This is a genomic window from Kitasatospora sp. NPDC030952 (assembly GCF_055571335.1).
The window spans coordinates 57,672-115,342 of the sequence record NZ_JBVIFM010000026.1 but is presented as its reverse complement, the minus strand read 5'-3'; the positions used below and the strand labels follow the sequence as shown (position 1 = coordinate 115,342).

At 73.2% G+C, this 57,671-nt stretch carries 44 protein-coding genes (2 of these 44 cut by a window edge); 25 read left to right on the top strand and 19 right to left on the bottom strand.

Annotated features, from left to right (window positions below):
- The 8 genes from ACZ47G_RS33260 to ACZ47G_RS33225 form a co-directional block, all read left to right on the top strand.
- Positions 1 to 1,212 carry the 3' portion of a HEAT repeat domain-containing protein gene (locus ACZ47G_RS33260; protein WP_465749168.1) on the top strand. Its footprint begins 804 nt before the window's first position, so the window shows 1,212 of its 2,016 coding nt (coding positions 805-2,016); its start codon lies off the left edge, out of view; its stop codon occupies positions 1,210 to 1,212.
- Between the two features lie 1,087 nt (positions 1,213 to 2,299).
- Entirely contained in the window at positions 2,300 to 3,400 is a 1,101-nt protein-coding gene (locus ACZ47G_RS33255) for an LLM class flavin-dependent oxidoreductase (protein WP_465749188.1), read from the top strand.
- Between the two features lie 14 nt (positions 3,401 to 3,414).
- Positions 3,415 to 4,071: an FMN reductase gene (locus tag ACZ47G_RS33250; protein WP_465749166.1), complete on the top strand. Its 657-nt coding sequence runs from the start codon at positions 3,415 to 3,417 to the stop codon at positions 4,069 to 4,071.
- Between the two features lie 282 nt (positions 4,072 to 4,353).
- Positions 4,354 to 5,586 (top strand): PucR family transcriptional regulator, encoded by a 1,233-nt coding sequence (locus ACZ47G_RS33245; protein WP_465749164.1) that lies wholly within the window; start codon positions 4,354 to 4,356, stop codon positions 5,584 to 5,586.
- Between the two features lie 335 nt (positions 5,587 to 5,921).
- The gene (locus tag ACZ47G_RS33240) at positions 5,922 to 6,170 is read left to right on the top strand and encodes a hypothetical protein (protein ID WP_465749162.1); all 249 of its coding nucleotides are present in this window, start codon (positions 5,922 to 5,924) and stop codon (positions 6,168 to 6,170) included.
- 122 nt (positions 6,171 to 6,292) lie between these two features.
- Complete coding sequence (locus tag ACZ47G_RS33235; protein ID WP_465749160.1) at positions 6,293 to 7,162, top strand: helix-turn-helix domain-containing protein; 870 nt, start codon at positions 6,293 to 6,295, stop codon at positions 7,160 to 7,162.
- A gap of 43 nt (positions 7,163 to 7,205) precedes the next feature.
- A complete protein-coding gene (locus ACZ47G_RS33230) occupies positions 7,206 to 7,928 on the top strand; it encodes an alpha/beta fold hydrolase (RefSeq protein ID WP_465749158.1) in 723 nt (240 codons plus the stop codon).
- 77 nt (positions 7,929 to 8,005) lie between these two features.
- Entirely contained in the window at positions 8,006 to 8,506 is a 501-nt protein-coding gene (locus tag ACZ47G_RS33225) for an SsgA family sporulation/cell division regulator (RefSeq protein ID WP_465749156.1), read from the top strand.
- 161 nt (positions 8,507 to 8,667) lie between these two features.
- On the opposite strand, the gene ACZ47G_RS33220 is transcribed toward ACZ47G_RS33225, so the two are convergent.
- Positions 8,668 to 9,501, bottom strand: a complete 834-nt coding sequence (locus ACZ47G_RS33220) for a ribosome-inactivating family protein (RefSeq protein ID WP_465749154.1) — start codon at positions 9,499 to 9,501, stop codon at positions 8,668 to 8,670.
- 364 nt (positions 9,502 to 9,865) lie between these two features.
- Between ACZ47G_RS33220 and ACZ47G_RS33215 the strand changes: the two genes are divergently transcribed.
- Positions 9,866 to 10,702, top strand: coding sequence for an alpha/beta fold hydrolase (locus tag ACZ47G_RS33215; RefSeq protein ID WP_465749152.1), 837 nt, complete (start codon positions 9,866 to 9,868; stop codon positions 10,700 to 10,702).
- Between the two features lie 169 nt (positions 10,703 to 10,871).
- Here the strand turns inward: ACZ47G_RS33215 and ACZ47G_RS33210 are convergent, their stop codons facing one another.
- Positions 10,872 to 11,693: an alpha/beta fold hydrolase gene (locus tag ACZ47G_RS33210; RefSeq protein ID WP_465749150.1), complete on the bottom strand. Its 822-nt coding sequence runs from the start codon at positions 11,691 to 11,693 to the stop codon at positions 10,872 to 10,874.
- 543 nt (positions 11,694 to 12,236) lie between these two features.
- Between ACZ47G_RS33210 and ACZ47G_RS33205 the strand changes: the two genes are divergently transcribed.
- Positions 12,237 to 13,211 carry an SMP-30/gluconolactonase/LRE family protein gene (locus ACZ47G_RS33205; RefSeq protein ID WP_465749148.1) on the top strand — a complete coding sequence of 325 codons (975 nt, stop codon included), beginning with the start codon at positions 12,237 to 12,239 and terminating at the stop codon, positions 13,209 to 13,211.
- A gap of 119 nt (positions 13,212 to 13,330) precedes the next feature.
- On the opposite strand, the gene ACZ47G_RS33200 is transcribed toward ACZ47G_RS33205, so the two are convergent.
- The 7 genes from ACZ47G_RS33200 to ACZ47G_RS33170 all read right to left on the bottom strand — a co-directional run bounded on the left by ACZ47G_RS33200 (position 13,331) and on the right by ACZ47G_RS33170 (position 21,534).
- Complete coding sequence (locus tag ACZ47G_RS33200; RefSeq protein WP_465743952.1) at positions 13,331 to 13,636, bottom strand: GNAT family N-acetyltransferase; 306 nt, start codon at positions 13,634 to 13,636, stop codon at positions 13,331 to 13,333.
- Between the two features lie 51 nt (positions 13,637 to 13,687).
- On the bottom strand, positions 13,688 to 14,566 hold the full coding sequence (locus tag ACZ47G_RS33195; protein ID WP_465749146.1) for an alpha/beta fold hydrolase: 879 nt from the start codon (positions 14,564 to 14,566) through the stop codon (positions 13,688 to 13,690).
- A 179-nt stretch (positions 14,567 to 14,745) separates the two neighbouring features.
- Positions 14,746 to 16,365 carry an ATP-binding cassette domain-containing protein gene (locus ACZ47G_RS33190; protein ID WP_465749144.1) on the bottom strand — a complete coding sequence of 540 codons (1,620 nt, stop codon included), beginning with the start codon at positions 16,363 to 16,365 and terminating at the stop codon, positions 14,746 to 14,748.
- Positions 16,362 to 18,128, bottom strand: coding sequence for an ATP-binding cassette domain-containing protein (locus tag ACZ47G_RS33185; RefSeq protein ID WP_465749142.1), 1,767 nt, complete (start codon positions 18,126 to 18,128; stop codon positions 16,362 to 16,364). The genes ACZ47G_RS33190 and ACZ47G_RS33185 overlap by 4 nt, the downstream gene beginning before the upstream one ends.
- Positions 18,125 to 19,513, bottom strand: a complete 1,389-nt coding sequence (locus ACZ47G_RS33180) for a cytochrome d ubiquinol oxidase subunit II (protein ID WP_465749140.1) — start codon at positions 19,511 to 19,513, stop codon at positions 18,125 to 18,127. The genes ACZ47G_RS33185 and ACZ47G_RS33180 overlap by 4 nt, the downstream gene beginning before the upstream one ends.
- Positions 19,506 to 20,900: a cytochrome ubiquinol oxidase subunit I gene (locus ACZ47G_RS33175; RefSeq protein WP_465749138.1), complete on the bottom strand. Its 1,395-nt coding sequence runs from the start codon at positions 20,898 to 20,900 to the stop codon at positions 19,506 to 19,508. The genes ACZ47G_RS33180 and ACZ47G_RS33175 overlap by 8 nt, the downstream gene beginning before the upstream one ends.
- 49 nt (positions 20,901 to 20,949) lie before the next feature.
- Entirely contained in the window at positions 20,950 to 21,534 is a 585-nt protein-coding gene (locus tag ACZ47G_RS33170) for a Dps family protein (protein ID WP_465749136.1), read from the bottom strand.
- Positions 21,535 to 21,897: 363 nt separating this feature from the next.
- On the opposite strand from ACZ47G_RS33170, the gene ACZ47G_RS33165 reads away from it, so the two are divergent.
- The 5 genes from ACZ47G_RS33165 (at position 21,898) to ACZ47G_RS33145 (ending at position 26,826) form a co-directional block, all read left to right on the top strand.
- The gene (locus ACZ47G_RS33165; RefSeq protein ID WP_465749186.1) at positions 21,898 to 23,772 is read left to right on the top strand and encodes an amidohydrolase; all 1,875 of its coding nucleotides are present in this window, start codon (positions 21,898 to 21,900) and stop codon (positions 23,770 to 23,772) included.
- Positions 23,773 to 23,892: 120 nt separating this feature from the next.
- Complete coding sequence (locus ACZ47G_RS33160; RefSeq protein ID WP_465749134.1) at positions 23,893 to 24,555, top strand: hydrolase; 663 nt, start codon at positions 23,893 to 23,895, stop codon at positions 24,553 to 24,555.
- A gap of 38 nt (positions 24,556 to 24,593) precedes the next feature.
- The gene (locus ACZ47G_RS33155; RefSeq protein ID WP_465749184.1) at positions 24,594 to 25,118 is read left to right on the top strand and encodes a DoxX family protein; all 525 of its coding nucleotides are present in this window, start codon (positions 24,594 to 24,596) and stop codon (positions 25,116 to 25,118) included.
- Positions 25,099 to 25,824 (top strand): YoaK family protein, encoded by a 726-nt coding sequence (locus tag ACZ47G_RS33150; protein ID WP_465749132.1) that lies wholly within the window; start codon positions 25,099 to 25,101, stop codon positions 25,822 to 25,824. Before ACZ47G_RS33155 ends, ACZ47G_RS33150 begins: the two co-directional genes overlap by 20 nt.
- A gap of 78 nt (positions 25,825 to 25,902) precedes the next feature.
- A complete protein-coding gene (locus ACZ47G_RS33145; RefSeq protein ID WP_465749130.1) occupies positions 25,903 to 26,826 on the top strand; it encodes a glyoxalase in 924 nt (307 codons plus the stop codon).
- 139 nt (positions 26,827 to 26,965) lie between these two features.
- Here the strand turns inward: ACZ47G_RS33145 and ACZ47G_RS33140 are convergent, their stop codons facing one another.
- The 9 genes from ACZ47G_RS33140 to ACZ47G_RS33100 all read right to left on the bottom strand — a co-directional run bounded on the left by ACZ47G_RS33140 (position 26,966) and on the right by ACZ47G_RS33100 (position 39,586).
- Entirely contained in the window at positions 26,966 to 27,982 is a 1,017-nt protein-coding gene (locus ACZ47G_RS33140; protein WP_465749128.1) for an AraC-like ligand-binding domain-containing protein, read from the bottom strand.
- A gap of 106 nt (positions 27,983 to 28,088) precedes the next feature.
- Positions 28,089 to 29,081, bottom strand: a complete 993-nt coding sequence (locus ACZ47G_RS33135; RefSeq protein WP_465749126.1) for an alpha/beta hydrolase — start codon at positions 29,079 to 29,081, stop codon at positions 28,089 to 28,091.
- 199 nt (positions 29,082 to 29,280) lie between these two features.
- Positions 29,281 to 30,255, bottom strand: a complete 975-nt coding sequence (locus tag ACZ47G_RS33130) for an AraC-like ligand-binding domain-containing protein (protein WP_465749124.1) — start codon at positions 30,253 to 30,255, stop codon at positions 29,281 to 29,283.
- A 152-nt stretch (positions 30,256 to 30,407) separates the two neighbouring features.
- Positions 30,408 to 33,131 (bottom strand): AAA family ATPase, encoded by a 2,724-nt coding sequence (locus ACZ47G_RS33125; protein ID WP_465749122.1) that lies wholly within the window; start codon positions 33,129 to 33,131, stop codon positions 30,408 to 30,410.
- Positions 33,132 to 33,345: 214 nt separating this feature from the next.
- Positions 33,346 to 34,605, bottom strand: a complete 1,260-nt coding sequence (locus ACZ47G_RS33120; RefSeq protein WP_465749120.1) for a valine--pyruvate transaminase — start codon at positions 34,603 to 34,605, stop codon at positions 33,346 to 33,348.
- An 80-nt stretch (positions 34,606 to 34,685) separates the two neighbouring features.
- A complete protein-coding gene (locus tag ACZ47G_RS33115) occupies positions 34,686 to 35,186 on the bottom strand; it encodes a hypothetical protein (RefSeq protein WP_465749118.1) in 501 nt (166 codons plus the stop codon).
- 5 nt (positions 35,187 to 35,191) lie between these two features.
- On the bottom strand, positions 35,192 to 37,870 hold the full coding sequence (locus ACZ47G_RS33110; RefSeq protein WP_465749116.1) for a penicillin acylase family protein: 2,679 nt from the start codon (positions 37,868 to 37,870) through the stop codon (positions 35,192 to 35,194).
- A gap of 28 nt (positions 37,871 to 37,898) precedes the next feature.
- Positions 37,899 to 39,335: an aldehyde dehydrogenase family protein gene (locus ACZ47G_RS33105; RefSeq protein ID WP_465749114.1), complete on the bottom strand. Its 1,437-nt coding sequence runs from the start codon at positions 39,333 to 39,335 to the stop codon at positions 37,899 to 37,901.
- On the bottom strand, positions 39,332 to 39,586 hold the full coding sequence (locus ACZ47G_RS33100; RefSeq protein WP_465749112.1) for an MbtH family protein: 255 nt from the start codon (positions 39,584 to 39,586) through the stop codon (positions 39,332 to 39,334). Before ACZ47G_RS33100 ends, ACZ47G_RS33105 begins: the two co-directional genes overlap by 4 nt.
- A 98-nt stretch (positions 39,587 to 39,684) precedes the next feature.
- Between ACZ47G_RS33100 and ACZ47G_RS33095 the strand changes: the two genes are divergently transcribed.
- Positions 39,685 to 40,551, top strand: a complete 867-nt coding sequence (locus ACZ47G_RS33095) for a polysaccharide deacetylase family protein (protein WP_465749110.1) — start codon at positions 39,685 to 39,687, stop codon at positions 40,549 to 40,551.
- A 23-nt stretch (positions 40,552 to 40,574) separates the two neighbouring features.
- On the opposite strand, the gene ACZ47G_RS33090 is transcribed toward ACZ47G_RS33095, so the two are convergent.
- Positions 40,575 to 41,345 carry an aspartate/glutamate racemase family protein gene (locus tag ACZ47G_RS33090; RefSeq protein WP_465749108.1) on the bottom strand — a complete coding sequence of 257 codons (771 nt, stop codon included), beginning with the start codon at positions 41,343 to 41,345 and terminating at the stop codon, positions 40,575 to 40,577.
- Between the two features lie 477 nt (positions 41,346 to 41,822).
- Here ACZ47G_RS33090 and ACZ47G_RS33085 point away from each other — a divergent pair, with 477 nt between their 5' ends.
- The 9 genes from ACZ47G_RS33085 to ACZ47G_RS33045 all read left to right on the top strand — a co-directional run.
- Entirely contained in the window at positions 41,823 to 42,143 is a 321-nt protein-coding gene (locus ACZ47G_RS33085; protein ID WP_465749106.1) for an acyl carrier protein, read from the top strand.
- A 279-nt stretch (positions 42,144 to 42,422) separates the two neighbouring features.
- Complete coding sequence (locus tag ACZ47G_RS33080) at positions 42,423 to 43,376, top strand: fatty acid desaturase family protein (protein WP_465749104.1); 954 nt, start codon at positions 42,423 to 42,425, stop codon at positions 43,374 to 43,376.
- Complete coding sequence (locus ACZ47G_RS33075; RefSeq protein WP_465749102.1) at positions 43,373 to 44,767, top strand: condensation domain-containing protein; 1,395 nt, start codon at positions 43,373 to 43,375, stop codon at positions 44,765 to 44,767. The genes ACZ47G_RS33080 and ACZ47G_RS33075 overlap by 4 nt, the downstream gene beginning before the upstream one ends.
- Positions 44,757 to 46,196 carry a condensation domain-containing protein gene (locus ACZ47G_RS33070; RefSeq protein WP_465749100.1) on the top strand — a complete coding sequence of 480 codons (1,440 nt, stop codon included), beginning with the start codon at positions 44,757 to 44,759 and terminating at the stop codon, positions 46,194 to 46,196. The genes ACZ47G_RS33075 and ACZ47G_RS33070 overlap by 11 nt, the downstream gene beginning before the upstream one ends.
- Position 46,197: 1 nt before the next feature.
- A complete protein-coding gene (gene asnB, locus ACZ47G_RS33065; RefSeq protein WP_465749098.1) occupies positions 46,198 to 48,054 on the top strand; it encodes an asparagine synthase (glutamine-hydrolyzing) in 1,857 nt (618 codons plus the stop codon).
- Positions 48,055 to 48,099: 45 nt separating this feature from the next.
- Entirely contained in the window at positions 48,100 to 49,989 is a 1,890-nt protein-coding gene (locus ACZ47G_RS33060) for a non-ribosomal peptide synthetase (protein ID WP_465749096.1), read from the top strand.
- A gap of 1 nt (position 49,990) precedes the next feature.
- Positions 49,991 to 52,552: a condensation domain-containing protein gene (locus ACZ47G_RS33055; RefSeq protein WP_465749094.1), complete on the top strand. Its 2,562-nt coding sequence runs from the start codon at positions 49,991 to 49,993 to the stop codon at positions 52,550 to 52,552.
- The gene (locus ACZ47G_RS33050; RefSeq protein WP_465749092.1) at positions 52,549 to 57,060 is read left to right on the top strand and encodes a non-ribosomal peptide synthetase; all 4,512 of its coding nucleotides are present in this window, start codon (positions 52,549 to 52,551) and stop codon (positions 57,058 to 57,060) included. The genes ACZ47G_RS33055 and ACZ47G_RS33050 overlap by 4 nt, the downstream gene beginning before the upstream one ends.
- On the top strand, positions 57,057 to 57,671 hold the 5' end (the start) of the coding sequence (locus ACZ47G_RS33045) for an ABC transporter ATP-binding protein (protein WP_465749090.1). Its footprint extends 1,188 nt past the window's final position; the window shows 615 of its 1,803 coding nt (coding positions 1-615); its start codon is at positions 57,057 to 57,059; the stop codon falls past the right edge of the window. The genes ACZ47G_RS33050 and ACZ47G_RS33045 overlap by 4 nt, the downstream gene beginning before the upstream one ends.

Sequence of the window (57,671 nt, the reverse complement as noted above, 5' to 3'; positions counted from 1 at the left end):
GTGGCCGCCACTCGCCTGAGCGACCCACTCGCCCGCAGCACCGCCCTGCGAACCGTCCTGGCGAGTTGGGCCCACCACCCGAGCACCCGCGACACCCTTCTCCGTCTCGTCCATGACGACCAGCCGGCCATCCGCCACAGCGCGGCCTGGGGCCTGGCAACCGCCTGGGCCGGGAACCCCAAGGCCCGGGACGCCATCGCGACGCTGGCCGGCGACCCCGAGTACCACGTCCGGCAGACGGCAGCACTGGGCCTGGCGCACGGCTGGGCGGGCGACCACGCCGCTCGGGACGCGCTCGCCCGGCTCGTCCAGCACCAGGATCCGGGAGTCAGGCAGATGGTGGTGCAGGCGCTGGTTCAAGGGTGGGCGGGTGATCCGGTGGTCCGTGACTGCCTGATCGCCCTGGCCTGCGACAGTGAGGTAGTCGTCCGGGCGGCTGCCGCGGAATTCCTTGCCCGGGGCTGGCCCGACGACGGCATCGCACTGGCCGCCCTCCGCTCCCTCTGCGGCGATCCCGCGGAGTCCATCCGCTGGATCGCCGTGCAGGGGCTCGCGCGCCAGGGTTACACCTCGGCCACCTCGCCGGTGACGGCCAACGCCATCCTCCAGGCCGCCGAACTTCCACCTTCCTATAAGGCACTTGGGACCCTGCCGGTCGCCGCGGCGCTGCGCCAGGGAATCGGCTTCCACGAGGGGATCACCGTGCTGGTGGGTGCCAACGGCAGCGGGAAGACCATCCTGCTGAACGCCCTGGCCCTGTCGATGAGCCCGAAGCGCTCCGTTCGCCGGATCGATCAGTCGAGGGCGAGCCGGGACTTGGCCAAGCACCTCCGGATCACCTGGAACGGCCGACGGACGCCGTACAGCTGCTACCACCTCTCCGACGATGCCGTCCCGGTTCTCGACAGGCGGGCCTCCAGAATGGAGAACTGGCAGGCGTACCTGCGTTCCCTGGTCGAGTTGGACGGTGCGCCGAACAGGATTGTCCTAATCGACGAGCCCCTCGGGTTCTTGTATCCCATGCCGGAACCCAGGGTCTTCGACGTACTCTCAGAACTTGCTGACCGAGGCTTCCAACTGATCGTCACCTCGGTGCGAACCACCTGGACCGCCCTCCCCACGGCCCGCGTCATCAAGATTGACCAAAGTGCCCACCGCGCCGCCTCCTTCGATCCAACGAAGCTCCCTGACGGCCCGACGCTGTTGATCTAGATCGTTTCTTGCTGATCATCGGATCGCTGATCCGGCTGTGCCGTTGACCGACGCGAAGTGGACCCAGCCGCGCGGGACCGTCTGGGATTGGAATCCGGTGCCTCGCTACAGCAGAGGGTCCACGACGCTCGCGGACTTGGGGGCAGGGGCAGCGGAGCTCCCGTGGGTTTCAGGGAAGCGGGCCTGCTACCCGAGATCGATTTCTATGAGATGGAAATCTTCAGTCAAATCCATTCTGAGGAGCAGTCGTTGGAGATCGGACGGGAGGCCGGGAGACAGTTCGTTCAAGCGAGATATGCCGCTTCTCATCAGCGGTCCTGTCTCGCAGCGGCAAGGGGATGGGGGGTCGGTCGCGGATGGAGATCCTCTTCAGCTTCTGAGCTTGAGCTGTGTTGTCTATGAGGAGTTCAGCATCTACGCCCTCTCCGATGATGAGCTGCACCGGTACTCAGGTGGGCTTTGCGACGACAGGCCATCAAGCTGCAAGGTCTACGGAATCGGCGGGCCTGAGGTCCGGGGCGTGGCGGTGGCTTCCGGGTATTCCAGCACTGAGGATGACGGTGATTACTGGGAGTCGAGCAGCCTGCTCCGATTCGATTCCTGGCTTGAGTGAAGAAGCAGGCGTCTGGCCGAGGCGCCCGGCCACGCGCCTGCGGGACGTATCGGTGGCGGGTTACGGGTCCGCCGTGGCGGGCCGCAGCACTCTGCGGGTGGCCGGGATGACCGGGAGCTTCCCCGAGACCTTCCTCGCGGGTGGGTGGGACGGCCTGCTGGGCGTGTCCGGTCAGGTCGCTGAGTACTGGGCGTTCCGCGGCGGTGGGTTCGGCGGCGGCTTCCGTGAGTGCGGCACGCGCGGTTCGTGGGCTCGGCGTTGTCGGCGGCGGGTTGGGCGAGCGCGTACTGGTTGATGGTCAGGGCGGTGTCGAGGGCGTCGTTGAGGGGGGGTGGGGTTGGCGGTGCGGTGGGGGAGAGGGGAGGGCGCTCCGGGGCAGGGGGCCGTGCGCGCAGTACAAAGCCGGGGCTGCCGGGGCTGCCTAGGGTCGCCGTAACCAGGTTCCCTGACCCAGGAGTTGAAGTGAGTTCAGGCATGCAGTTCGGGATCTTCTCGGTCGGTGATCTCACCCAGGACCCCACCGCCGGTACCGCGCCCACCGAGCACGAGCGCATCAAGGCCATCGTCACCATCGCCCGCCATGCCGAGGAGGCCGGACTCGACGTCTTCGCCACCGGCGAGCACCACAACCCGCCGTTCGTGCCGTCCTCGCCCACCACCATGCTCGGCTGGATCGCGGCGAAGACCGAGAAGCTCATCCTGTCCACCGCCACCACCCTCATCACCACCAACGATCCGGTGAAGATCGCCGAGGACTACGCGATGCTCCAGCATCTCGCGGACGGCCGGGTGGACCTGATGATGGGGCGGGGCAACACCGGGCCGGTCTACCCGTGGTTCGGGCAGGACATCCGCGACGGCCTCGCCCTCGCCGTGGAGAACTACGCGCTGCTGCGCAGACTCTGGGAGGAGGAGGTCGTCGACTGGGAGGGCAAGTTCCGCACTCCGCTGCAGGCGTTCACCGCCACTCCGCGTCCGCTCGACGGGGTCGCACCGTTCGTCTGGCACGGCTCCATCCGCTCGCCCGAGATCGCGGAGCAGGCCGCCTTCTTCGGCGACGGCTTCTTCCACAACCACATCTTCTGGCCCAAGGAGCACACCCGCCGGATGGTGGCCCTCTACCGCAGGCGCTTCGCCCACCACGGCCACGGGACGGAGGAGCAGGCCATCGTCGGACTCGGCGGCCAGGTGTTCATGCGGCGCAACTCCCAGGACGCGGTCCGCGAGTTCCGGCCCTACTTCGACAACGCCCCCGTCTACGGACACGGCCCCTCGCTGGAGGAGTTCACCCGGGAGACCCCGCTCACCGTCGGCTCTCCGCAGCAGGTGATCGAGCGCACCCTGTCCTTCCGCGAGTACGTCGGCGACTACCAGCGCCAGCTCTTCCTGGTGGACCACGCCGGTCTGCCGCTGAAGACCGTGCTGGAACAGATCGACCTGCTGGGCGAGGAGGTGGTGCCCGTCCTGCGCAAGGAGTTCGCCGTCGGCCGGCCCGCGACCGTGCCCGCCGCCCCCACCCACGCGAGCCTGGTCGCCGCGCGCGACGCCGAGGCCGCCGCCGAGCAGCGTCCCTGACCGGAGGTCGTCCCGTGTCCACCCCCACCGCGCCGAACCCGCTGCGCCTGGCCGTCGTCACCGCCGGTCTGAGCCAGCCCTCCTCCACCCGCCTGCTCGCGGACCGGCTGGCCGCGGCCACGAGCCGCCGGACGGCCGACCGCGGCCGGTCGGCCGAGCCGTACAGCGTCGAACTCCGGGAGGTGGCCGTCGACATCGCCCACAACCTGCTCACCGGCTTCCCCGCCGGGAGGCTGCGCGAGGCCGTCGACGCCGTCACCGCGGCGGACGGCATCATCGCCGTCACGCCGGTCTTCACCGCGTCCTACAGCGGCCTGTTCAAGTCCTTCTTCGACGTCCTGGACAACCAGGCGCTGAACGGCAAGCCCGTCCTGATCGCGGCCACCGGCGGCACCGTCCGCCACTCGCTGGCCCTGGAGCACGCGGTGCGACCGCTCTTCGCCTATCTGCACGCCGTCGTGGTGCCGACCGCGGTCTACGCCGCTCCCGAGGACTGGGGCTCGACCGGATCCCCCGGTACGGCGGAGCTGGCCCGCCGCATCGACCGGGCCGGCGCCGAGCTGGCGGCTCTGATGGCCGGGCGCCCGGACGGCCGACGTCCGTCCGACACCGGAGACGAGGAGGACCTCGCCTCCTTCACCGAACTGCTGAACACGGCAATGCGTCGCTGAAGGAGTGACGTCCGGACCGGCCACACCGCCGTCGCCCTCCGCGTCTCCCGGTGGCGACGCGTAGTCACCGGGGCGGCCCCGTGGGGGTTGCCGGGGGTGACCGGGGGGTGGTCGGTTCCGGCAGTCATATGACCTAGCAGGTCGAGTGCACTCCCAGGCAAGATCATTCTTGATCGGCAGGTCTTGCACGTGCCCGCTGACCCGCTGTCCCACGGCGGTGTTCCGCGCGGGTGCCCGGCCGCGGTCACGGCACTGTACGGACGGGCAGCGGGGAGTTTCATCGTGGCGGGTTCCATCCAGCGGGCGCGTGGTGCCAGTGAAGCCCTGCAGGAGCTCGTCGACGCGCTCGCGGCCGAGCTGGGGCGGTCGGTGGTGCTCGACGACGCCCTGGTCCGGGTGATCTGCACGAGCCGTCACTACGGGGACGAGGACCCGGTGCGCATCCGCACCCTGTTGCAGGGCCTGGCGGACGCCGAGGTCATCCGGTACGTCCTGGGGCAGGGCGTGATGCAGTGGCCCCGGCCCGGATACCTGGCGGGCCGGGACGACCTCGGCCTGCTGCAGCGCTACTGCGTGCCGCTGCGGGAGCGCGGTCACCTGCTGGGTGTCCTCATGGTGGTCGCCCCGGACGAGCAGCTCACCGAGGCCGAGATCGCGGCGATCGAGCGGGCCACCCGCGGCGTGGCGGCGCAGTTGTACGACGAGCAGACGTCCGCGGACGAGACCTCGGCGGGGCACGGCCGGCTGCTGGAGGAGTTGCTGGGCACCGACGTCGTGACGCGAAGCACCGCCCGGGGGCTGCTGCTGGACCAGGGTCTCCTCCCCGACCGGGCGCACTGGGTGGTCAGCACCGTTCTGGTGGCAGCGCATTCGACGCCCCCCGGGCAGGTGACGGTGGCGCTGCGGGGCGCCCTGGAAGCGCATGTGCAGACGCGCACCGCGCGCGGCCTGATGGCCACCGGGGGCGACCGGGCCGTCCTGCTCCAGGGCTTCGAGCGCGAACCGCGTCCGGACGACCTCGCCGCCCAGTCCCGTCGCATCCTCGGGGCGCTGGAGACCTTCCTGGGGGAGCGGGCCCGTGCCGTGGTCGGCATCGGCGGGCGCCGGACCGGACTCGCGGACGCATGGATCTCCGCCGAGCAGTCGCGGGTCGCCGCGCGGGCGGCGAGGCGGCTGTCGCACCTGGAGCGGGTGGGTGACTGGGAGGCCCTGGGCGAGTTCGCCGTCCTGATGCAGCTCCCCGAGCACGCACTCACCGAGACCCTCGTCCCCCAGCCGCTGCGACGGCTGCTGGACGGTCCCGCCACCCAGCGGCTGGAGGAGACGCTGCTCTGCTTCCTGGAGAACGGTGGGTCGGCGCCCAAGACCGCCGAGGCCCTGAACCTGCACCGGACCTCGCTCTACTACCGGCTGCGGCAGATCCAGGAGATCACCGGACTGGACCTGGACAGCGGGGCCAACCGGCTGTTGCTCCACCTGGGCCTGCGGATCCGTGAGCTGGTGGCCGGGTCGTAGCCGCTGCTCACGTCCTGATGCGTACGCCCTGATGCGCACGTCCTGATGCGCACGTCCTGATGCGTACCCTCTGAGCTGCGGCGATCCCTCCGGATCAAGCTTTGCTACAGAGCGAGGAAGCCGGCCCGCACAATCCCTACGGCGGTCGGTGGTGCCACCGGGGGCGTCGGCGTCAGACTTCTTCCAGTGGCGCACCAGGGCCGCGGGCCGCCTGGCACCGTACCCCCGGGGCGGCCCGATCGAGAGGAAGAAAGAGCCGTGCACGAGTTGGTCACCGAGGACGGGGGACGGGGCGCGAACGGCGCTCCGCGACAACGGCCCGGTCGGAGATCGCGGTGCCGCCGCAGTTCGACCACTGCGCGCAGGACCGGCGCGGCGTCCTGCCGCGGATCCTGGCTCCCTCACCGGTGTTCGGCTGCGACGGAAGCCGTGTCGCGCCCCGGCCCCGGCGGTTCCTCGCCGAGCTGATCCCTGCCGAGGTCGCGGGCCCGCCGGTCCCCTTCCTCCTCCTTGAGAACTTCGCCGCGGTCAGTGCTGCCGTGTTCAGCGCTGCCGTGTTCAGTGCTGCCGTGTTCCGCTGCTGAGTCCGCTGGACTCGCAGCCCACGCCTCCACGCCTCCACGCCTCCACGCCTCCACGCCTCCATGCCCCCACGCCCCGCGCTTCCCGGATTGGAATTCCCGTGATCCAGTCGGACACCACAGTCATGTCCGAAACCGCCCCGGCCGCCGCCCGCTCTGACCCACGGACCGGCGGCGGCCCGGAGCGCATCGACCTTCTCCCGCCGCCCCCGGGGGCCGGGCCCGACGAGCACCTGCACGTGGGTGTGTACCGGCGCGGGGACGCGATCGTCCGGCGCCAGGGCGTCGACATCCCGTTGGAGCCGGGCGACCTGCTCATCAGCAGCGCCCCTCAGCCCCCGAACCTCCTGCACGCCGGGTCCAGTGTCTTCCTCTGGTTCCGCGTGCCCCGCTTCTACCTCGCCCTCGCCTCAGGCGAGCACGCCCACGTCCACGGGCTCCTCGCCCGGGGCAGTGCCGGGATCGGCTCGCTGGCCTCCCGGTTCCTGCTGGAGCTCGCCACCGGGGACGGCGACGCCGACCGGCCGCGGGACGCGCTCATGACCTCGCGTCACCAGCTGGCCCGCAACGCGGCCGACCTGCTGTCCCTTCTCGTCACGGATCTCCTGGAGGAGGAGAACGCACCCTTGACCGCCGTCAGCACCGAGCTGCTGTCCCGGATCCGCCGCCACATCGATGCGAACCTGATGGACCCCGACATGTCACCGGAGAGCATCGCCCGCGCCCACCACATCTCCGTGCGGTACCTGCACAAGCTGTTCCAGAAACAGGGCATGACGGTCGGCCACTGGGTGCGCCGGCGGCGGCTGGAGGAGTGCCGCCGGGAGCTCGCCCGTACCCCGAACCGCACCAGCACCGTCTCCGCCGTCGCCCACCGCTGGGGCTTCGTCAGTGCCGCCCACTTCAGCCGGGTGTTCCGGGCCGCCTTCGGCGTCTCGCCGAGCCAGTGGCAGGCCCACGCCTCGGGCCCGAGCACCCGGGAGCACACGCCGTGACCGCGGACCGGTCGGACGTCGCCCCACCTGGAGAGGCCCCCTGATGCCCACCGCCCCGAGCGTCGTCCTCGTCCACGGCGGATTCGCCGACACCAGCAGCTGGATAGGCGTCGTCGCCGAACTCCAGCGCCATCGGATCCCGGTCCTCGCCGCCGCGACGCCGCTGCGGGGCCTGGCCCAGGACGCGGCCTACCTCACCGCTCTGCTGGACCGGATCGACGGACCGGTGGTCCTGGTCGGCCACGCCTACGGAGGGGCCGTGATCACCGCGGCCGGGGTGGTGCCCAAGGTCGTCGGCCTGGTCTACGTATCCTCCTACCTCCCCGACGCGGGGGAGAGTCACGCGGACCTCCAGAGCCGCTTCACACCCGCCCCGATCCTCGCGTGCCTCCAACGCTCGACCTGCGACCCCAGCGCCGGGGGCCCGGGTACGGAGCTCATCGTCCGCGCCGACGCCTATCCGGAAGTCTACGCCGCCGACCTCGCACCGGACCTCGCCGAGGTCCTCGCCGCGATCCAGCGTCCGATCGCCGAGAGCACCCTCACCGACTCCGCCCCGGCGGCAGCCTGGCGCACCAAGCCCGCCTGGGCCCTGGTCACCGGCTCCGACCGGGCGCTGCCGCCCGAGATCCAGCGATTCACCGCCCACCGCGCCGGAGCGACCGTGCACGAGGCCGCGACGGCCTCCCACGCGGTGACCCTCTCCCAGCCGGGCCTCGTGGCCGACCTGATCATCCAGGCCGTCCAGGCCCTGAGCCCCGCGTGACCGTACGGCCGTCCGCCGTCCGCCGTCCGCCGTCGTCCGGCCCCGGACACCGCCCCACCGACCAACGAAGGAATCCGATGTCATCGCGTCCCACAGCCACCAGCCCGTCCAGCCCGTCCAGCTCGTTCAGCTGGTTCGGCTCGCCCGACCAGCTGTCGCAGTCGCGGCCCGCCGCCACCGAGCTCGAACTCGGTGGCCGGCTCGTCGTCAGCGCCGACTTCTCGATCCCCCTCAGGGTCCGCTGGCGCTACAGCAGGGCGGATCCCCTCGCCGTCTCGCTGGACGTGGTCACCGGGGTGGGGCCCGATGTGCGGTGGGCCTTCGCACGCGACCTCCTGTGGGACGGCCTGCGCGCCCCCGCCGGCCTCGGCGATGTGCGGATCTGGCCGCCCTGCCCCTGCCACGGTCGGCCCGATCTGCGGATCCTGCTGCGGGGAAAGGACGGCTCCGCGCTCGTGGACGTCCCCTCCAAGCCGGTCCGCACCTGGCTCGGCAAGGAGTGTTTCGCACTGGTACCGCTCGAGACCGAGGCGGAACACATCGACTGGGAAAGGGAGATGGGGCACGTGATGAGCTGAGCCGTCCGCGACCCCGCTGCGTACGACCCCGCTGCGTACGACCCGGTTGAGGAGCGGCCTCGCGGCGCACCAGTACCGTACGGGCGGGCGCGGCCGCCAACGGGAGTGCGGCGAACGCCCCCGTACGCGTGGGGCGTTCGCCGGACGGGACCCGAGAGCCGTCAGAACCTCGCCTGGGAGCCGTTGAGTTCGACGAACTGGAGGACGGCCAGCAGCTCGCTGATGGTCCGCACGATGTGGCCCAGGACGGTGATCTGCCGGCTGTCGTGCCGGACGCCCACCGCGTTCGCGAAGTCCGAGATCTGGCCCCACTGGTTCTCCAGGTCGGCGTATTGACCGCCCAGGGGAGTGTGGGTCCAGTCGCGGATGTTGCTGCGGATGTTGTCGAAGATCGGGGCGAACCGTGAGGCCTCGGAGAAGACCTGGATCGCGACCAGCAGGGCGCGGCCGACGCCGTCGTTGTACTCGTGCGCCTGGCGCAGCGTCTGCATGGCGTTGTAGATCGTCTCGGGTTCGAGGACGAGGTTCTGCCGGTTGTTGCCGCCCGGCAGGGCGGTGTAGTTCCCGGTGTTCGGCATGATGCGGGCGTGCTGGATGCCGAGTGCGTACTGGAACTCCTGCGTACGCCCGTCGGAGAACACGAAGTGCTCGTTGGCGGTCGGGGAGTAGAAGCCGGCCACGTAGAGGTTGTCCGACCACAGGTAGACGGACGTGAGCTGGTGATCGCCGTCCATCACCCGGACCTCGACCAGGCGCCGCTCGCTGGTGGTCTGCCGCAGCCGCGGGATGTTGGTCTCGTGTCCGTAGGTGTTGCGGTGGATGAAATCGATGATGTTCCAGTAGTTCTGGGCGTGCTGCGCACCCCGGCTGGTGATGTTCGAGACGTTCCAGTCGACCCGCCGGTCGTCGGCGGCGTGGGCCGTGCCGCTCAGCGCGGTGGCCAGGCCCGCGGCAAGGGCCAGCGAGAGCAGCGCGGACCAGATTTTCTTCAGCATGTTTCCAGTTCCTGAACGATCGCCAGTTCTTTTCCGGCGGTTGCGTTCCGGACAGTAGGACGGCGTGCGGCGTCCGGCTTCTCCCGCAGCGCACGGTCGATGACCGCTGCGTGCACGGGGCGGGGGAAGCCCCGGAAGAGCGTGCTTAGGTTCTAGTGGTCCTCGCAACACCCCAGCTCAGGGGATGTGATGGACTTCAAGATCCGTAGGGGCCGGAAGCCGTAGGGGCCGAGGAAGCTCCGGGGCGAGCGGGTGCACCGGAGCCGCTCCTGCGCGCCCGCACGGGCCGGGGCGCCGCGGTCGCCGCCGACGGGGGCCGGCGCTCCTTCTCCAGACCGACGACCGCGAGGGAAAGAGGAAGACCGTGGAGAGCTTCACCACCGGGGACGGGGTCCGTCTCGCCTACCGCGACAGCGGTGGCGAAGGGACGCCCCTGGTCATGCTGCACGGCTGGGGGCAGACCCAGGAGATGTTCCGCCATCAGTTCGAGGGGCTGTCCGTCGGGCGGCGCGTCGTGACGGTGGACCTGCGCGGCCACGGCCGCTCGGCCAAGCCGCACCACGGGTACCGCATCGCCCGGCTCTCCCGCGACGTCCTCGACCTGGCCGAGCACCTCGGGCTCACCGCCTTCGACGCGCTCGGGTGGTCCATGGGCGCCTCGGTGTGGTGGAGCTTCATCGACCAGTACGGCACCGGCCGGATCCGCCGGCTCGTCATCGTGGACCAGCCGGCGGCGGTGGCCGCGGTGCCCTGGATGACCGAGACCGAACAGCAGGAGTCCGGCGCGATCTTCGACGTCGCGGGGCTGCTGGACCTCGGTGCCGCCCTCGCCGGGCCCGACGGACGGCAGGCGCGGCGGGACTTCGTGCGCTCGATGTTCACCGGTGCCTCCGATCCCGACCTGCTCGCCTTCGTCGCCGACGAGATCGAGTCCACACCGGCGTACGCGGGCGTTCCGCTGCTCTTCGACCACTGCGCGCAGGACTGGCGCGACGTGCTCCCCCGCATCGACGTACCCACCCTGGTCCTCGGCTGCGAGGGCAGTCACGTCGACCCGGCCTCGCAGGGGTTCATCGCCGAGCGGATTCCCGGTGCCGAACTGCACGTCTTCCCACGGGACACGGCCAGTTCACACTTCCCGTTCCTGGAGAACCCCGGCGAGTTCAACGCCCTCCTGGAGAAGTTCCTGACCCGCACCTGACCCTTCCTCCGGGGACGCGGCCGTCCGGGCCCCGGGCCCTGAGCCCCGGACCCTGATCGCGAGCGAGCCCCGGCGGGTGGGGTCGAAGGACCCACCCGCCGGGGCTCGCGCTCTCCGGGGTTCGCGGGTGCGGGCCGCACTCGGCCACGGCCCGCACCCGGCCACGGGCTCAGGCGCCGAGGAACTCGATCAGGTCCTTGGTGAACGCGGCCTCGTACGCGCCGACCAGGCCGTGCGGGGCGCCGGGGTAGACCTTGAGGATGCCCTGGGAGAGAAGCTCGGCGCTCTTCTCCGCGGACGCGGCGATCGGGACGATCTGGTCGTCGTCGCCGTGGGCGACCAGGACCGGGATGTCGATCTTCTTGAGGTCCTCGGTGAAGTCGGTCTCGGAGAACGCCTCGACGCAGTCGAGGGCGGCCTTCAGACCGGCCTGCATGCCCTGGAGCCAGAACTCGCGGCGCTTGCCGTCGGAGACCTCGGCACCGGGCCGGTTGTAGCCGAAGAAGGTCTCGCTGAGGTCGTAGTAGAACTGCGACCGGTCGGCCGCGACGCCGGCCCGGATGCCGTCGAAGGCCTCGATCGGGGTGCCCTCGGGGTTGGTCTCGGTCCGGAGCATCAGCGGCGGCACGGCGCCGAGCAGGACGGCCTTGCGCACCCGGTCGCTGCCGTGGCGGCCGAGGTAGCGGGCGACCTCGCCGCCGCCGGTCGAGTGGCCGACCAGGACGGCGTCGGTGAGGTCGAGCTGCTCCAGCAACTCGGCCAGGTCGTCGGCGTACTGGTCCATGTGGTTGCCGTCCCAGGTCTGCTCGGACCGGCCGTGCCCGCGCCGGTCGTGGGCGATGACCCGGTAGCCCGCGTCGGCGACGGCGACGGCGAGGCTGTCCCACGCGTCGGCGTTCAGCGGCCAGCCGTGCGAGAGGACGACCGGACGGCCGGTGCCCCAGTCCTTGTAGAACTTCTGCGAACCGTCGGTCAGGGTGATGAACGGCATGATGTGCCTTTCCAGTTGCGGGGATCGACCGGCCCTTCGGGCAGGCCGGTGGTGGGTGGAGCGCGGGTGGCGCTCCGGGCAGGGCCGGGGACTCGGGCGGTGTGTGCGCGGGGAGCCCCGGTCACTGCCGGGGGCCGTCGAGGATCTCGGGGCCGAACCGGACGAGCACGTGGTCGCCGGTCGCCGGTCGTCGATCGGGCGGAGGAGCGTCAGCGCATCGGGATTCGCTCAGGAGTCCTGCCGAAGCCCGGGTTGCGCGGCCGCAACTTCCCCCGACCGCCGGGACCGAAGCTATCCGCATATCCAGTAGGCGACTTGACTCGCGACGAAGGGTCGTTGCCTCAGGGTGTACACCGGCCGCTCGGCGCGATGGATGCCGCGGCGGCATCGTGGCGCCGTGTCCGGGCGCCCGCGGACCAGCGGCAGGGCACGGACGAACAACACACCGCCGCCGTGGACCGTAGCGTCCCCTCCGGGTCGGCGGTACTTCGCCCGCAGGGAACCGCCGGCGGCTTCCGTCCACGAAAGAAAGAGCGAACCCCCATGCCAAACTTCCTGACAGGCACGCGCACCGGCCTCGCGGTCTCGGTCGTCGCGGCAGCCCTCGCCGTCACCGTGGCCGGCCCCGCGATCACCGCGACGGCCGCCCCGGGACCGGACGTCCGGTTCGTCGCACACCTGGACATCGCCGACGGGCAGCGACCGGAGAACATCACCTTGGAGCCCGGCGGCAGCGCCGTCGTCACCTTCGCCTTCAGCCGCCAGATCGCCCGCATCGGTCAGGACGGCACGGTGCGCGTTCTCGCGACCATGCCCGAGCCCCCGGCCGGCTCCACCACCCCGGCACTGTCGTCACCGTTCCTGGGCGGAGTCGTCCGCGCCCACGACGGGACCCTGTACTTCCTCTACGCCACCGGCAGCAGCGACCTGACCGGCCTCTGGCGCCTGCGGCCCGGCGGCACGCCGCAGCGCATCGCCGCCCTTCCCGCCGACGGCCTGCCCAACGGGCTGACGCTCGACCCGGACGAACACCACCTCTACGTGGCCGACTCGGTCCTCGGCACGGTCTGGCGCGTGCCGAGCGGCGGAGGCACGCCCACCCGCTGGGCCACCGCGCCGGAACTGGCCGCCGTCAAGTTCCTCGGGGCCAACGGCATCAAGGTCCACGACGGCGCGGTCTGGGTCTCCAACCTGGACAAGGGGACCGTGCTGCGCATCCCGGTCACCCGGTGTGGCGCCGCCGGCGCCGTCCAGACCAGGGCCACCGGCCTGGTCGACATCGACGACTTCGCGTTCACCGGCCGCGGCGACACACTGCTGGCCGCGATCAACGCGGACAACGAGGTCGCCCTGGTCAGGCCGGACGGCAGCCACACCATCGTGCTGACCGGCGCCGACGGGCTGGAGAACCCGACGTCGCTCGCCGTACGGGGCACCACCGCCTACATCGCCAGTGGTGCCTACTTCACCAACCACGACCCCAACCTCCTGGCCGTCCGGATCCCCGACGGCAGGTAGGGCCGCCGGGACCGGCCGGTGCCGCTCCTCCGGGAACGGCACCGCACCTCCCGCTGCCGGCACCCCGTGGGGTCCGAGAGTGCGTGGAGAATGCCGGCCGCGGTGTCCGCGGCCGCCGGTCAGAAGCCGAAGCGGGTGCGCTGTGCCTCGGGCACCAGGTCGACGTACTCCGGGTGCTTGCCGATCCAGGCGCGGATGAACGGGCAGTAGGGGAGGACCGCGAGCCCCTGCTCCCGGACGGTGTCCAGGGCGGCGCGGGCCAGGGTGCCGGCGAGGCCGCGCCCGGCGAACTCCGGGTCGATCTCGGTGTGGATGAAGGCGATCTCGTTCTCGTACCGGTGGTACTCGGCGAAGCCGGCGAGCGCACCGTCGTCGGTGATCTCGAATCGCGACCGGTCGGGGTTGTTCGCGACGGTGGTCGTCATCGTTCCTCCTGCATCTGGGGCTGCGAGCGGTGGCCCGGCCCGGGATTTAATTTAGCATTCAACTAGATGGTGATCAAGTGCCTCGCGCTCGGGCCGTCGGACGGCGATGAAGGCGAGCAGTTCCTGGTTGACCTCGTCGGCGTGCGTCCAGATGAGGCCGTGCGGGGCGCCCTTCAGCACCACCAGGCGGGCGCCCGCGATGCTCCGGGAGAGCGGGACCGCGGTCGAGCGCAGCGGCAGCGTGCGGTCGGCGTCGCCGTGGACGACCAGGACGGGGACGTCGATCCGGGCCAGGTCCGCGCGGAAGTCGGTGGGCCGGGCCGGGGCGCGGTGCAGGGGCGCCCCGGCGGAAGCCGAGACGCCGATGTTCCAGCTGTACTGGACCACCTGGTCGCTGACCCGCTCGCCGCCGAGCACGTCCACGTCGTAGAAGTCGGCGAGGAAGCCCGCGACGAAGGCGGGGCGGTCGGCGCGGATGGCGCCCTGGACCTCCCCGAGGACGATGCCGTCCACGCCGTCGGGGTCGGCGTCGGTCCGGATCGGGAACGGTGGCACCGCACCCAGCAGCACGGCCCCGGAGATCCGTTCCGACCCGTAGCCGCCGAGGTAGCGGACGACCTCCCCGGTGCCCATGGAGAAGCCGACCAGGATCACGTTCCACAGGTCGAGGCGGCTGAGCACGGCGTGCAGGTCGGCCGCGAAGGTGTCGTAGTCGTAGCCGGACGCCGGCTTGTCGGAGGCGCCGAAGCCGCGGCGGTCATAGGTGATCACCCGGTGGCCGGCGGCGAGCAGCGCGGCTTCCTGCTTCTCCCAGGAGGCCCCGTTGAGCGGCCAGCCGTGGACGAGCACCACGGGCCGGCCGGAGCCGTGGTCCTCGTAGTACAGGTCGATGGTGCCGGCGTTCTCTTCGCCGACCGTGATGAAGGGCATGCTGACCGTCCTCGTGGTGCAGGCCGAACAGCGCTGGCTGAAAGGCCGGTTGGTCTTGACGTCGGTCATTCCGGTGTACCGCCCGGTCCTCAGCGGCCCAGTCCTCAACCGCCCGGTCCTCAACTGCTCGGTCCTCAACCGCCCGGTCCTCAACTGCTCGGTCCTCAACGGCCCGGTCCTCAACTGCCCAGCGCGAGCACGGTGTCCACCGGGAACGGCAGCAGGTCGTGATGCTGGTCCGGCAGGGCTATGACGAGCGCACAGCGCGGCAGCGCCGCGCGGATCCCGCTCAGCAGCCGCACCGCCGTGGGCCGGTCGAGCCCGGCGACGGGCTCGTCGAGGAGGAGCACCGCGGGGTCGCGCAGCACGGCACGGGCGATGCCGAGTCGGCGCCGCTGCCCTTGCGACAGCGCGCTGCCCAACGGCCCGGTGGGTGTGTCGAGTTCGAGGTCCGCCAGGGCCGCGACGGCGAGCGCCGTACGAAGTGTGGCGTCATCGGCGGTGGGGGCGGCCTGGCGGAGGTTGTCGGCGACGGTGCTGTCCGCCAGCCAGTCCTCGGCTTCGACGAGGGTGAGGGTGGTGGCGACCGCCGCCGCGGGGAGCGCGTGCACGGGGGAGCCGCCGAGGAGTACGACACCGGGGGAGGGGCTGTCGATCCGTCCGGCGAGCATGTTGAGCAGGGTGCTCTTGCCACTCCCGTTGGGCCCGGTGACCAGGGTGGCGCTGCCCGGTGGGAGGGTGGTCGACCACCGGGCCGCTCCCCGGCCCAGCGGGAGCTCGCGTACGGTCAGCGGCGCGTCCCGGTGGGAGGCGGCGGCCGTTCCGGAGGGCAGTGCGCGGGCGCCCGCGAGCAGGTCGGTCAGCCGCAGCGCGGAGTGCGCGGCCGAGCCGTGGTCGCGCAGGATCTGCGGCAGGGCCTCGACGAGTTCGTAGCCGGCGGCGACGAGCAGCGTCTCGCCGATGGCCGCGGCGACCGGCTGGACCGTCGAGCGGCCGGCGAGCGCGAGCAGCAGCACGGCGACCTGGCCGACCGCGGCGAGCAGCCGGAGCAGCAGTCGGCCGCCGCGCAGGGTGGCGAGTGACGCGGCGTCGGCGCGGTGGGCGAGCTCCACCCGTTGGGCGACCTGGTCACGGGCCAGGTCCACGACGTCCAGGCAGTGCAGTTCGGCGAGCGCCGCTCGTGCGCTGAGCAGGGCGGATCGGGCGGCGGCCCGTTCGCTGACGGCCTCGGCGCGGTGGGCGAGGGCCCGGCGGTTGGTGCGCACGGCCACGATGAGGGCCAGTCCGAGCAGCAGCGCCTCCGTGGCCCCGGCCGTCGGATCGGCCACGCAGATCAGCGCCACCACGGCCAGGGCCGTCACGCCGAGACCGGTCAGCGGAGCGAGGGAGCGGGCCGGCAGGGCGCCCACGGTGGCCACGTCGTCGGTGAGCCGGGCCAGCAGCGCCCCGTCCCGCCGGTCCCGCAGCTGCCGGGGCGGGAGCGCGGCGGCGGCGCGCACCATCCGGGTCCGGAGCGCGACGGTCGCGCCGAGCAGGGCGCGGTGGCTGGTGAGCCGTTCGGTGTAGCGCAGCCCGGTCCGGCCGAGGGCCAGCGCTCGGACGGTGCCCGAGGGGTACATCCAGGACCAGGTGGTGTTCGCCTGGAGCGTGACCAGGGCGCAGGAGGTGAGGAACCAACCGGACAGACCGAGCAGTCCGGCGGCGGCCACTTCGGCGCAGGCGGCCAGCAGCGCCCCGAGCAGGAGGTCGCGGCGGCCGCGGCGGTCGGCCGAGCTCCACAGCAGGGTGACAGGGTTCATGCGGTCGCTCCGTGGACGCGGCCCCGGTCGACGCGGATGACCTCGTCGGCGATCCGCAGCAGTTCCGGGCTGTGGGTGGCGAGCAGGACGGTCCGGTCACGCGCCAGCGTGCGTACGGCGGCCATGACGCGCCGTTCGGCCTCCGGATCGAGGTGGGCCGTCGGTTCGTCCAGACAGAGCACTGGCGCGGCCCGCAGCAGGGCGCGGACGAAGACCAACTGCTGGATCTGGCCCGAGGAGAGCCCGCTGCCGCGCTCGCCGACGACCGTGTCCAGACCGTGGGGCAGTGCCGCCAGCAGCCCGGCGAGGTCGAGCGCGGTGAAGGCCGCCGCGAGGGCGGCGTCGTCCGCGTCCGGGCGGGCCAGCAGCAGGTTGTCCCGCACCGTGCCCGGCAGCAGGTAGCAGGGCTGTCCGATCCAGGACACGGCGCGGGGGTCGGCGGATCGCGTCGTCCCGTCGGCCTGATGGGTACTCGATCCGGAGTCGGCTGCCAGCAGCCCGGCCGCGACGGCGAGCAGCGTCGACTTTCCCGCGCCGCTGGCACCGGTGACGGCCACCAGCCGGCCCGGGTGCGCGGTCAGGGTGACGTCGTCGAGCGCGGGCCGGTCGCGATCGGCGAAGGTGACGCCGACTCCGCGCAGCCGCACGCCGGTCGGGGCGTCGGCGGGTCCGGGCGGCCGGCTGCCCGGACCGGGCCGTTCGGCTTCGGACGCTTCCAGCAGGCCGTTGACGAGGTCGGCGGCGGCGGACGCCTCGGCCCGCGCGTGGTAGCCGCGCGCCAGTTCCCGTACCGGCGCGAAGTAGGCCGGAGTGAGGGTCAGTACGAAGAGCGCCGTGCCCAGTCCCATGGTCGAGGGCACGCCGGGCACGTGCAGGTAGTCGAGCAGCACCAGGCCGCAGTAGGTGGCGACCACGGCGAGGGTTCCGGTGACCAGCAGTTCCACCCAGGCGGTGGAGAGGAACGCCACGCGCAGTACCGCCTGGGTGCGGTCGGCCAGTTCGCGGTCGTCCGCCGCCACGGTGCGGGCGGCCTGCTCGTCGGCGCCCAGGCCGACCAGTGTCGGCAGCCCGCGCAACTGGTCCAGCAGCCGGGCGCTGAGCGTCCGGGCGGCGGTCAGCTGGGACTGGACGGCGGCGCGCGTGCCCATGCCGATGACCTTGAGATTGGCCGGCAGCAGTGGGGTCGCCAGTACCAGCAGCAGGGCGACCAGCCAGCTGCCGGAGGCGATCGCCGCCAGCACGATGCCGCCGGCGATCAGCGTGGTCCGGCGCGCCGGGACGTAGCCGGTCAGCCAGTCGGTGAGCCGGTCCACCTCCTCGTCGAGCGCCTGGACGAAGGCGGCGTCCGAGGTCCGCGGCTCCGTGGCGGGGGTCGGCCGCCGCCAGGCGGGCAGGGCGGCGGTCAGCAGCCGGGTGCGCAGCTCGTGCCGGACGGCGGCGGCCGCGTCGTCCGCGGCCCGGTCGCCCGCCGCGAGCAGCAGGGCCCGCAGGACGATTCCGGCCCCGACCAGGCAGGCGGCGGGCAGGACCGACACCGGGGTGACCGCCGCCTGCTGGCCCCGCAGGGCCAGTCGGGCCGCCCAGCCGAGCCCGGCCGCCCACCCGACGGTGCCGAGGACGGCGAGCCCGCGCAGGGTGCCGGCGCGGCGGAAGGCCGGCGCCTGGGCGTACGCCCAGGCACGCAGCCGGTCCAGCGCCCGCTGCTGCTCCCGCCGCACCTCGTCGTCGGCCAGCCGCGCCAGCAACGTGGCGGTGTCGCTCATCGCCGCACCGCCGGATCGAGGTCGAACTCGCCCGCTGCGGCGGCCCGCCGGTCGCCGACCAGCCAGGCGGTCAACGAGACGAGGCCGAACAGGACGAGGGCGACCGGGGCGATCCATTCGCCCTTGCCCCCGAACACGTCCTGCGCCACCGCGGCCGTGCCGACACCGAGCACGGTGAACCCGCCCCGCCGGGCGACCGTGCGCAGGATCCCCTCCGGCGTGTGCAGGGTCTCCTCCGGCGCGCCGTCGGTGCTCGGCGCTTCGGTGCTCGGTGCTTCGGTGCTCGGTGCTTCGGGGCGGGGCGTCTCGGGGCGGGGCGTCTCGGTGCTCGGCGCCGCGCGGTGGGCCGCCGAAGCCGTCTCCGGGGTCCGCCGGGGTTCGACGGGAAGGGCGAGCGCGGCCGGTGACGGCGCCCGGTACTTCCCGCGGAACACCCACCAGGCGTAGATGTTGTAGGCCAGCACGACCGGCATGCAGCCGCCGACGCCGATCAGCAGGAACACCTGGGAACCGGTGGGGCTGGCGGCGTCGTGCACGGTCAGCGCGGGCGGCACCACGACCGGTACGGTCGCGGCCACCAGGGCCAGGAGTCCGGCCACCTGGGCGCCGAGCACCGCGATGAACGGGCGGGCGTCGGGTGCCCGGCCGAAGCCGTACCAGGCGACGGCGCCGCAGCCGGCGGCCGCGGCCACCGCGAGGCCGAACAGGGCGGCGCGCAGCGGCTGTTCGAAGTGGAACTGCTGGGGGTCGGCCACCGTCAGGCCGAAGCCCAGGACCAGGGCGGCGGCGACCGTCGCCGCGAGCAGCGGGCGCCCGAGCCGGGCGGCCCGGCGGCGGACGGCGCCCTCCGTCTTGGCGTGCAGCCAGGCGGCGCCGGCCAGCAGGTACAGCGCGGTCAGGCCGAGTGCGCACAGCACGCTGTAGGGGTTGAGCCAGCGCAGCGCACCGCCGTCGTAGACGCCGTGGTGCTGGGGCAGGCCGGTGAGGACGGTGCCGAGCACGAGCCCCTGGCAGACCGTCACCACCAGCGAGGAGAGGCCGAACAGCCGCCCCCAGCCGCGCCGGTAGTCCGGTGCGGCGCTCTGCAGCTCCAGCCCCAGCCCGCGCAGCACGAAGCCCAGCAGCATCACGATCAGCGGGAGGTAGAGCCCGGGCAACACGGTGGCGTAGACCCCGGGCAGCGCGGCCCACAGGGTGACCGCGGCGAGGATGATCCAGCTCTCGTTGGCGTCCCAGGCCGTCGCGACCAGCTCGGTGTACTCCTTGCGCCGCCGGTCGTCGCGGTCGAAGAGGCCGAGGATCCCGATCCCGAGGTCGTAGCCGTCCAGGACGACGTACGCGCCGAGCGCGAAGAGGACCAGTGCGTAGGAAGCGTACTCAGCCATGGGCGGCCTCCGGTCGTGCCGGGCGGCCCGGCGCGGGCCGGGACGGGGGGACGGGGGACGGCACGGACACCTCGACGGCCTCCGGCCCGGCCTTCACGGCCCGCGCGATGTAGCGGACCCAGACCGCGACCAGCACGGCGTAGACCGCGACGAAGCCGGCCAGGCTGAGCGCCGCCTCGGTGGTGGACAGGTGGGAGACGGCGTCGGAGGTGCGGATCTTGCCGTAGACCACCCAGGGCTGCCGTCCCGTTTCCGCGGTGATCCATCCGCCGGTGATCGCGATCAGGCCGGCGGGTGTCATCCACACCATCAGCCGGTGGAACCGCCGGGCGGTGAACAGCCGTCCGCGCAGGCGCAGCACCAGACCGGCGAAGGCCATCGCGAACATCGTGAGCGCGGTGAAGTACATCGCGCGGAACCCGTAGAAGGTGCTCCACATGTTCGGGCGCTGGTCCGGCGGGGTCTGGAGCAGACCGGGCACGTGGGCCTGACCGGTCAGGTCCTTGCCGATCACCGCGCCCAGGTGCGGGATCCCGATCCGCAGGCTGTTCCGGCCCTGGTCGGTGTCGGGGACGACGAGCAGGTTGTAGCCGTCGTTGTCGGTCTTCCAGTTGCCCTCGAAGGCCTCCAGCTTGGCGGGTTGGTGCTGCCCCATGAACGCCGCGGTCTCGTCGCCCGCGTACAGCTGGACGGGCATCAGCACGGCCAGCACCCCGAGCGCGAGGGAGAGCGTGCGGCGGGCGAAGGCGAGCGAGCGCCGCCGCACCAGGTACCAGGCGGCGATGCCGCCGACGAACCAGGCGGCACTGATCAGCACCGCGAGCAGCATGTGCGGGAACCGGTAGGTGAACGCCGGGTTGAGCAGCACCTGTTGCCAGTCCCGGGCCTGGAACTGGCCGGCCACCTCGGTGTAGCCGGCCGGGTCCTGCATCCAGCTGTTCGCGGAGAGGATCCAGGTGGTGGACAGCAGCGTGCCGAGGGCGACCATCCAGGAGGCGAGGGCCATGGTGCGCGGGCGCACCCGTCCCTCGCCGTAGAGCATGATCCCGATGAAGCCCGCCTCCAGGAAGAAGGCCGTGATCACCTCCATCCCGATGGTGACGCCGAGGATCGGGCCCACCGCATGGGCGTAGCTGCCCCAGTTCAGGCCGAACTCGAAGGTCATCACCGTGCCGGCCACCACGCCGAGACCGAAACCGACCGCGAAGATCTTCCGCCAGAAGCGGAACATCTGCAGGTAGAGCGGGTTCCGGGTGCGCAGGTAGGCCGTGTACGCGACGGCGAGCAGGATCGACAGCCCCACGGTCAGGGCGGGAAAGGTCATGTGGAAGACGGCGGTGATGGCGAACTGCCAGCGGGACAGTTCCACCGTCGCGGACGACGCCATGGCGACTCCGTTCAGCACGGCGGGGCGGGACGCGGGTGGACTCGGTGGATCACAGCCGCACCAGCGGGGTGTCCACCAGGTGCTCCGCGAGGAACCACACCTGCGCCTCGCCGGTGCGGACGACCTGCGACACCAGCAGGTCGTTCGTGCCGTCGTCGCCGAGCGCCGCCACCCTGGCCGCGGCATCGCGGGCGTCGACGAGGATGCCCTCGTGCGCCGAGAGCAGCCGTGACAGCATCGCCGGCACCTCCTCGACGCCGTCCGGCGGGCGCGGGATCGAGGTGAGCTCCGCGACGTGCCGCGGGTCGCCGACGGCGACCCCGCCCAGGCCCTGGATCCGCTCGGCGAGCGCGTCCACCAGCGCCAGTTGCTCGTCCGCGTGCTTGTCCAGCAGCAGGTGCAGTTGGTAGAAGGTCGCGCCGCGCACCAGCCAGTGGTGCTTCTTGTAGAGGGAGTACAGGATCCGGGTGTCCGCGAGGACCTGGTTGAGCCGCTGGCAGGCGTAGAGGCGCGCGTCGCGGGTCAGGCCGAGCGGCAGTTGGCTGACGGTGCCGAACTCCTGGATCTCCTTGCCCTTCTGGTGCAGCAGCGGCTGGCTGCTGCCGGTGGTGCGGGGGTGGTCGGACCGGCTCATCGGAGCTCCCGTGCGGGTTGTCGGTGGATGGGTGATCCCCACGCTAGGGGCGCCTCCGGAGCGGGCTTGTTCCGAAGTGCACCGGTTGTTGCCACCGAGCGCCCTGAGCGCCTGAGCGCCCTGCGCGTCCTGCGCGCCCCGGCCCGGGCCGGTGGCGACGACGGCGCCGTCCCGGCAGTGCGCTGACGGACCGGGGGCAGTGCGCTGTGGGCCAACTCCGGTGCGAGCGACGGTCCTAACGTTCTGTCACGTGTTCGAAGCCGATCTCCGGTCAGCCGGCGGGTCCTGCTCGGACGCTCCCAGTCGCCGCCGGCCCTGTGCGGCGATCCGAACGTGTCACAGGAGGCTGGAGAGGTGCCTGCAATGCCTGTCGGCGGGCTGGTCCCCCGCGCTGTCGAGGACGCCGCCGACGTCGTCGTCCGCAACGCGAAGATCCACACCGGGGACGCCCGCCGCCCCCAGGCCGGCGCCCTCGCCATCCGCGACGGCCTGATCACGGCCGTCGGGGACGACGCGGACATCGCCCCGCTCGTCGGACCGTCCACCACCGTGGTCGACGCCGTCGGCCGACGGGTGGTGCCCGGCCTCAACGACGCCCACCTGCACGTGATCCGGGGCGGTCTCAACTACGTCCTGGAGCTGCGCTGGGACGGCGTGACCTCGCTGCGCCAGGCCCTGGCGATGCTGCGGGAGCAGGTCGCCCGCACCCCCAAGGGGCAGTGGGTGCGGGTCGTCGGCGGCTGGTCGGCGGAGCAGTTCGCCGAGCGGCGGCTCCCGACGCCCGCCGAACTGAACGAGGCCGCGCCGGACACCCCGGTGTTCGTCCTGCACCTCTACCAGTCCGCGATCCTCAACCGCGCGGCGCTGAAGGCCGCCGGGTACACCCGGGACACCCCCGACCCGAAGGGCGGCCGGATCGTCCGGGGCCGCGGCGGCGAGCCCAACGGCATGCTGCTGGCGGCTCCCAGCGCGCTGGTCCTCTACTCCACGCTCGCCAAGGCCCCGGTCCTGGCGCCCGAGGACCGCAGGACGTCCACCCGGCACTTCCTGCGCGAGCTGAACCGCTTCGGCCTGACCTCCGCGATCGACGCCGCCGGCGGGTTCCAGAACTTCCCCGAGAACTACGCCACGGTGACCGAACTCGCCCGGGACGGCCTGCTGTCCCTGCGCATCGCCTACCACCTGTTCCCGCAGACCCCGGGCCAGGAGCTCGACGACCTCACCCGCTGGATCGAGACGGTCCGCCCCGGGGACGGCGACGAGTGGCTGCGCCTCAACGGCGCCGGCGAGAACCTCACCTGGGCCGCCGCCGACTTCGAGAACTTCGCCGAACCCCGGCCCGAACTCGACAGCTACGAGGGCGAGTTCGAGAAGGCCGTGCGGCTCCTCATGGAGAACGGCTGGGGCTTCAGGCTGCACGCGACCTACGACGAGACGATCCGGCGCGATCTCGCGGTGTTCGAGAAGCTCGCCGCGGACGGGCTCTTCCCCGCCGGGAACCGGTGGCTCTTCGACCACGCGGAGACCGTCTCACGGGACAGTCTCGACCGGATCGCGGCCCTCGGCGGCTCGCTCTCCGTGCAGAACCGGCTCTCCTTCCAGGGCGAGGTGTTCACCCGCCGGTACGGCTTCGGCGCCGCCGCCGAGGCGCCGCCGATCCGCGCGATGCTGGACCGCGGGCTGACCGTCGCGGCCGGCACCGACGCCACCCGGGTGTCCTCGTACAACCCCTGGGTCGCCCTGCACTGGCTGGTCTCCGGCCGCACGGTCGGCGGCCTGGCGGTCCGGCCGCCGCAGAACCGGGTGGACCGGGAGACCGCGCTCGCGATGTACACCACGGCGGGAGCGGCGCTCACCGGTGAGCAGGACGTCAAGGGCGTGCTGCGGCCGGGCTGTTACGGCGACCTGGCGGTCCTGTCCGAGGACTACTTCACCGTGCCCGAGCAGGACATCCCGCACATCGAGTCCGTGCTGACGGTCGTCGGCGGCCGGATCGTCCACGCCGTGGCCGAGTACGAGGGCATGGACGAGGAGCTCCCGGCGGTCAGCCCCGCCTGGAGCCCGGTCGCCCACTTCGGCGGCTACCAGGCCCACCGGGACCGGGGCGGCGCGGGCGCCCGTCAGGCCGAGCTGCTCGGCGAGGTCGTCGCCGAGTCGGAGCTGCACCGCCGCTGGCGCGTCGAACGCGGCCTCGCGACGGATCGCGCCCAGCCGTTCGACCCCTGCTTCCTCCTCTGACACCGCCCCTCCCTCGCTCACCCCCCTCCCTCTCTCACCCCCTCCGTCTCTCACCCCCCAGATTTCCTCCGCGGACCACCGCGTGACGGACCCACCGAAAGAACCGAAAGGACCATCGTCATGGTCGACTTCGCCCAGGTCAGTGCCACCCCGAGCCCGGACCTGCTCACCCCGGACAACTCCGTGGTGCTCTTCGTGGACCACCAGCCGCAGATGTTCTTCGGCACCGGCAGCGGCGACCGCACCGCGATCATCAACGCCACCGTCGGCCTGGCCAAGGCCGCCCGGGCCTTCGACGTCCCCACCGTGCTGACCACCGTCGCCGCCGAGTCCTTCTCCGGCCCGCTGCTGCCGCAGCTCGCGGCGGTCTTCCCCAAGGCCGAGATCCTCGACCGCACCTCCATGAACGCCTGGGAGGACGAGGCGGTCGTCGAGGCGGTCAAGGCCACCGGCCGCGGCAAGGTCGTCATAGCCGGCCTGTGGACCGAGGTCTGCCTGGTCCTGCCGGTGCTGTCCATGATCGACCAGGGCTACGAGGTCTACGTCGTCACCGACGCCTCCGGCGGCGTTTCCCCGCAGGCCCACGAGCACGCCATCCAGCGGATGGTGCAGGCCGGCGCGGTGCCGGTCACCTGGGTGCAGGTGCTGCTGGAGCTCCAGCGCGACTGGGCCCGCACCGAGACCTACGGCGCCGTCATGGAGATCGTCAAGGAGCACGCCGGCGCGTACGGCCTCGGAGTCGTCTACGCGCAGTCCGTCATGGGCGAGCACGCCGCGGGCTGACGGGACTCAGGGAACACAGGGACCAGGAACAGGACATGATGGATACCGGACTGCTGATCCTCCGGGTGGTGGTGGGCCTGCTCATCGCCGGCCACGGGATACAGAAGGTGAGCCGCCGCCTGGGCGGCAACGGCCTGACGGGCGGGACGGAGGAGTTCCGGCACGACGGGTTCGCCGGCGGGACGCTCACCGCCCTCGCCGCGGGCGCCGGCCAGATCGGTTCGGGCCTGTTCCTGGCCCTGGGCGCGCTCACGCCACTGGCGGCCATGGTCGCCATGGGCGTGATGACGGTGGCGCTGACGGTCAAACTGCCGCACGGGCTCTGGGTGCAGAACGACGGCTACGAGTACCCGCTCGTCCTGATCGTCGTCACGGGATCGCTCGCCCTCACCGGCCCGGGCCGATGGTCCGCCGACCACGCCGTAGGCCTCACCTCCTGGCCGCTCTGGCTCTCGATCGCGTGCATCGTGCTCGGCCCGGCCAGCGGACTGCTCACCCGCGCGGTCCTGCACCGCCCGTCGGCACCCGGGGAGGCGACGGCCGGTGCGCGCCCTACTGACTGACGCCCTCCGGACCCTCGCCCCGCCGCGCACCGACCGGCACGGCCCGCTACCGCCACTGCTGCTCCTGCTGACCGTGGCCACCGGCGTGATCGACGCCGTGAGCTACCTCGGCCTCGGCCACGTCTTCGTGGCGAACATGACCGGCAACGTGGTCTTCCTCGGGTTCGCCCTCGCGGGCGCCCCGGGGCTGTCCGCCACGGCCTCGCTCGTCTCACTGGGCGCCTTCCTGACCGGAGCACTCGCCGGCGGACGGCTCGGCAGCCGGACACCGGCCCACCGAGGACGCCTGCTGGCCCTGGCCACCGGCATCCAGACGGTCCTCACAGCCGCCGCTGCCGTCACCGACGCCGTCACCGACGGCAGCGGCCGCTACGCCCTGATCGTCCTCCTGGGCCTGGGGATGGGCCTGCAGAACGCGGTGGCCCGCCGGCTCGGCGTGCCGGACCTGACCACCACCGTCCTCACCCTCACCCTGACCGGCCTCGCCGCCGACTCCACGGCGGCCGGCGGCACCGCACCCCGCCCGGGACGCCGGATCCTCTCCGCACTCGCGATGCTGCTCGGCGGCCTCGCGGGCGCGGCACTGATCCTGCACGGACAGCACGTCACCGCCCTGGCCCTGGCCGCACTGCTGCTCCTGGCCACCGCGCTGACCGCCCACCGGGTCTCGGCACCCGACGCCCACTGGGCCCCGCCGGTGGCCTGACCCCACCTCATTCGACGACCCTCACCCGCCCGGCCCCTCCGCGGGGGCCGGGCGCGGCGACGACCGGGAGGTCACCCGATGAAACGACACTTCGTCCGACGCGTGGTCCCGCTGGTGGCGGCGATCGCCGCACTGACCGCGATCCCCGCCGCCTCGGCGGCCCAGAGCAGCCCGGCGCAACGGCCGGGCACACACCGGCAGTTCGCCGTCGGCCCGCAGTACGACACCACCCACGTCTACGTCGCGCCGGGCACCGAGCAGGCCTTCGCGGCCAGTTGGGTCTCCACCTTCGGGGGGACCACGGTCGGGCCGAACGCCACCCAGGTGACCCCGACGTCCAGCCGAACGCTCTCCGAGCTGGTGCTGTCACCGGTCGGCACGCTGTCGGTGTTCGACTACACCACCCCCGTCCCGTACCCCTTCGGCACCGAACGCACCGGTTGGCTGGTGACCGACCTCGACCAGGCGGTCCGGGCCGCCCGGGCCGACGGCGCGGCCGTGACGGTCGCCCCGTTCGCCGACCCGATCGGCCGGGACGCCGTCGTCCAGTTCCCCGGCGGCATCAGCGCCCAGCTCTACGTGCACACCACCCCGCCGTCCTACCCCGACCTGGCGAGCGTGCCGGACAACCGGCTCTACCTGTCGCCGGACGCGGTCGGCGCGTTCCTGCGGAGCTACCTCTCCTTCACCGGGGGCCGCGTCGTCTCCGACGACCGGAAGGCCGACGGCGCCGCGATCGGCCTGCCCGGAACGACGTACCGGCTCCTGCGTCTCAGCTCCGGCTTCGGCACCACGACGGTCACCGTCACGGACGGCCACCTGCCCTACCCCTTCGGCCAGGAGCTCACCGGATACGGCGTGTCCGACCTCGGCGCCACCCTGGCCCGGGCGAAGGCCGCCGGCGCGTCGGTGCCGTGGGGGCCGGTCTCGGTGGGTGGCCGGGACAGCGCGATGGTGCAGTTCCCGGGCGGCTACCTCGCGGAGATCCACACCGGCCGTTGAAGCGGGTGACGGGTGACGGGTGACGGGTGACGGGTGAACCGGTGACGGGTGACGGTGGCTGGTGAACCGGTGGCCGGCCGTCGTGGTCGCGCCGTCGTGGGGGCAGCCGGCCGTGCGCTCGGCGGCGCCCACGGCCGGGTCACACCGCGACGCCGTAACCGGACGGGGCGGTGACCGGCAGCCGCGCGGTGTCCGGCGCCGAACCCGTCCCGGCACCGGCCCGCCACTCGCGCGGGGAGACGCCGTACGCGGCCCGGAACGCCCGGCTGAAGTGACTGGCGCTCACGAAACCCCAGCGGCCCGCGACCGCCGCCACGGTCGCCCGGCCCGCTGCCGGGCGGGCGAGGTCGCGGCGGCACATGTCGAGGCGCTGGCGCTGGATCCAGCGGGCCGCTGTCACCCCCTCGTAGCGGAAGAGCTTGTGCAGGTACCGCACGGACACGTGGTGGGCGGCCGCGATCCCTTCCGGAGAGAGGTCCCGGTCCCCCAGGTGACGCAGGATGTGGTCCTTGACCCGGGCCAGCACGGCCAGGGCCACCTCGGGAGCCTCCGGGACGAACCGACCGCGGCGCTCGTGCGCGAGCACCGCGAGCAGGTCGAGCGCCGTGGTGGCGAGCCAGGACGCCAGCTGCGGTTCCATCCGGTCGGCCGACCGGGAGAGGCACTCCAGATAGGCGGCCACCAGGCGGGCGGTGCCGCTGCCGGCGTCGAAGGCGCTCCCGGTGAGCACCCGCAGGTCCTCCTCGCGGACGCCCACCGCCGACCGCGGCCAGTGGAAGGCCGTGAAGACGAACGGCTCCGGCAGTTCCTTGGCGAACGGCCGGCCGGCGTCGGAGATCGCGAAGGTCCCCGGACGCAGCGACACCTGGCGGCCGTCCTGGACCAACCGGGCGGTGCCGCGGTGCTGGAGCGCCAGCGTCAGGTGGTCCTCCCCGCCGCGGGCGATCAGCGCCGCGCTGCGCTCGACCCGCTGCGGGCCCGCCTGGACGAGGGAGACCTGCAGGGCGCCCACCTGGTGGCTGGTGATCGTCGCGGGGGCGGGCACGTCCTCGCGCAGCACCACGTCGAGCGGGATGAAGGTGTGGGACACGGCCTCGTGCCAGTACTCGGCGCGATCGGCGGACGGTACCGCCGCGGTGTCGAGAACGACGGACATCAGTACTCCTCGGACGGCTGTCGGCCGGACCCTGGGGTCCGGCATGGCGGTGTCGGTCGGGTGAGTGGGGGAGGAGCCCTTCCGGGCGGGACGGCCCCGGAGGGGATCACCAGGAACGGCGGTGCAGGGCGACGTGCACCGTGTCGACGGCCTGGATCAGCGCGGCCCGGGCGGTGCCGGTCGGGCAGACCCCGTCGAGCAGCAGGAAGCCGTGCACGGCGCCCTGGTAGCGCATCGCCACCACCGGCACCCCCGCGGTGCGGAGCCTGGCCGCGTAGGCCTCGCCCTCGTCCCTCAGCACGTCGGCCTCGGCGGTGACGACGAGCGCCGGGGGTAGCCCGGCGAGCTGCTCCAGGGAGGCCCGCAGGGGCGCGGCGGTCGCCTCCGTCCGCCGCTGCGGCTCGGGCAGGTAGTCGTCCCAGAACCTGCGCATGTGGTCGCGGTGCAGGAAGTACCCCGTCGCGAACCGGCGGTAGGAGGGGGTGTCGAAGTCCGCGTCGGTCACCGGGCACAGCAGCACCTGGTGCACCAGCGGTACGTCTCCGCGCTCCCGGGTCAGCAGCGTCAGGGCGGCCACCAGGTTGGCCCCCGCGGAGTCGCCCACGGCGGCCATTCGCCCCCCTTCCAGTCCGATCTCGTGGCCGTGCGCGCGGATCCACCGGACCACCGCGTAGCACTGCTCGACGGCCACCGGGTACCGTGCCGCGGGCGCCCTGGCGTAGTCCACGTACACCACGGCGGCGTCGGTGCCCAGGGCGAACTCCCGGACCAGCCGGTCGTAGCAGGCCGCGTCGCCGAGCGACCAGCCGAGGCCGGGCAGGAACAGCACCACGGGGCTCGGCCCGACGGCGCCGACGGGTCTGGTCACCCGGACGTGCACCCGCCCGGCCGGGCCGCAGGGCAGGGCGAGCCACTGCGCCGTGGTGCCGTAGGGGTCGTCCGGGGCGTCGGCCGGTTCCGCCCCCGGCACGTCCTGAGGGGTGAGGAGGGAGAGGTCCGGCAGTTCCGCCGCGGGCCGACCGGCCTGGGCGTCCAGGAACTCCTGGAGCGCCCGGTCGAGCACCGGTCGTCGGTGCGGCAGGGGGTTGGTGTCGGACAAGTCTTCGCTCCTGGCTTCGGTTCGGTGGGCGCTGCGGCGCCCGCGTGCGCCCTGGCCGGAACCGGTGTGCGTCGGGCCGAACGTCGAGCGCACCTCGCCGTGGTACGCCCAGGCCACTCGACCGTACTGCCGGGCCGGCGGCCTCGGTGGCCCGACCGCGCCCGGGATTCCGGCCGGCGGTCGGCGGTTCGGCGGCCCGTCAGCCGCCGTCGTCGCTCCGCAGCGCGCGCCACTCGCGCGGCGGGACGCCGTACGCGGCCCGGAACGTCCGGCTGAAGTGCGCCGGGTTGACGAAGCCCCACCGCTGGGCGACCGCCGACACCGTCGGCGCGGCGCGGCCGCGCCGGGCCAGCTCGCGGGCACAGGCCTCCAGGCGGCGCTGCTGGATGAACCGGCTCACCGTCACCCCTTCGCCCTCGAAGAGCCGGTGCAGGTACCGCACGGAGATGTGGTGGGCGTGCGCGATCCGTTCGGGCGTCAGCTCCGGATCGCCCAGGTGGTGGTCGATGTACTCCCGCACCCGCCGGACCAGGTGCGCGTTCGGGGCGTCGTCCGTCCCGTCCGCCGCCTGGGAGCGGGCGAGTTGGGCCACGAGCGCGCTGAGCAGGTCGGCGACGCTGCCGGCCAGCCGGTCGCCGACCTGGGCGGAGTAGGAGTGCGCGGAGCCGGCGAGGAGGCCGAGGAACGGCAGGAGCACCGGTCCACAACCCTCCGCCGGGCCGACGGCCGTCGCCGACACGTGCCGCAGGTCGCGCTCCGGCACCCCCAGCAGGCGGCGCGGCAGGTGGAACAGGTGGGTGCGGAAGCGCTCCGGGTAGTCGACGGCGTACGGGCGCGCCGTGTCGTACAGGACGAGCCCGCCCGGCTGCACCTCCGCCCGGCGCCCGTCCTGTTCCAGGACGGCCCGGCCCGACACCTGCACGCTGACCCCGACCTGCGGCTCGCTCCCCGGGGTCCGCGCGATCAGCGCCGCGGTGCGGGAGAACCGGGCGGCGTCCGCCTCCAGCGTGGAGATCCGCACGTACCCGAGCCGGTGCGACTCCAGGAGCCCGTCGAACGGCCGCCCGGTGAGCGGGCGCACCTCCACGGGCACCAGCGTCCGCGACATCGCTCCGCTCCAGAAGGCCGCCTTGTCACGGTCCGCGACCGACGCCGTCGTCACCCGCAAGTCCATCTGACCGTCCTTCCGCCGGAGTCCTGCGCACTCTCAGCGTGGCCCGCGGGCGCGGCGGGCCGGTAGGTCATCTGACTGACGTCCTGGGGCGGTGTGCCGGGAAGCCCGGCGGGGTGGCCCGGGCGAACCGGTCGGGAGGGGGTTTCCCCAGGTCAGCCGCCGTCGAGGGCATGGGCGAGCGCGGCCCGGGTGGTGATGCCGAGCTTGGGGAAGATCTTGTAGAGGTGGGCTCCGACGGTACGGGGCGACAGCTGGAGCTGCCGGCCGATCTCCTTGTTGGTCAGCCCGGTCGCCGCCAGCCGGGCGATGCGCAGCTCCTGGCCGGTCAGCCCGGACGGGCCCGTGGCCGGTCCGTCCTGCGGCAGCGCCACGGAGTCGCCCGCGGCCCGCAGCTCCTCCTCGCACTGCGCCGCCCACGGGGCGGCCTGCAGACGACGGAAGACGTGGTGGGCCGTGCGCAGCGTCTCCCTGGCCCCGGGCCGGTGGCGGCGGCGCAGCCACGCGCCGTGGGCCAGCCGCAGTCGGGCGAGGTCGAACGCCCACTGCTCGGCGCCCGGCACGGCGTACGCGGCGCGGTAGGCGGCGTCGGCCTCGTCGTCGTCCGCGGCCAGGGCGGTGGCGGCCGCGTGCAGGAAGGCGTGGCGTCCGGAGACCTCGGCCGAGCGCGCCGCGGCTCCGGCCGCGAGGTGGTCCCGGGCCTCCTGGTGCCGTCCGGTGTGCACGGCGGCCGTCACCAGGTCGAGGACCAGCGTGTGGTGCCAGGGCCGGCCGCCGGACAGGTGCCCGGGCGGGGTGAGTTCGCAGAAGTGCGCGTACGCCTCCTCGTAGCGCCGGTGGGCGAGCGCGGCCAGGCCGCGCAGGTGGGTCAGGCGGTCCAGGACGTACCGCATCCGGGCGCGGGTGGCGGTCGGCCGGATGGTCCGCTCGATCTCCCGCAGGCCGTCCTCGTCGCCCCGGCCGGCCAGGAAGTGGGCGTAGTACTGGCGGAACATCAGCCCGTTGGTGTGGTAGCCGAGCTCGTCCGCCAGCTCGGCCTCGCGCAGGCAGACGGCCGCCCGGTCCCAGTGGCCGAGCAGGTAGTCCTGGTGGGCCCTGGCCTTCGCGATCGAGCCCTGGGTGGCGTAGGTGTGCAGCCCGGAGAAGCGCTGCCAGAGGTCGCCGTCGGGGCAGTCGAGCGCCGAGGAGGTCCACAGCAGGAGCCAGGCGGCGGCGGCCTCCTGCTCCTCGGTCATGCCGTCGGCCGTCGTCAGCAGGGCGGCGAGCACGTCCGGGCCCGGCTCGGTCCAGGCCCGCAGGCACAGCCGGCCCACCTCGGAGACGTGCTCCCGGTGCCGTTCCAGGGCGCGCCAGGCCCAGGGGTCGTCCGTGTACGTGGCGGCCAGGAGGAGCTTGAACCAGGCCTGTTCGACCAGCCCGCCGAAGGTGTCGGCGCCCGGCGCGGTCAGGGCGTCGAGGGCCGCGGGCAGCAGCGCGGCGGAGGACTCGAAGTCGACGTGGTGGCTCTGGTCGGCGTAGACCACCGCGTACGAGAACAGCGGGGCGATGTCCGGCGGGACGGTGCTGCTCTTCAGCTCCTCCACCAGGGCGGCGGTGTGGCGCAGCTGCCCGCCGTGGGCCGCCATCACCGCGGCCCGGGTGAGCCTGCGGACGCGGTCGCAGGAGTTGGGGCTGAGCACGGCGGCGCGTTCCAGCACGAGCGCGCCCTCCGCCTCGCCGCCCCGGCGGGCGAGGTCGTGGCCGGCCTCCTGGAGGCGGTGCGCGAGGTCCTCGTCGGGCAGCAGCGCGGCGGCGGCCTCGTGGGCCAGCCGCCGGGGGTCGCCGGGGGCGAGGGCGTCGGACAGCGCGCGGTGGGCCTCCCGGCGCGCGGTGTCCGAGGCGGTGGAGACGACGGCGGTGCGGACCAGGGGGTGCCGGAACACGAGTTGTCCGGCCGGGTCGAGCCGGGCCAGGCCGTCCGCCTCGATCCGTTCCAGGATCTCCCGGGCGTTCTCGTCCGCGAGGGCGCCCAGCCACTCGGCGCTGCCGGAGTCCGGGCTGGCGGCCAGGGCGCCGAGCAGGAGGAGGCGGCCGACCTCCGGGGCCACCGTCCCCAGCCGATCGGCGAACATCCGCTCCAGCTTCCGGCCCAGCGGCAGCCGCTCCGGCAGCGGAGCGGCTCCCCGCTGCTGGGCGGTGGCCAGCTGGCGTGGCAGTTCCACCAGCGCCAGCGGGTTCCCGGCGGCCTCGGTCAGCACGCGTTCCCTGGCGGGCGCCGCGAGTTCCGGGTAGCAGGTGCCCAGCAGCCGGGCCGCGTCCTCCCTGGGCAGGGCCGGGACCTCCACGGCCTCGGCCGACCAGGTCTGGGCGGCCGGTCCGTCCGGGCGGCTGGCGCCGACGATCACCACCGGCAGCTCGGCGCACCGCCGGTGCAGGAAGGCGAAGACGGTCGCGCTGGAGGAGTCCATCGAGTGCAGGTCGTCCAGGAGCAGCAGCACGGGCGCGGTCCGGACCGCCTCCTCCAGCAGGGCCAGCGCGGCGGCGCCGACGGCGAAGCCGTTCGGTGTCCCGGAGCGGACGCCGAACGCGCTCTCCAGGGCCTCCCGCTGGTGGGCCGACAGGGCGTCGGAGCGCTGGAGCGGCGACCAGAAGGCCTGGTGGAGGGCCCCGAACGCGAGGTCCGTCTCCGCCTCCGTGCCGACCGCGCGCAGGACGGTGAACCCGCGCTCGCGCGCCACGCGCTCCACCCAGGCCACCAGCGTGCTCTTGCCGACGCCGGCGTCGCCGCGCAGCAGGACGGTGGACCCGCTCGCGCCGTCCACGGCCTGGACCAGCGCCGCGGTCAGCAGCTCCGTCTCCCACTGCCGCCCGACCAGGACCGGACCCCGCCCGTCTTTCACCACGCTTGCCCCCGGGGCCGGTCCGCTCACTCTCAACCACCCGAGTTTACTGCCCGCCGGTTCCGCCCAGTGCGAGGGTGGGAGCGCCTCCCGGTCGGTACACGACGCACCCGGAGCCGGAGCCGGAGCAGGAGTCGAAGCCGGGCGGTGGCCTCCTGTGGGCCCGGGGCTCCGGGTTGCCGCAGGGCCTGTCGTCAACCCCGAAACGCCCGGGTCAGGGGCAGAGGGTGGGGAGGGCGGTGGATATGCGGGTGATGCCTTCGGTGAGGGTGGGGAGGGCGGGGCTGAGGCTGACGCGGAAGCAGCGGGTGTGGTGGGGGGCGGTGGGGGTGTCGGGGGTGGTGGGGAAGAAGTGCCGGCCGGGGACGATGAAGACCTTGTGGTGCTTGAGGTGGTCGTAGAGGGCGGTGTCGTCGAAACGGTCGTCGTCGATCCAGAACCAGCAGAACATGCCGCCGTCGCCGGAGTGGAGGCGCCAGGGGACGGAGGCGGGGAGGGCCTCCTCGAAGAGCTTCTCGGCCAGGCGGCGGCGCTCCTGGTAGAAGGGGGAGACGGTGTCGGAGATGAGGCGGTCCAGGCGGCCGGAGGTCAGGGCGCGGGCGACCACGGACTGCTGCAACTGGGGTGCGTGCAGGGCGGAGTTGGCGAGGAAGGACACCATCGGGGTGATCCAGCGTTCGGCGCCGATGGCGAAGGCGATGCGTTCGCCCGGGAGGCCGGCCTTGGAGAGGGTGAAGCAGTTGATCACGTGGTCGTCGAAGGGCGGGGGCGTCAGGGTGGGGGCGATCCGGGGGAAGGGTTCGCCGTAGGCGTGGTCGAGCAGCAGGGGGACGTCGCGGCGGCGGGCGTGGTCGACCAGGGCGGCGAGTTCGGCGGCGTCGACCGCGCGGCCGGTGGGGTTGCCGGGGCTGGAGAGCAGCAGCATGCCGGTGTCGGGCTGGGCCTCCAGGGCGGCGAAGTCGAAGGCGTAGCGGAAGCGGTGGGGGCCTTCGGGAACGGGGGTGGCGGGGATGCCGACCACGCCGTCCGGGTGGAGGCAGAGGCCCTGGTAGCCGGTGTAGTCCGGGGACATCGGCAGGACGACCTTCGTCCCGCCGGTGCCCGCGGGGCCGGGGCCCGCGAAGAGGGCGGCCGCGGTGAAGCAGAGCATCTGGCTGCCGGGGCCGACGGCGACGTTGCGGGCGGTGAGGGACCAGCCGTACCGGGTGTTGAAGTACTCGGTGATGGCGTCCACCAGGGCGGCCGAGCCGCGGGACGGGCCGTACAGGCAGCTGGCCGAGGCGAAGTCCTCGGCGAGGGCCTCCTCGGTCAGGCTCCGCCATTCGGCGATCGCCTCCGGGATCGAGGCCGGGTTGCCGATGCCGAGGTTCAGCCAGTCGGCCGGGCCGGAGGCCGTGCTGGTGGCGATGTCCTCCATGATGCTGCGGAGGCCCGAGAGCGTGGCCATCTTGCTGCCGATGAGGGACAGCGCCATGTGGTGGTTCCCTTCTGGGGAGGGCGAGTTGGCGGAGTGGGGCCCGGTGCCCCCGGCGGTCGGCCGGGGGCACCGGGGGGTCAGGCGGTGCGGCGGCGGGGGCCGACCGTCCGGCCGAACCAGACCCCGACCAGGGCCTGGAGCAGCGGGATCAGCAGGGCGAGGGCCACGATCGCGGTGGCGAACGGCGGGAGGCCGGCCAGTGCGGCGGTGGTCCGGGCGACCTCGCCGACCGGTGCCCCGCCGAGTGCCTGGACGCCCAGCGGGATCGCCCAGCCGAGGGCGCCCGCGGCCGGGGCGGTCAGGTAGCCGCGCGGGGTGCGGGCGAACCGGCTGGTGAGGCCGGCGGCGACGCCGACCAGGAAGGGCAGGAACCAGAGCCCGAGCAGGGTGCCGAGGGCGGTCACCGCCGTTCCGCCGGCGAGGGTGACCAGGGTGGCGGTGGTGATGCGGCGGGGGGCGGGTGCCAGGGCCGGGGCCGTCTCCGGGGCCTCAGCGGTCTCGGAGACTTCGGGGGCTCCGGTCGGCTCGGTCGTGTCGGTCGCGTCGGTCGCGGCGGTCGCGTCGGTCGTGTCGGTCATGTCGGTCATCCTTCGCCTCGCAGGCTCCAGCGGATGTCGCCCGTGCCCTGTTCGTCGGCGGTGCGCAGCGGGCGGAGGGTGCCGTTCCACCAGTCCGGGGCCAGGTTCTTGTACCAGGGGGAGGCCGGGTTGTCGCTCTGGCCGCCGGGGTAGACGGCGCGGGAGTCGGCGGTGCCGGAGGGGCTCCAGCCGACGACCAGCCGCAGGCTCGGGCCGTAGTTCGAACTCAGGCCGTTCTCGGCCACGTTGACGGTCCAGGGGCTGCCGCCCGCCGGGTACGGGCCGTCGCCCAGGGCGGGGGCGCCGGTCAGCGAGGGCACCACGCGTTCGTGGATGCGGCCCCACTTCCACTCGGCGGGCTGCCCGCCGAGCCGGCCGTCCAGGTAGCCGACCGCCTCGGTGAAGGAGGAGCGCATCACGTCGGCGGCGGTGCGCTTGGGGCCGCCCGGGGCGGTGAACGCCGGGTTCTCCGGGTCGGTGAAGGTCCACTTCTCCAGGTCCTGCATCAGCCCGACCGGGGTGCGCAGCAGGTCGAGACCGGCGGGGTCGACGTCCACCGGGACCTTGGCGGAGTCCCACCAGGGCTTGAAGACCTGCTCGACGTACCCGCCGTAGAAGGCGAACCAGATCGCGGCGGCCGGGGAGTCGGCGTCCATCGAGCCGTTCCACTCGGACAGCAGCTTGCGGGCGGCCTCCTGCTGGGGCGTCAACTGGGCGCCGTCCAGGGACTGGAGCAGCTTGGGCACCATGCGCTGGGCGAGGTCGTCGGTGACGTCGTTCTGCAGGGTGGCGAACGAGTCGGTGGTGAGCTTGCCGCCGGGCTTGGAGAGTTCGGTGAGGATCCGGTTGGTGCGGTAGCCGGTGTCGAAGTTCGCGGCGGGGCCGATGTAGTACGGGTAGTCCGGGCCGACCGGCCGCTGGTTGGCGGTGACCAGGAGCCCGGACGGCGGGTCGTAGACCTGGGGCACCGCGTCGAACGGGATGGCGCCGACGACGTCCGACTCACCGGTGCCCGGCAGCGGGCCGCGGGCGTCGCCCGAGGCGATCTGCGGGTACGAGCCCGGGGCGATGATCCCGATGTTGCCCTTCTTGTCGGCGTAGGCGAAGTTCTGCGCCGGGGCCTGCCAACTGCGCAGCGCGGTGCGGAAGCTGGTCCAGTCGGTGGCGGCGTTGAGGTCGAGCAGCGCGGTGAGGTTCTGCGACGGGCGGTTGCCCATCCACTCGACCGAGGTGGTCTCGCCCTTCTCGGTCAGCAGCGGGCCGTGCACGGTCAGCCCGACCTCGACCGGGACGGGGGCGCCGCCGCGGACCGGGACGGTGTACTCGACCTTCTCGACCGGGTACCAGGCGCCCTTCCAGAAGTAGGAGTCCGGGTGCTGCGGGTCGGTCTTCTCCCGGTAGAAGAAGGTGGACTGGTTCTGCACCGCGGTCAGCGACCAGGAGACGTCGGCGTTGCGGCCGATCAGCACGGCCGGCATGCCGGGCAGGCTGGCGCCGGTGACGTCGTAGCCGGGGGACTTGAGCGAGACCTCGTACCAGTAGGAGGGGAGCGACAGCTTGAGGTGGGGGTCGCCGGCCAGGAGCGCGCCGCCGCCGGTGGCCGGGCCGTTCGCCAGCCAGGCGTTGCTGTTGGGGTAGAGGTGGCGGGTGGTCTCCGGGAGCTTGGCCATGCCCTGGAGGACGGCGGTGGCGGCCTCGGCGGTGGCGTCGCTGGTGCCGGTCGACACCGTCGCCGCCGCGGTTGCGGTTGCGGTGGCCGTCGGCTGCGCCGCGTCCGGAGCCGGTGGAGCAGCCGGAGCACTCGGAGCACTCGGAGCCGCCGGAGCCGCCGGCTGGCCGCCGGCCGGCGCCGGGGTGCCCGCGCCCGGGACGCCCGGGCGGCCGGCGACCGAGGCCGCGTTGGCGTTCGGGCCGTGCAGCGGCGCGGTGCCGAGGTTCTGGTACGGCCCCGGGGCGTACGGGTGCTGCTCATTGGCGGGGACGACCGGGAACCAGTCCGAAGTCCGTTCCGCGCCGAGCGAGTTGCTCAGCAGCGCGTAGGTCAGTGGCCGGGTGTCGAAGCTCAGCGTCTGGGTGAGCACGCCCTGGACGACCAGGCTGTCCACCGGGGTCCAGCGGTCCGGTCGGACGCCGGTCAGTCCGTAGGCGGTGGGCCACTGGCCGTTCTTGTCGAGCTCGTCCAGTCGCGCGTTGACGCCGGCCGCGTAGGCGGTGAGCGCCTTGGCGGCCTTGCTGTCGCGCGGGGTGGCGGCCCAGGTGGCCTCCGCGGTGCGGTGGATGCCGAGGGTCAGTTCGAAGACGTCCGAGTCGATCCCGGAGGGGCCGTTCAGTTCGGCGAGCCGGCCCTCGCCCAGGCGCCGCTGGGCGTCCATCTGGAACAGGCGGAACCGGGCGGCGAGGTAGCCCTGGGCGGTGAACAGGTCATCGTCCGAGGTGGCATGGACCGAGGCCACGCCGTCCGCGGTGAACGAGACGTCCACCGGGTGGCCGAGGCCGGGTATCCGGATCTGCTCGTTGGTGACCGGCCGGGCGTCCTCGGCCGACGGCCAGACGCCGCCGCCGGGCATCAGTGCCCGGCCGAGTGCCGGGACCGGTCCGAAGCCGACGCCGAACACGAACAACGTCACGCCTGCGGTGCAGGCGGCGCCCAGTACTCCCGCCGTGCGGCGGATCCTGGCTTTCATCACTCTCCTGTCGCCCATGATCGGCTGGTCAGCGCCGTGCGCTGTTGCGGACCTTGATCCGCGTGTACTCGAGCAGTCCCCACTGGCCGTACTCGACGCCCAGGCCGGACGACCGGACCCCGCCGAACGGCACATCGGGGCGCAGGTCCCCGTGGGTGTTGAGCCACACCGTTCCGCTGTCGAGGAGCGGGGCCAGCTCCTCGGCGGCCTCCGGCGGGCCCCAGAGCGAGGCGCCGAGGCCGTAGCGGGTGGCGTTGGCCCGGCGGACGGCGTCGGCCGGGCCGTCGTAGGCGATCACCGGGATGACCGGGCCGAACTGCTCCTCCAGTTCGAGCTCGCAGCCCTCCGGCAGGTCGGTCACCACGGTCGGGGGGTAGAAGTGGCCCGGACCGGGCAGCGGGGTGCCGCCGGCCACCACCCGGGCGCCCCGGGCGACGGCGTCCTCGACCAGCGCGTGCACCCGGTCCAGCTGGGTGCGGCTGATCAGCGGGCCGAACCGGGACTCCGGGTCGCTGCCGGGGCCGACGACCGCGGCGGCGGCCAGCTCGGCCAGTGCCGAGGTGAGCGCGGCGGCCTGCTCGCGCGGGACGTAGACCCGCTTGACGGCGGCGCAGAACTGGCCGCTGTTGGCGAGGGCGGCGCCGAACAGCGCGGGGGCCACGGTGGCGGGGTCGGCGCCCGGGAGCACGATCGCCGGGTCGTTGCCGCCGAGTTCGAGGACCACCGGCAGCAGCCGGTCGGCGGCCTGGCGGGCGATCGCCCGGCCGGTCTCCACCGAGCCGGTGAAGGAGATCATGTCCACCGCGGGGTGCTCGGTGAGCGCCCGGCCCAGCGCGTGGTCGCCGGAGACGACGTTGAACACGCCGGGCGGCAGGTGGTCGCGGAGCAGTTCGCCCATCCGCAGCGTCGACAGCGGCGTCTCCGGGGAGGGCTTGACGACCACCGTGTTGCCGGCGAGCAGGGCCGGGGCGAACTTGCAGACCGACAGGATGATCGGGAAGTTGGACGGGGCGATGGCCGCGACCACGCCGTGCGGGACCCGCTCCAGGGTGATCCGGGCGCCGTCCTCGGTCGGCAACTCCTCAGCGTCCAGCTTCAGTTCGGCGGTGTGCCCGAACCAGTCGGCGGACAGCCGGACTTCGGCCCGGGCGGCGGCCAGCGGCTTGCCCTGCTCCCGGCTGAGCAGCCCGGCCACCTCCTCCAGGTGCGCTCCGAGGGCCGCGCCGCAGGCGCGCAGCGCGGCCCGGCGCTCGGCGAGCGGCACCTGTGCCCAGCCGGGCGCGGCGGCCGCTGCGGCGGTGACGGCGGCGTCCAGCTGCTCGGGGGAGCAGGCGGGCCCGTGGGCGAAGGGTGCCCCGGTGGCCGGGTCCTCGACGGGCAGTGCGGCGGCGGCGCCGGGCACCGCCGCGCCGTCGATGGTCAGGGTCAGCGTCAGGGGCAGGGGCAGGGGCAGGGACGGGGTCACGCTGAGCCCTCCGTTGCCGGGGCGTCCGCGGCAGCGGACGCCAGCCGGGTGCGCAGGCTCAGCGGGCGCATGTCCGTCCAGACCTCCTCGACGTGGGCGAGGCAGGCCTCCTTGTCGCCCTGCACGCCGGCGTCCCGCCAGCCGTTCGGCAGCTCCCGGTCGAGTGGCCACACCGAATACTGCTCCTCGTGGTTCACCACGACCCGGAACTCCTCCGGACCGGTCGGAATGTCATTCGTTCGACTACTCACTTGGATTCCCTCTTTCTTTTCCTGGCGGAATTGCTAGAGTGTCGCCGGAGGTCGCATCAGCGGCTTCTCCGATTACGTCTCGGAAAGGTAATTCAGGGATGACGCAGAAGGATCAGATCGAGATTCCCACGGTCCGCTGGCCCGAGCGGGTGCCGGCCGGGGACTGGCTGCAGGGCTCGTCCGCCGTGGTGGTCCTGGGTGTCGACGTGGACGCCGAGTCGCCCGTACTGGCCCGTGGCGAGCACTACATCGACCATCTGACCACCATGTCCCACCAGGCCTACGGCCCCCGGGTCGGGGTGCCGAGGATCCTCGACCTGCTGGACCGCTACGACCTTCCGGCCACCTTCTTCGTGCCCGGAGTTTCGGCCGAGCGCTGGCCGTCGGTGATGGAATCCGTCGCCGAAAAGGGGCATGAAATAGCGCTGCACGGATTCACCCACCGGCACCCGGTGCACCTTTCCGAAAGCGAGCAGCGGGAGGAGATCGAGCGGAGTCTGAAGACGTTCTCCCGATTCGGTGTGCAGCCGACCGGATATCGCGCGCCGAACTGGGAGATGGCCCGGTACACGCTGGACCTGCTCGGCGAGTACGGGCTGCGCTACGACTCCTCGCTGATGGACGACGACCGGCCGTACGCGCTGCGCAGCGGGGAGCGGACGATCGCCGAGCTGCCGGTGCAGTGGCTGCTGGACGACTGGGAGCAGTACGCCTTCCTGCCCGAGCCGAACATCGGCCAGCTGATCGAGGCGCCGTCGAAGGTGGTGGACCTCTGGACCTCCGAGCTGGAGGCGATGCGCGGGTTCGGCTCGCTGTGCATGCTGACCGTGCACCCCTTCCTCACCGGCCGCCCCTCGCGGCTGAAGGCCCTGGAGGAGTTCATCCGGTTCGTCCTCTCCCGCGGTGATGTCCGCTTCGCCCGCGCGGACGAGGTCGCCGAGCTGGTGCTCGCCGGGCAGCAGTAGCCGTATGGACCGGCACGAGCCGGTCAACTCCGCCACCCCGCAGCGCTGATGACGGCCTGCGGGGTGGCGAGTTCGGTGACACAGGCCGCCACCAGGGCGGCCAGGCTGGAGACCTCGCGGTCCGCGGGCAGGCCGGCGGCCTGGTAGGCGAGCGGGAGTTCGGTACAGGCGGTGAGCACCGGGAGGTCGTGCCGCTGCCACAGTTCGCGCACCGCGGTGGAGAGGGCGGCGCCGCCCTCGGCCAGCCGGTTGGCCTTCACCAGGACACCGGCCCGGTGGATCTCGGAGCGCAGCGGCTCCTCGGGGACCAGTAGCCGGTAGCCGAGTTCGGCGGCCCGCCGTTGGTAGATGCCGCTGTGCACGGTGCCGGTGGTGGCCGCCAGCCAGCCGCCGGCCGGGCTGGTGCGCATGGCGGCCCGGAGCGTGGCGTCGGCGATGTCGAGCAGGGGCACCGGCAGTTCGCCCCGCAGCCGGTCGGTGAAGGCGTGCGCGGTGTTGCACGGCACCACGAGCAGATCGGCGCCCCAGGAGGCGAGTCGCTCCAGGGCGGTGCGGATCGGCTGCAGTGGTTCGTCCGTGCCGGCGAGGATCGCCCCGGTGCGCTCCGGTATGCCGGGTTCGGACAGCAGGAGGACCCGGGGGTGCTCCTGGTCGGTGCGCGCGGGCACGGCGAGCGAGAGCAGTCGGAGGAACTCCGCGGTGGCCGCCGGCCCCATGCCGCCGAGTACTCCCAGTGTTCGCGCGGGTGGGGTTCCCGGTGCCCCGGTGGCGGTTCGGTGGTCGACTGGTATCACGGTTCTGCCCCCTGCGGATCCCGGTGCGGACGCGGGAATCACGGTGTCCAACGGAATGGGTTACCCGGGGCGTTCGCCGGTGTCGGCCCCCGGTCGGGAAGGTGTCGGTGCGGTCCGCGATAGCCGTGCGGTCATAGTTCGTCACCGCAGTGGGACACGCCCGAGAAAGTGGAGAAATTGCCCGGCAGGAAAGCCGGGTGGACCCGTCGCTGCGGCGTACGGTACCACAGGGGTTCGGGCGGGCAAGCCCCCCGAACGGCGGGTTCCGCTTCGGACATCCCTGCACGCCAGGAGGCCCAAGGGCTGGCGGAATTGATCTCTTGCGGAGCCAATCATGCACATGCTTGGATGCAGTCATCCGCTGGACGGATTTGAGCTAGACCCGGCGCCGGCCGGGGTCCGATGACCCCCTTGGCCCGCCGATGAATGAAGCAAGTTGACGCTGGACCTCAATGGCTTCCTATGGGGGGAACCGTAGTGATTCAGGACGACAGCAGCACCATGGGCGTTTCCGCCGGGCAGGCTCCCGCCTTGCCCGCGGCCACCCTTGCCGTCATCGACATATGGTCGGACGTACTCGAAGTGGCGCCTGACACGATCGACCCGGAGAGCTCCGATTTCTTCGAGCTCGGCGGTTACTCTCTGCTTGCACTTCAGGCCATCGGTCGCCTGATGGCCACTCACGGCATCGACCAGGATGCCGCGTTGGAGCTCGAGGGCCTGCTCCTCAACGAGCTCTTCGAGCAGCCGACCGCGGCTGCCCAGGCGGCCTGTTTCGTCGCCAACTTCCCCCGGTGACGGTGCTCCCGGCGCGTCCGGGAGTCCGAGTCACCGTGCTTTCTTGCTGATCACCACATTCCGGCCGGTCGTTCACCGGACCGGTCTGCGCCCGCGGTCCCCCGACGCTGCCGCCGGCGTGCTCACGTGTGCGCGTCAGCCCCGACCTGCCCGGGTCGAGGGGCCGCGCTCTTCGATCTCCGCGCCTCACCGGGGCGACGCCCGTACCTGCCCGGCCGCCGTGCCGCCAGGGCGCTGTGGCGTACCCACAGGAGGCTGACGCAAGGAAGGTTTCCGTTCATGACGACGCCCGACGTGACCCCCGCGTCGCCGAAGGATCTGTTCCGGCGGGCCAAGGTCACCGCCACCGACGAACGTGTCTTCATTGTCAAACTCCTTGTCGCATACGGCATTTGGGCCGCTGGGGCGGTGCTCGCCGTGGTCCCGGAGGCCTGGCCGGCGAGAGTGCTCGGCGTCCTGCTGATCGGCGCCATGTACTCCCACTGGCTGGAGCTCCAGCACCAGTGCCTGCACCACTCGGCGTTCCGCCGGGCCCGCTGGCACCGGCTGGCCGGCGTGCCGCTGGGCATCCCGATGCTGGTGTCGTACAGCCACTACCGGGTGCGCCACCTCCAGCACCACCGCTACCTGGGCACCGACCAGGACTCGGAGTTCTTCGGCTTCGACTCGCGCCAGCCGGTCACCTGGTCGGCGCTGGTCCGCGAGGCGCTGGCGTTCGGCCGGCTCGGCGGTGCGGTGGCCGACATCGTCCGCTGCTGGGCCGGCCGCTGGTCCTACGACATGGGCCAGATCTCCGAGAGCCGTCAGCGCGAAGTGGTCGCCGAGTACCGGCTGTTCGCGGTGCCGATCCTCGGCGCGATCGCGCTGGCCCTCCTCGGGTACGGCGAACCGGTGCTGTGGATCTGGCTGCTGCCGCTGCTGGTGGCCGTCCCGCTGCACTTCCTGGTCGAGCTGCCCGAGCACATCCTGTGCGACAACTCCTCCACCGACGTGCTGCGCAACACCCGTTCCATCACGGGCAGTTGGTTCAGCACCTGGTACACCAACGGCAACAACCTGCACATCGAGCACCACGCCGCCATGGTGGTGCCGATCAACCAGCTGCGCGAGCGCCACGACGTCGCCCTGGCGCACGCGGCCCACACCTCGCCCAGCTATCCCCAGTTCTTCCGGGCCATCGTCCGCGAGGCCCGGGCCAACGGGCGGGCCGCCCGCACCGGGGGCCGGTCGTGACCGTCACCGCCGAGAGCGTCCAACACCCGCTCACCCCCGGCCAGTTGGGCATGTGGTTCCTGGAGCGCATGTCGGGCTCGCCGGTCTACGTGGACCCGATGACCTTCCGGCTGGACGGCCCGCTCGACACCGCCGCGCTCCGGCGCGCGCTGGAGCTGCTGCGGGGCCGGCACGCCGCGCTGCGCACCACCTTCCCGCTGGTCGACGGCAGTCCGGTGCAGCGGGTCTCCGAGGAGTGCGGCATCGAGCTGCCGGTGCTGGACCTCTCCCACCTGCCCGCGGCCGCGGGTGAGGCCGAACTGGCCGCCGTGCTGGCGGCCGACCAGGCCACCCCGTTCGACCTGGCCCGCGGGCCGGTGCTGCGCGGCCTGGTGGTCGCACTGGGCCCCGACGAGCACGTGCTGCGGCTCGCGCTGCACCACCTGGTCTCCGACGCGTGGTCCTGGTGGAACGTCCTGCTGCCCGAGCTGGCCGCCCTCTACGGTGCCGAACTTGACGGCACCGAGGCGGAGTTGGCGGAGCCAGGGGCCCAGTTCCCGGACTTCGTGCGGTGGCAGCGCGAGTGGAGCGAGGGGCCCGGCCACCAGCGCCAGCTGGCGTACTGGACGGAGCGGCTGGCGGGCCTCGCCCCGGTGCCGCCGGCTCGTACGGCCGAGGCCGGAACCGACCGGCCCGCCGGAACCGAGGTGCCCGCCGGTACCGACACCCCCGACACCCGCACCGTCGCGACCCAGTGGACCACCGTGCCCGGCGCCGTCCACGACGCCCTCCGCACGGTCTACCGGGACGAGCGGGTCACCCCGTTCATGCTGCTGCTGGCCGCCTTCGCGGTCGTGCTGCACCGCCGCAGCGGCGCCACCGACATCGCGGTCGGCACCCGCGCGGCCGTCCGCAGCCGCCCGGAGTTCGAGTCCGCGGTCGGCTTCTTCGTGAACCTGCTGGTCATCCGCACCGAGGTGGACCCGGCCGCGAACTTCCGGGACCTGCTCCGCGACGTCCGGCGCGCGGCCCTGGGCGCCTACGGGCACCGGGAGCTGCCCTTCGAGCGGGTGGTCGAACGGCTGCGGCCGCGCCGCGGCGGGGGCTTCCGCTCCCCGGTGAACGTGCTGTTCTCGCACCAGAGCACCCCCGAGGTCCCACCGGCCTTCCCCGGGCTGACCGCCCGGCTGCTCAACCACGACCCCGGCACCCTCTACGACCTCGACCTGGTCTTCTACGAGGAGGACGGCGACCTGCGCGCCCTGCTCAGCCACCGCCGCGCCCACTGCTCCGACCAGGACGCGGTGGCGCTGCTCGCCGAGCTGACCGGCGTCCTCGCCGAGGTGGCGCAGGACCCGGGGATCCCGCTGGACACACTCATGGCGACCACAGGGGTGCACCGTGCCGAATAGCTCCACGCCCACGCAGACTTCAGCCCTCACGCCCCCGGCGGGCCTCGCCCCGGTCTCCGTCACCCAGGAGCAGCTGTGGCTGCTCGACCGGCTCGACCCGGGCAACGCCGGCTACAACTCCACCGTGCTCTGGCAGTTGGACGGCCCGCTGGACACCGAGGCACTGCGCCGGGCGGTGGCCGCCGCCGTCCGCCGGCAGCAGATGCTGCGGGCGGCCGTGGTCGCCGTCGACGGCGTCCCGTACCAGCGGGTGGCCGAGGACGTCCCGGTGCCGCTCACCGTCACCGACCTGACCGGCCTGCCCGAGGCGGACCGCGCGGCCGCCGCCGAGCGGACCGTCGCCGAGGCGGCCCACCGCCCCTTCGACCTGGGCCGCCCGCCGCTGTTCCGGGTGGAGCTGGTCCGCACCGGGGCCGAGCGGCACGTGATGGCCCTGGTCATCCACCACATCGTCTCCGACGGCTGGTCCGTGCAGGTGCTGCTCCAGGAGGTCGCCGACCTGTACGCGGGCGAGGTCACCGGCGCGCCGGTGCCGCTGCCCGAACTGTCCGTCCAGTTCACCGACTACGCCCGGGAGCAGCGCGAGCGGCTCGCCGGACCGCGCGGCCGGGCCCTGCTGGACTACTGGACCCGGCAGCTGGCCGGCGCCCCGGTCACCCTGGACCTGCCCACCGACCGGCCGCGGACCGGCGCCGCCGACTTCGCCGGCGACCGGTACGTCTTCCAGGTGCCCGCCGAGCTGCGCACGGCCCTCACCGGGCTGGCCCGCACCTCCCGGGCCAGCACCTTCATGGTCACCCTGGCCGGGTTCACCGCCCTGCTGCACCGGCTCACCGGCCAGGACGACCTGCTGGTGGGCACGCCGGTCGGCAACCGGGACAAGCCCCAGTGGGGGCCGCTGGTCGGCTACTTCGCGGACACCCTGGTGATGCGCGGCGACCTCTCCGGCGACCCGAGCTTCCGCGAGCTGCTGGGCCGCACCCGGACCACCGCCCTCCAGGGCTTCGTCCACCGCGACCTGCCGTTCCGGACCCTGGTCGAGGCGGTGCGGCCGGAGCGGGCCGTCAACCGCAACCCGCTGTTCCAGGTGATGTTCATCCTGCAGAACATCCCGCCGCGCCGCCGCCAGGCCGAGCTGCCCGGCGTGGTGATGACCCGGCTGGACGACGTGCGCACCACCTCGATCTTCGACCTGCGCTTCGACCTGTTCGAGTTCCAGGACGAGATGCGCGGCCAACTGGAGTACAGCACCCGGCTGTTCGACCGATCGACGATCGAGCGCACGGCCCGGCAGTACCTGGCGCTGCTCGCCGACGCGTGCGCGGACCCGGACCGCCCGGTCTCCGCGCTCGACCTCGGCGCCGACGGCCGGGAGCGCTCCGGCACGGACGCCGCCGCGGGCTTCAACGACGACCTCGGGGGGTTCTGAGATGTGCGGAGTCACCGGATACCTGGACCTGGCCGGTACCGGCCTCGCCGAGGGCGACGAGGTGCTCGACCGGATGACCGCGACCCTGCTGCACCGCGGCCCGGACTCCGGCGGCCGGCTGGTGCGCGACGGGGTGGCCCTGGGCTTCCGCAGGCTGAGCATCGTCGGCCTGGACGACGGCGACCAGCCGATCCTCAACGAGGACGGCTCGATCGCCATGGTCTGCAACGGCGAGATCTTCAACCACCGGGAGCTGCGCGCCGAACTGGAGGCCAAGGGCCACCGGTTCCGCACCCGCACCGACGTCGAGGTGATCGTCCACCTCTACGAGGAGTACGGCACCGGGCTGCTGGAGCGGCTCAACGGCCAGTTCGCCTTCGCCGTCCACGACACCCGGCGGCGCCGGCTGTTCCTGGCCCGCGACCAGATGGGCATCCTGCCGCTGTACTACGCGGTGGCCGGCGGCCGGTTCGTCTTCGGCTCGGAGATCAAGGCCGTGCTGGCGCACCCGGCGGTGCCCCGCCGGGCCGACCTGACCGGCCTCGACCAGGTGCTCACCTTCCCCGGCACGGTCGGGTCGCGCACCCTGTTCGAGGGGGTCAGCAGCCTGGAGAACGGCCACTTCCTGCTGGTCGAGGACGGTGCCGTCCGCACCGAGAAGTACTGGGACCTCGACTACCCGGTGGACGTTCCGGGCGAGCCGGCCGAGCACCCCGACCGCTACTACGTGGACACCGTACGGGAGTTGCTGGAGCAGTCGGTGCGCCGCCGGCTCCAGGCCGACGTCCCGGTCGGCTACTACCTCAGCGGCGGGCTGGACTCCTCGCTGATCGGCGCCCTGGTGCACCGCAACAGCGGCGCGACGGTGCCCCGCTCGTTCTCCATCACCTTCCCGGACCGGGGCATCGACGAGTCCCGCCACCAGCGGCTGATGGCCCGCCACCTGGGCTCCGAGCACACCGAGACCGAGTTCCACCCGGGCGACATCGCCGCCCGGCTGCGCGGCATGGTCGGCCACGCCGAGTGCCCGGTGAAGGAGACCTACAACACCTGCTCGATGGCGCTGTCGGCCGCCGTCCGGGAGTCCGGCACCCGGGTGATCCTCACCGGCGAGGGCGCCGACGAGCTGTTCGCCGGCTACCTCGGCTACCGCTTCGACCTGGGCGGCCGGCGCACCGGCGGCGACCCGTTCGAGGCGGAGCTGCGCCGCACCATCTGGGGCGACCCGCAGGTGTTCTACGAGCGCGACTACCACGCCTGGCGGGAGTCCAAGCTCGACCTCTACGCCCCCGCCCTGCGGGACGCCCACGCCGAGTTCGACTGCCTGGCCGGGCCCGTCGTCGACCCGGAGATGCTGCGCGGACGCCACCCGGTGCACCAGCGCTCCTACCTCGACTTCAAGCTCCGGCTCGCCGACCACCTGCTCTCCGACCACGGGGACCGGATGGCACTGGCCAACTCGGTGGAGGCCCGGTACCCGTTCCTCGACCCGGACCTGGTGCGCTTCGCCACCACCGTGCCGCCCCGGCTGAAGGTCACCGCGAGCACCGAGAAGTACGTGCTCAAGGAGGCCGCCCGGGGGCTGGTGCCCGAGGAGATCATCAACCGGGAGAAGTTCGGCTTCCGGGCCCAGGGCAGCCCCGCCCTGCTGCGCGAGCGGATCGACTGGGTCGAGGACCTGCTGTCCTACGACCGGATCAAGCGGCAGGGCTACTTCGACCCCGACGTGGTCGAGCACCTCAAGGAGCAGTACCGGCAGCCCGGTCACGAGGTGCACCCGCACCTCGGCGACGACCTGCTGCTGGTCGTCCTGACCTTCGGCGTGCTGCTCGACACCTTTTCCCTTCCTGACGCCTGATCACCGGTGCGGCCCGTGTTGCCGCCCGTCCCTGGAGGAAGCTCGATGGCCTTCCACGCAGTCCACGGTCTCGTACAGCAGGCCGCCCAGCGCTTCGGCGACCACACCGCGGTCGAGTGCCCGCACGGCCGGCTCACCTACGCCGAGCTGGACTCCCGCTCGGACGAACTCGCCGTCGCCATCCGCGAGTCCGGCGCCGGCGCCGGTTGTGTGGTGCCGATCCTGGCCGAGGACCGGCGCGAGCTGGTCGTCGCGATCCTGGCGGTGCTGAAGGCGGGCGGCGTCTTCGTGCCGGTGGACCTGACCGCCCCGCCGCTGCGGCTGCGCACCATGCTCACCGCCACCGCCCCCGAGTGGGTGATCGCCGGCGCCTCGGCCGCCGGCCGGGCGGACGAGATCCTGGAGCCGTCCCTGCCGCTGGCCCGGCGGGTCCCGCTGGACCTCTCCGCCGAGCCCACCGGCGCGGCCCCGGAGCGGATCCACCGGCCCGACCCGGACGACGCGGCGTACATCTTCTTCACCTCCGGTTCCACCGGGCAGCCCAAGGCGATCGTCGGCCGGATGCAGGGCATCGACCACTTCGTCCGCTGGGAGAGCGAACTGCTCGACGTGCGGCCGGGCACCCGGGTCAGCCAGCTGGCCTCGCCCGCCTTCGACGCGATCCTGCGCGACCTGTTCGTGCCGCTCACCACCGGCGGCACCGTCTGCGTCCCGCCGGCCGGCCTGACCCTGGACGGCCCGGCGCTGGCCCGCTGGATCGACGAGGAGCGGATCGAGCTGGTCCACACCGTTCCCACCGTCTGGCGCGGCATGCTGCCCTCGCCGGCCAACGGCGGCCCCGAGCTGTCGGCGCTGCGCCACGTCGCACTGGCCGGCGAGCCGGTGGCGCCGAGCGACGCCGCCCGGTGGTTCGAGCGGTACGGCGAGCGGATCGGCCTGCTCAACCTGTACGGGCCGAGCGAGACCACCATGACCAAGACCTTCCACTTCGTCACCCCGGCGGACACCGAGCGCTCCAGCGTCCCGATCGGCAAGGCCATGCCCGGTGCCCGGGTGGTGCTGCTCGACGGGCGCAACCGGCCGTGCGCCGAGGGCGCCGTCGGCGAGATCCACATTCGCACCCCGTACATGTCGCTGGGCTACTTCCACCAGCCGGACGCCACCCGCGCCGCCTTCGTGCCCAACCCGCTGGGCGACGACCCGGAGGACTTCGTCTACCGCACCGGCGACTTCGCCCGCGCCCTGCCGGACGGCAGCCTGGAGTACGTCGGCCGACGGGACCAGCAGATCAAGCTGGGCGGCGTGCGCGTCGAACTCGGCGAGATCGAGCACCTGCTGCGCGCCCACCACTCGGTGAAGGACGCGGCCGTCACCGTCGTCCCCGATGACGCGGGCGACCCGGCCTACCTGTGCGCCTTCGTGGAGCAGATCCAGCCCGTCGAGGCGGCCGACCTGCGCGACCACCTGGCCCCCCGGCTGCCCGATTCCCACCTGCCCCGGGTGTTCGTCCCGCTGGAGCAGCTGCCGCGCACCATCAGCGGCAAGGTGGACCGTCGGGCGCTGCCCGTCCCGCTGCCCCCGCAGCAGCAGGTCGAGCAGGACTACGTCGCGCCGCGCACCGCCACCGAGGAGACCCTCGCCGGGATCTGGGCGAAGCTGCTGCCGGTCGACACGCCGGGCGTGCGGCACGACTTCTTCAAGATCGGCGGCCACTCGCTGCTGGTCATGCGGCTGATCGCGGCGATCACCGCCGAGTTCGGGGTGGACGTCCACCTGCAGAAGTTCCTGGCCGCCCCGACCATCGAGGGCCTGGCCATCGAGATCGAGACGGCCCTGCTCTCGGCAGGCTCCGACCTGGACGACCTGCTCGCCGACCTCGACGACCTGGACGAGGCCGAGGCCGAGCGGCTGCTGGCCCAGAACGGCGGTAACTGACGTGACCACCACCCCCGACACCGCGCCCGACACCGAGCCGGCCGACACCGCCCCCGACACCGAGCCGGCCGACACCGCCACGGCCGCCGAGCCGGCCGACTCCCTGGACCGCGCGGGCATCCGCGTGCTGGAGCGGCAGATCGAGGACGCCCTGCTCGCCGACCAGCGGGTCGCCGACTGCGCCGTGGTCTTCCAGGGCGTCTCCGTCGACTCCGTCCCGGCCGAGCACTGCGTGCGCTGCGGCATGGACGCCGCCTACCCCGGCACCCGGCTGGACGCCGACGGCGTCTGCGACCTGTGCCTGATGCAGGCCGAGCACGGGCCCGAGATCCTCTCCTACTTCGGCGAGATCGACGAGTTCACCCGGATCCTGCGCGAGCGCGCCGCGGCGGCCGGCTCCGAGTACGACGCCCTGCTGCTGTTCAGCGGCGGCAAGGACAGCACCTACGTGCTGCACCAGCTGGTCCGGATGGGCCTGCGGGTGATGACCTTCACCTTCGACAACGGCTTCATCTCCCGCACCGCGCTGGAGAACGTCGAGACCATCACCAAGGCGCTGGGCATCGAGCACGTCACGATGACCCGGGCCGACCAGAACCGGATCTTCCTGCGCAGCCTGGAACAGCACAAGAGCGTCTGCAACGGCTGCTTCCGCTCGCTGCTGGACCTCAGCCATCAGCTGGCCCACGAGCGCGGCATCCCGAGCATCGTCACCGGACTGTCCCGGGGCCAGATCATCGACGAGCGGCTGCTGTGGTTCTACCGCAACGGCGAGTTCGACCCGGCCCGGATCGAGCAGCAGCTGGAGGTCGGCCGCAAGGTCTACCACCAGGTCGGCTCCGAGCTCTCCGACGGGGTGCTGGACCGGGTCGAGGTGGTCGACTACTACCGCTACTCCGACGTCACCAAGGACGACATCCGGGCCTTCCTGGCCTCCGCCGAGACGCTCTGGGCGGCGCCCAAGGACACCGGCTTCTGCAGCTCCAACTGCATGATCAACGACGTCGGCGTGTACGTGCACCGGCTGGAGCGCGGCTACCACAACTACGAGTCGCCGACCCGCTGGGAGGTCCGGCTCGGCCACCTCGCCCGCACCGAGGCCGACGCCGAACTGCGCACCCCGGTCAACACCGGCCGGGTCCGCTCGATGCTCGCCACCATCGGCTACACCGACCCGGGCGACCGCGGCCGGCTCGGCCGCCGGATGGCCGCCTACTACGTGCCCCGCACCGGGCTCACCCCGGACGCGGCCCGTGCCGCCGTCGGCGCCCGGCTGCCGGAGATCCTGCTGCCCGAGCACTTCGTCGAGCTGACCGAGATCCCGCGCCAGGCCGACGGCGCAGTGGACCGGCGGGCCCTGCCCGACCCGGCCCCCGGGACCGGCAAGCGGCTCGCCCCGGACACCGAGGACGCGCCGGGCGCCGACCACCGGCCCACCGCCGCCCAGCGGCTGCTGCTGGAGCAGGCCGGCGCCACCCTGGCCGGCCGGGCCCGCGCCCTGCTGCTCGACCTGCCGGCGGGCACCACCGCGGACACCGTCCGCAAGGCCGTGCTCGCCCTGGTCCAGCGGCACGACGCGCTGCGCACCAGGTTCCGCCGCCAGGACGGCGAGTGGCGGCGCGACGTCGCCGGGCTGACCGGCGGCGTACCGGTCGCCGTCCTCGACCTCACCGGCTACCAGCCCGCCCGGGTCCCCGGCGCGCTGCGGGTCGCGGCCGAGCGGCTGCGCACCCGGCTGAACCCGGAGCAGGGACCGCTGTTCACCGCCGCCCTGGCCGAACAGCGCGACCGCGCCCCCCAGTTGCTGCTGATCGCGCACGAGCTGGCCGCCGACACGGCCGGCTGGCGCCGGCTGCTCGACGACCTGGGCACCGCGCTCGGCCGGATCGCGGCCGGCGAGCCCGCCGGACTGCCCGCCGCGCCCGCCCCGCGGGCCGTGCCGGAGCACACCGCCCCGGCCCCGGTCGCCGGCGAGCTCTGGACCCCGCCCGCCGCGCCGGCCGACGGCGCCCCGGACCCGGTCCACCGCACCGTGCTGGACGCCGACCGCACCGCCGCGCTCACCGCCACCGGCACCCCGCTCGCCGCGCTGGTCGCGGCCGCCGTCACCCACGGGCTCACCGAGGCCTGCGCGGCGGGCGCCCTGCTGCTCGCCGTCGACGACCAGAGCGCCGGACTCCCGCACCCGGCCGGGCTGTTCGCCGTCGCCGCGCCGACGGCGGAGCCCGGCACCGGCCCGGAGGCGACCCTGGAGCGGGTCCGCACCGCCCTCGCCACCCCGGTCACCGCCCCCGCCGGGGCCGTCCCGGTCTCCCTCACCCACCTCGGCGACCTCGACCCGATGCCCGGCGCCGACGGCCCGCTGCGGCACGCCGGCTCCGCCGACCACGACCTGGTCGCCCCGTTCGGCCCGCGCCCCGACGCGCCGTACGTCGTCAGCCACCTGCGCGACGGCCGGCTCCACCTCGCCTGGACCGGCACCCCGGCACCGGCCGCCGCGGCCGAGGCCACCGAGGCCGCCCTCGGCCGGCTCGCCGAGACGGCCGGGAAGGGCGCGGCATGACCGACACCCCGGAGAAGCTGCGGCGGCTGCGTGAGCAGTCGCCCGCCAAGTACGCCCTCCTGATGAGCCGGCTGCGCGAGCGCGCCGCCGCCGCCCCCGCCGGGATCACCCGTCGCCCCTCGGACGGCGGGGCCCCGCTCTCCTACGCCCAGCAGCGGCTGTGGTTCCTCGCCCAGCTCAACCCGGGCGACACCGCGTACAACATGCCGTACGCGCTGCGCCTGACCGGCCCGGTGGACCTCGGCCTGGCCACCGCCGCCTTCCAGGCGCTGGTGCGCCGGCACGAGACCCTGCGCACCACCTTCGGCTCGGTCGACGGTGAACCGGTGCAGCTGGTCGCCCCGGCCGAGGGCGTCGACTGGCGGCCCGAGACGGTCGACCTGCGCGGCACCGCCGACGCCGAGGCGGAGGTGCGGCGGCTCGCCGCCGCCCACGCGGCCACCCCGTTCGACCTCGGCCGCGGCCCGCTGTTCCGGGTGGCCCTGGTCCGGCTGACCGACGACGAGACCGTCGCCCTGCTCAACCTGCACCACATCATCACCGACGACTGGTCGATGGGCGTGCTCACCCGGGAGTTCGCCGCCGTCTACGCGGCGCTGCACGCGGGCGGCACCGACCCGCTGCCGCCGCTGGACGTCCAGTACGCCGACTACGCCCACTGGCAGCGCGGGCAGAGCGCCGAGAGCCGGGCCGCGGGCCTGGCCCACTGGCGCGAGCGCTTCCGCGGCGAACTGCCCAGCCTGGCGGTGCCCACCGACCGGGCCCGCCCGCCGGTGCAGACCTACGCCGGGCGCACCCGCTCGATCCACCTGTCCGCCGAGGCCACGGCCGGCCTGCGGGCCGTCGCGGCCGACGCGGGGGCCACCCTGTTCATGGCCCTGCTGGCCGGCTACACCGCCCTGCTGCACCGCTACTCCGGGCAGGACGACCTGGTGGTCGGCACCTCGGTGGCCGGCCGCGGCCGGCCCGAGACCGAGCCGCTCATCGGGTTCCTGGTGAACACCCTGGCCCTGCGCGCCGACCTCTCCGGCGACCCGGCCTTCGGCGAGCTGCTGGCCCGCACCAAGCGGGCCTGCCTGGCCGACTTCGCCCACCTCGACGTGCCGTTCGAGCAGGTGGTGGAGGAGATCCAGCCGGACCGCGACCTCAGCCGCGCCCCGCTGTTCCAGACCATGCTGTCGCTGCACAACGTGCCGCGCGCCGACCTCGACCTGGCGGGCCTGCGGATCTCCCCGTTCACCGGGGAGGGCAAGCGCACCGCCATGTACGACCTCAGCCTGGACGTCGTCGACGAGGGCGAACGGCTGCGCTGCGACTGGGAGTTCAACACCGACCTGTACACCGACGCGACGATCGCCCGGATGGCCGGCCACTTCGAGCGGCTGCTGCGTGCCGCGGTCGCCGACCCGGCGCTGCGGGTGTCCGAGCTGCCGCTGCTCTCGGCGGAGGAGCGCACCGAGGCGCTCACCCGGGACAACCGGATCTCGGTCGAGGTCGGCCCCGACGAGTGCGTCCACCGGCTGTTCGAGCAGCACGTCCGCGCCACCCCCGACGCCGTCGCCGTGGTGGACGGCGAGGACCGGGTCAGCTACCGCGAACTCGACCGCCGGGCCGGGATCGTGGCCGCCCGGCTGCGCGCCCTCGGCGTCGGCCCGGAGGTCCGGGTCGGGCTGTGCGCGCCGCGCTGCGCCGACTCGGTGGCCGCGGTGCTCGGCGTCCTCAAGGCCGGCGGCGCCTACGTGCCGCTGGACCCGGCCAACCCGGTGGACCGGCTGCGCTTCATCCTGACCGACGCCTCCGTCCGGCTGCTGCTCACCCGGCACGACATCGCCGGCACCGTGCCCGGCCTCACCGACGGGATGACCGTCGGCTGGTTCGACGACTGGCTGGCCGAGGCCGGCACCGACACGGCCGACGGGGCCGACGGGGCCAACGCGGTCGAGCCGGTGGCCGGCAACCTGGCCTTCCTGGTGTACACCTCCGGCTCCACCGGCCGCGCCAAGGGCGCCATGCTCACCCACGGCGCGCTGATGAGCGCCTACCGCTCCTGGGAGCGGGTCTACGAGTTGGGCACCGTGGTGCGCCGCCACCTCCAGGCCGCCAACATCGCCTTCGACGTGTTCACCGGCGACATGGTCCGCGCCCTGGGCTCCGGCGGCACCCTGGTGCTCTGCCAGCGCGAGACCCTGCTCGACCCGGCCAAGCTGTACGACCTGCTCCAGCGCGAGCGGGTCGACTTCGCCGACCTCGTCCCGGTGGTGATCCGGCTGCTCAGCGCCCACGTCACCGAACAGGGCAGGCTGCTGGACAACTTCAAGGTGCTGGCGGTCGGCGCGGACATCTGGTTCATGCGCGACTACTGGAACCTCAAGAAGCTCTGCCCGCCCGGCACCCGGCTGGTCAACTCCTACGGGATCACCGAATCCACCGTGGACAGCGGCCTGTTCGAGACCCCGATGCCGGAGCGCTCCGAGGAGGAGCCCGTCCCGATCGGACGGCCGCTGCCCAACACCCAGTTCTACGTCCTGGACGACCGGCTCCAGCCGGTGCCGGTCGGGGTCAACGGCACGCTCTACATCGGCGGCCTGGCGCTGGCCCGCGGCTACGTCGGCCGGCCCGCGCTGACCGCCGAGCGGTTCCTGCCGCACCCGTTCGGCGACCGGCCCGGCGACCGCCTCTACAACACCGGCGACCTCGCCCGGCTGCTGCCCACCGGCGACGTCGAGGTGCTGGGCCGGGTGGACCGCCAGGTGAAGATCCGCGGCTTCCGGATCGAGCTGGAGGAGGTCGAGTCCGTCCTCGGCCAGCACCCCGAGGTGCAGGCCGCGGCGGTCGTCGTCCACGTGGACGCCAAGGGCGAGCGGCGGCTCGCCGGGTACGTCGAGCCGCGGGCCGGCCGCACCCCCGAGCCGGTCGCCCTCCAGGACCACCTGCGCACCCAACTGCCCTACTACATGGTGCCGTCCACCATCACGCTGCTCGACCGGATGCCGCTGAACGCCAACGGCAAGCACGACCGCAAGGCCCTGCCGGCGCCCGCCGAGGAGCCGGTCGAGCGGCCCGCGGAGGCGGTGTTCGCCACCGCCACCGAGGAGTTGGTCGCCGGGATCTGGGCCAGGGTGCTGGGCGGCCGGGAGGTCACCGCCGAGGACGACTTCTTCCAGCTCGGCGGGCACAGCCTGCTGGTGCCCCGGGTGCTGTTCGAACTACGCCGGGCCTGCGCGGTGGACCTGCCGCTGATCGCCCTGTTCGAGGCGACCACGGTGGCCGAACTGGCCCAGCGGGTGGACGCCGCCCGCACCGCGCCGGCCGGTACCGAAGCCGTCGACCAGGGCGCCGGGCCGACCGCCCCGCCGGAGCTGGACCCGGAGATCCGGGTGGCCCCCGGCGCGGCCCGGCCCCGCACCGGGGAGCCCTCGGCGGTGCTGCTCACCGGTGCCACCGGCTTCCTGGGCGCCCACCTGCTGGACGGGCTGCTGCGCGGCACCCGGGCCACCGTGCACTGCCTGCTGCGCGCCGAGGACGCCGAGGACGGCCGTCGGCGGCTGGTCAAGGCCCTGGCCGGCTACGGGCTGCCCGAGCCCGCGCCGGGCCGGGTGGTGATCGAGGCCGGTGACCTGGCGCAGCCGCTGCTGGGACTGTCCGCCGAGCGCTTCGGGGAACTCGCCCGCACGGTGGACGCCGTCCACCACAGCGGCGCGTGGGTGAGCTTCACCCTGCCGTACGCCACCCTGAAGGCCGCCAACGTGGACGGCACCCAGGAGGTGCTGCGGCTGGCCGCGCTGGGCGGCGGCATCCCCGTGCACCACGTCTCCACCGCTTCGGTGCCCGAGCCGGGCACCGCCGCCACGGCCGTCACCGGCGGCTACAACCAGAGCAAGTGGGCCGCCGAGCACCTGGCGGTCGCCGCCCGCGAGCGGGGCGTCCCGGTCGACGTGCACCGGCCCGATTACATCGGCGGCCACAGCGCGACCGGAATCGGCAACCCCAAGGACTTGATCTGGGCGATCATCAAGGGCAGTGTTCAGCTGGGGTGTTACCCCGACCTGGACCTCCCGGTGCAGCTGGTGCCGGTGGACCGGGTCGCCGGCGCCGTGCTGGCGCTCGCCTCCCGCCCGGGGGCGGAGCCCGCCTCGTACGACCTGGCCCACCCCGAGCCGGTCGGTCTCGGCACGGTCTTCGACTGGGTCACCGGCTACGGCTACCCGCTCCGCGAGGTCTCCTACGACGACTGGCTGAGCGCCCTCCGGGAGTCCGCCGCGCGCTCCTGGGACAACGCCCTCTTCCCGTTCCTGCCGCTGTTCGCCGCCCCCGGCGCGGGCGCGGCCCCCGGCGGCCTGGCAGCGGTCGCCCCCGGCCCGGCCCGGTCGGCGTACCGGGAGTCCGGCACCGACTGTCCGCCGATCGACGAGCGGCTGCTGCACACGTACCTCACCGAGCTGGTCCGCAGCGGCTACCTGCGGGAGCCCGGCTCGGCCCCGGACGACACCCCCCTGGAGATCGCATGACCACCGCGACCACCGCGAAGCAGCGGCGCGCGGCCCCGCCCCCGGCCCCCGGCGAGCGGGTCGGCCCGTTCCTGAAGTCCCACCTCGCCCGGTCCAAGGGCTGGATCGCGGCCCACCTGACCGGCTCGGTGGTGTGGCACCTGCTGGCCGCGGCGGTCCCGGTGGTGATCGGCGCCGCCTTCGACGCCCTGCTCGGCCACACCCGTGACCAGGGGCGGTTCGACGCCATGGTGCTGGTGCTGCTGGCGCTGGTCGCGGTGCGTGGGATCGCCGGCTTCATCGCCACCTACTCGCTGGAGGCGTACGCCTGCGGTCTGGAGCGCGACGTGCGCTCCACGCTGTTCTCGGCCCTGCTCCAGAAGGGCCAGGAGTTCTTCAACCGGCGCCGGGTGGGCGACCTCTCGGCCCGGGTCACCGGGGACGCCCAGGCCGTCAACCTGATGCTCTCGCCCGGCCTGGACCTCACCCTCGACATGCTGCTCGGGCTGATCGTGCCGGTGGTGGTCATCGGCACGATCAACGCCCAACTGCTGCTGGTGCCGCTGGTGTTCCTGGTGCTGTTCGGGGTGGCGCTGGCCGAGTACGGCCGCCGGCTCGACCCGGCGGCCGGG

Bases quoted from the DNA above. Each gene is read 5' to 3' on its own strand.
- ACZ47G_RS33255 (WP_465749188.1), top strand. From the start codon at position 2,300: ATGCAGTTCGGGATCTTCTCGGTCGGTGATCTCACCCAGGACCCCACC.
- ACZ47G_RS33235 (WP_465749160.1), top strand. From the start codon at position 6,293: ATGTCCGAAACCGCCCCGGCCGCCGCCCGCTCTGACCCACGGACCGGC.
- ACZ47G_RS33230 (WP_465749158.1), top strand. From the start codon at position 7,206: ATGCCCACCGCCCCGAGCGTCGTCCTCGTCCACGGCGGATTCGCCGAC.
- ACZ47G_RS33225 (WP_465749156.1), top strand. From the start codon at position 8,006: ATGTCATCGCGTCCCACAGCCACCAGCCCGTCCAGCCCGTCCAGCTCG.
- ACZ47G_RS33220 (WP_465749154.1), bottom strand. From the start codon at position 9,501: ATGCTGAAGAAAATCTGGTCCGCGCTGCTCTCGCTGGCCCTTGCCGCG.
- ACZ47G_RS33210 (WP_465749150.1), bottom strand. From the start codon at position 11,693: ATGCCGTTCATCACCCTGACCGACGGTTCGCAGAAGTTCTACAAGGAC.
- ACZ47G_RS33205 (WP_465749148.1), top strand. From the start codon at position 12,237: ATGCCAAACTTCCTGACAGGCACGCGCACCGGCCTCGCGGTCTCGGTC.
- ACZ47G_RS33200 (WP_465743952.1), bottom strand. From the start codon at position 13,636: ATGACGACCACCGTCGCGAACAACCCCGACCGGTCGCGATTCGAGATC.
- ACZ47G_RS33195 (WP_465749146.1), bottom strand. From the start codon at position 14,566: ATGCCCTTCATCACGGTCGGCGAAGAGAACGCCGGCACCATCGACCTG.
- ACZ47G_RS33190 (WP_465749144.1), bottom strand. From the start codon at position 16,365: ATGAACCCTGTCACCCTGCTGTGGAGCTCGGCCGACCGCCGCGGCCGC.
- ACZ47G_RS33185 (WP_465749142.1), bottom strand. From the start codon at position 18,128: ATGAGCGACACCGCCACGTTGCTGGCGCGGCTGGCCGACGACGAGGTG.
- ACZ47G_RS33180 (WP_465749140.1), bottom strand. From the start codon at position 19,513: ATGGCTGAGTACGCTTCCTACGCACTGGTCCTCTTCGCGCTCGGCGCG.
- ACZ47G_RS33175 (WP_465749138.1), bottom strand. From the start codon at position 20,900: ATGGCGTCGTCCGCGACGGTGGAACTGTCCCGCTGGCAGTTCGCCATC.
- ACZ47G_RS33170 (WP_465749136.1), bottom strand. From the start codon at position 21,534: ATGAGCCGGTCCGACCACCCCCGCACCACCGGCAGCAGCCAGCCGCTG.
- ACZ47G_RS33165 (WP_465749186.1), top strand. From the start codon at position 21,898: ATGCCTGTCGGCGGGCTGGTCCCCCGCGCTGTCGAGGACGCCGCCGAC.
- ACZ47G_RS33160 (WP_465749134.1), top strand. From the start codon at position 23,893: ATGGTCGACTTCGCCCAGGTCAGTGCCACCCCGAGCCCGGACCTGCTC.
- ACZ47G_RS33155 (WP_465749184.1), top strand. From the start codon at position 24,594: ATGGATACCGGACTGCTGATCCTCCGGGTGGTGGTGGGCCTGCTCATC.
- ACZ47G_RS33145 (WP_465749130.1), top strand. From the start codon at position 25,903: ATGAAACGACACTTCGTCCGACGCGTGGTCCCGCTGGTGGCGGCGATC.
- ACZ47G_RS33140 (WP_465749128.1), bottom strand. From the start codon at position 27,982: ATGTCCGTCGTTCTCGACACCGCGGCGGTACCGTCCGCCGATCGCGCC.
- ACZ47G_RS33130 (WP_465749124.1), bottom strand. From the start codon at position 30,255: ATGGACTTGCGGGTGACGACGGCGTCGGTCGCGGACCGTGACAAGGCG.
- ACZ47G_RS33120 (WP_465749120.1), bottom strand. From the start codon at position 34,605: ATGGCGCTGTCCCTCATCGGCAGCAAGATGGCCACGCTCTCGGGCCTC.
- ACZ47G_RS33115 (WP_465749118.1), bottom strand. From the start codon at position 35,186: ATGACCGACACGACCGACGCGACCGCCGCGACCGACGCGACCGACACG.
- ACZ47G_RS33110 (WP_465749116.1), bottom strand. From the start codon at position 37,870: ATGAAAGCCAGGATCCGCCGCACGGCGGGAGTACTGGGCGCCGCCTGC.
- ACZ47G_RS33095 (WP_465749110.1), top strand. From the start codon at position 39,685: ATGACGCAGAAGGATCAGATCGAGATTCCCACGGTCCGCTGGCCCGAG.
- ACZ47G_RS33080 (WP_465749104.1), top strand. From the start codon at position 42,423: ATGACGACGCCCGACGTGACCCCCGCGTCGCCGAAGGATCTGTTCCGG.
- asnB (WP_465749098.1), top strand. From the start codon at position 46,198: ATGTGCGGAGTCACCGGATACCTGGACCTGGCCGGTACCGGCCTCGCC.
- ACZ47G_RS33060 (WP_465749096.1), top strand. From the start codon at position 48,100: ATGGCCTTCCACGCAGTCCACGGTCTCGTACAGCAGGCCGCCCAGCGC.
- ACZ47G_RS33050 (WP_465749092.1), top strand. From the start codon at position 52,549: ATGACCGACACCCCGGAGAAGCTGCGGCGGCTGCGTGAGCAGTCGCCC.